The sequence below is a fragment of the Gordonia sp. NPDC057258 genome, assembly GCF_042668985.1.
GTDB lineage: Bacteria > Actinomycetota > Actinomycetes > Mycobacteriales > Mycobacteriaceae > Gordonia > Gordonia hongkongensis.
The window spans coordinates 113,377-169,755 of record NZ_JBHUXZ010000002.1; the positions used below are offsets into that span (position 1 = coordinate 113,377).

Genomic DNA, 56,379 nt, shown 5'->3' on the forward strand with positions numbered 1-56,379 from the left:
AGGTGCAGGCTACCCGTCACCTAGGGTGTCGGTATGTCGACGGGGTTGCGCAGGGCGGGTGCGGGAGTGGCCGACGGAGGGCGGCGGCGGTGGCGCGCCGCGGCCGGCGCGCTGGCCGTCGCCGCGGTCCTGTCCGCGTGCGGGACAGACGCGGTCGACCCCGGAGCACCGGGTCCGAGCACGACCGCCTCGAGCACGACGAGCCCGTCGCCCACCCCGTATTCATCGGGCCCGTACTCGCCCACCGAGAGCGCGCCGACGATCGTCTACCGCCCGCCGTACATCGAGCGGACCGAGTGGACCGACACCGCGGTCGGTCCGAGCCTCTCGGTGTTCCCCACGAATTCCGGGCGCTACACCACCGACCCCGGCGCGATGGCGGCCGCGTGGGCGGAGGTCGTCGCTCTCGACCGCACCGCCGACACCCCCGGGATGCAGGCCCAGTTCGATTGCCACTGGCGGTTCGCCCGCATCGTCGAACCCGAGAAGCCCAGCTGGAACCTCGAACCCGGCCGGCCGGTCGTCGCCGAGGAGGACATGGTCGGCGCCGGCTGCAACCCCGGCTTCGCCGAGGAATGAAAGGTACTGCGGTGCGAGCGAGGCGGCCCGGCAGTGCTTGTGTTCTGTCGGATCAGCGCGTGCGATGCACGCGGCGGTTGCCGATGATCCGGCACACGACGTAGATCGCGAACGAGATGATCGTGACGAAGACCGACACGGGCAGCTTGGGAGCGAGCGACATCAGCAACCCGCCGACCGCCGCGACCTCGGCGAACACGACCGACAGCACCAGCGTGCGCGTCGGATTCGACGTGACGCGGGCGGCTGCGGCGCCCGGGGTGATCATCAGCGACATCACCAGCAGCGCGCCGATGATCTGAACGCCCTGCGCGGCCGCCAGGCCCATGATGATCGCGAACACCACCGACAGGGTGCGGATGGGTACCCCCCGCGCCTGCGCGACGCGGGGATCGGTGGAGGCGAACAGCAGTGGCCGGTAGATGACGGCCAGCACGACGACGACGATGCCCGTGGTGATGGCGATCGCGACCAGGCCGTTGATGCCCACGCTCACGACCTGACCGGTCAACAACGCGAAGCCGGTCCCGATCCGGCCGTACAAGGCCAGGAAGAGGACGCCGATGCCGAGGCCGAACGCCATCACGACGCCGATCACCGAGTCGCGCTCCCGCGCCTTGTTGCCGAGGAAGCCGAAGACCGCCGCGGCGATGACCGCGCCGATGACGCCGCCGAGGTTCACGCTGAACCCGATCAGCAGGGCCGCCGCGGCTCCGGTCACCGACAGTTCGCTGGCGCCGTGCACCGCGAAGGACATCTGCCGGGCGACGATGAGCGGGCCCAGCAGGCCGCCCAGGAGGCCGAGCAGCACCATCGCGAGCAGTGCCTGCTGCATGAAGTCGTAACCCAGCAGGTCGATGGTGGTGGAGAAATCCCAGAGGTCGCTCAACGAACGGTCGACGGAGAGGTGGGTGACGCTCACGCCGGACCGCCTCGCCTCGCGACACCCGGTTCGCTGTCGGCGGCGCAGTGGTGCGCGTCCTCGCCACCGATCACGACCAGACGGCCGTTGACGCGCAGCACCTCGACGTCGCTGCCGTACAGCTCGCTCAGTGTCTCCGTCGTCATCACCTCATGCGGCTCGCCGATGCGGAACCGGCCGTCGACGAGGTACAGGACGCGGTCGACAAAGGGCAGGATCGGGTTGATCTCGTGGGTCACGAACACGACGGCCGTCCCGGCGTCCCGGCGCCGGCGATCGATGAGGTCCACGACCACCTGCTGGTTGGTCGGATCGAGACTGGCGAGCGGCTCGTCGCAGAGCAGCAGCGCGGGATCGCTCACCACCGCCTGGGCGACGCGTAGCCGTTGCTGCTCGCCGCCGGACAGGACGCCCAGCGGGGCGTCGGCGTACGGCAGGGCGTCCACCGAACCGAGCGCGGTGTCGACGAGTGCGCGGCGTCGTGCCCGGCCCCGGAGTCCCACACCCCAGCGGCCGCCGTCGACACCGAACCCGACGAGGTCCCGGCCGCGGATGGCCATCGGGTCGGCGTCGTCCTCGGCGTGCTGCTGGGGGATGTAGCCCACCGCGTCGGTGGTGGTCACGGTGCCGCGGTCGAGCGCGTACTGGTGCAACAGAACCCGCAGGAACGACGTCTTGCCGGAGCCGTTGGGCCCGAGGACCGCGACGAACTCACCGGGTTCGATCGTCAGGTCGAGGTCGTCCCAGAGAACCCGGTCGCCGAACGCGAGCCGGGCGCCGGTGAATTCCACGACCGGCCTGCCCTTGCCTGCTCCGGGCGAGTCGCCTGCCCCGGTCAATTGGAGCCGGAACCCAGCGCCGCGGTCAGGGCGTCGATCTGGGCGCCCTGCCACACGACGTAGTCGGTGACGCCGTCGGGCAGGGTCTCGGTGAACTCCACGACCGGGACGCCCGCGGAGCGCGCGACGTCGAGCATGGCCTGTGTCACCGGGTCCACGGCCTGGGTGTTGTAGATCAGCACCTTCGCCCGACGGTCGGCCAGGATGTCCTGCAGTGCCGCACGGTCGGCGGCCGCGGGTGACTGGCCCTCCTCGACGGCCTGGGTGAAACCGGCCGGTGCGATGTCGACGAGCCCGGCCTCGGTCAGCATGTAGCCCGCGAGCGGCTCGGTCTGGGCGACCTCGGTGTCGGCGTGCTGTTCCCGGATGGTGCTGAGCTTCGCGCGCAGACCGTCGATGCTGGTGGTGAAGGTCTCGGCGTTGGCGCGGTAGGACTCCGCGTTGCCCGGGTCCTTCTCGGCCAGCGCGTCGGCGACCTTGTCGGCCACCTGGGCGACGACGGGGAGGTCGTAGAAGACGTGCTCGTTCTGGTCGCCGTGCGCGTGGTCGTGAGCACCGTCGGAGTGATCGCCGGACGCGTGCTCGTCGCCGTCGTCGGTGTGCTCGCCACCGGCCTCGTCGGCATGCTCGTCGCTCCCGAGCAGGGCGTAGGCGTCGACCGCCGTCGCGTCCGAGTTGGCCGCCGCCTCCTCCATGTAGGAGTCGTAGTGGCCGCCGTTGAAGACGAGGATGTCGGCATCGGCGATCGTCGCGGTGTCCGCTGCCGAGGGCTCGAACTCGTGCGGATCACCGTCGACGTTGGTGTACAGCGCGGTCACCTCGGCGTTGTCGCCGGCGACCGCGGCCGCCACCGAACCCCAGACGTTCGTGGACGCGACCACGGTCGGGGGGCCGTCGGTCCCGCCGGAGTCGCTGGAGCAGGCGGACAACACCAGGGCGGCGGCGGACAGCACACCGGCCGTGGCCAGCAGGGATTTCTTCATCGACAACCTTCACGCAAATGACAATCGTTACCGAAAGCAGTCTAGGTGATCGCGGCGACGGGCGTGCAGGGTGTCCGCAGGCCGGGGGACTCCTCGCCCGACACGGCGTTTCTCTATGGTGGAGACCATGACCTCGAGCCCGTCCCCGCGGCGTGTCGCGCTGATCTCCGTGCACACCTCGCCGCTGGCGCAACCGGGCACCGGCGACGCCGGCGGGATGAACGTCTACGTCTGGCAGACCGCGACGCGGCTGGCCCGTCGGGGAGTCGAGGTCGAGATCTTCACCCGCGCGACGTCGTCGGCCGACCCGGCGTCGGTCGCCGCAGCGCCGGGGGTGACGGTGCGCAACGTCGTCGCCGGCCCGTTCGAGGGCCTCGACAAGCGCGACCTGCCCGCCCAGCTGTGTGCGTTCACGGCCGGGGTCCTGCGTGCCGAGGCCGCGCAGGCGCCCGGTCACTACGACGTCATCCACTCGCACTACTGGCTCTCCGGCCAGGTGGGGTGGCTCGCCCGCGACCGGTGGGGTGTACCGCTGGTGCACACCGCGCACACCCTGGCCGCGGTCAAGAACGCATCGCTGGCCGAGGGCGACACCGCCGAGCCGCAGCTGCGGGTCATCGGGGAGCAGCAGGTGGTCGGGGAGGCCGATCGCCTGGTCGCGAACACCCAGACCGAGGCGACCGAATTGCTCTCGATGTACGGTGCCGCCGCCGACCGTATCGACGTGGTGACCCCGGGTGCCGATCTCGACTGTTACACGCCGGGTTCCGCCGCGGCCGCCCGCGCGGAGCTCGGCCTCGACCCCGACGAGATGATCGTGACGTTCGTCGGGCGCATCCAACCGCTGAAGGCCCCGGACCTCCTGGTCGCCGCGGTCGCGCCGCTCATCGGGGAGTCCGCCGCGACCGGGCGGAGGCTGCGGGTGCTCATCGTGGGCGGGCCGTCGGGGTCGGGGCTGCAACGGCCCACCGCGCTGATGGATCAGGTCGCCGAACTCGGGATCGCCGATTCGGTCACGTTCCTGCCGCCCCAGCCGGCGAACCGTCTGGTGCAGGTCTACCGGGCGTCGGATGTGGTTGCCGTGCCCAGTCATTCGGAGAGTTTCGGACTGGTCGCGATCGAGGCGCAGGCCTGCGGGACGCCCGTCATCGCCGCGAATGTGGGTGGCCTCGGGGTGGCGGTCGACGACGGCCGGACCGGAGTGCTGGTCAACGGGCATCGGGTCGGGGACTGGACGAATGCGCTGGAAAAGCTTCTCGCGCAACCCGATCGACTCGTCGAGCTCGGACAGCACGCCCGCGCCCACGCCGAGCAGTTCTCCTGGGAACACACGGTCGATCAGCTCCTCGAGAGTTACGGCCGGGCGATGCGGTCGTTCGCCGCGCACCAGCGTCCGGCGTCGCCCGAGGTGTCCGCTACGGCCGCGGCCTCGGCGCGCCTTCGACGCCGCTGGCGTCGTCGGCGCAACCGGGTCACCGTCTGACGCTGCGCCGAAATCGCCCGCTGCGCAAGGGTTCCCGATACCACCGACGAGAGGATGCCGTGAGTCGCAACGAGGTCGTCGACCTGCTGGAGAAGACGCTGGGCGAGAACGAGATCGCCTTCGCACGCAAGAGCGGCGGCGGGGCCGACGTCGATCACGTGGTCGTCGAGCTGCCCGGCGAACGCAAACTGAAGACCACCGTGCTGCTGACGGCGAGCGAGCACGGCGTCCGGGTGGAAGCCTTCGTGTGCCGCCGGCCCGATGAGAACCACGCCGGCGTGTACAGGTACCTGTTGAAGCGCAACCGCCGGCTGTATGGCGTCGCCTACACCATCGACAACACCGGTGACATCTACCTCGTGGGCCGGATCTCCGCCGACGGGTTGAGTTCCGGCGAGGTCGACCGGATCCTGGGGCAGGTCCTCGAGGCCGCGGACGGGGATTTCAACACCCTGCTCGAACTCGGGTTCCTGACCTCGATCCAGCGGGAGTGGGCGTGGCGGGTGTCGCGCGGCGAATCGCTGCGCAACCTGCTCGCCTTCGAGCACCTCATCGACAAGGAGTCCCTGCCGGAGGCGGGGAAGCCGCTCGAAGGCCGCTACGTACCGGGTGAGTCGGTCGTCGACGGTGCGCAGAGCGTCACCGAGGATTCGTCGACCGCCGAATCGGACGAATCGTAGACTCTCTTGAGAGAGGTCCACGTCACATCGTGTCAACATGCGTTGATACGATGCGGTCGAGAAATTCCCCAATGGAGGTGTCATGAGCTTCACGAGTCCGTTCCCCGACGTCGAGATCCCGGACGTGAGTGTGTTCGAGTTCCTGTTCGGCGCGGTGGCCGAGGAGGACCTCGCCCGTACCGCGCTGGTGGACCCGAAGTCGGGGGCGACGACCACCTATGCGCAGCTGATCTCGCAGATCGAGGCGGCGGCGGGCGCGTTGGCGTCGCGGGGGATCGGCGTGGGCGACGTGGTGGGCATCCTGTCGCCCAACATCCCGGCGTTCGCGACGGTGTTCCACGGGATTCTGCGGGCCGGCGGCACCGCGACGACGATCAACGCACTCTTCACCGGGCCCGAGATCGCCAAGCAGCTGCGGGATTCCGGCGCCAAGATGCTGGTGACCATCTCGCCGATGCTGGAGCAGGCCAAGGCCGCCGCCGACGAGGTCGGGCTGGCGGATGCCGACCTGATCGTCCTCGACGGCGAGGGCCAGGACGCCTCCGGCCACCCGAATGCGGCGGACCTCCTGGGCGCCGGACTGGCCGCACCGGAGGTGTCGTTCGATCCGGCCACGCACGTCGCGGTCCTGCCGTATTCCTCCGGTACCACCGGGAATCCGAAGGGCGTCGCGCTCTCGCATCGCAACCTGGTCGCCAATGTCGCGCAGATCCGACCGTTGCAGGGCATGGGCGCCGACGACGTGGTGATCGCGGTGCTGCCGTTCTTCCACATCTACGGGATGACGGTGCTGCTGAACGCGGCGCTGTACAACCGGGCGTCGCTGGTCGTGATGCCGCGGTTCGACCTCGTCGAGTTCCTCGAGAACATCCAGAACCACAAGGTCACCATGGCCTACATCGCACCGCCGGTGGCCGTGGCACTCGCCAAGCACCCGATCATCGACAACTACGACCTGTCCTCGCTGCACACGATGATGTCGGGCGCGGCGCCGCTGGACGACGAGCTGGGCCAGGCCGTCGCCAAACGTCTCGACCTGCACATGCTGCAGGGCTACGGCATGAGTGAGCTGTCGCCGGTGAGTCACATCATCCCGGCCGACACACCCGGCCTGCTGGGTCAGCAGGACCCCCCGCTGTCCTCGACCGGGTGGGCGGTGCCGAACTCCGAGAACAAGATCGTCGACCCCGCATCGGGGGCGGAGATCGAGCTGCCGAGCGAGGGACTGTCCGAGCCGGGCGAGCTGTGGGTCAAGGGGCCGAACGTGATGCTGGGCTACCTCAACAACGATCAGGCGACCGCCGACACCATCGACGCCGACGGCTACCTGCACACCGGCGACATGGCGCAGGTCGATCCGACCGGCTGCGTCTACATCGTCGACCGGCTCAAGGAGCTCATCAAGTACAAGGGCTACCAGGTGCCGCCCGCCGAGCTCGAGGCGCTGCTGCTCACCAACGACAAGATCGCCGACGCCGCGGTCATCGGCGTGATCGAGGCGGAGTCGGGCGAGGAGATCCCCAAGGCCTTCGTCGTGCGCCAGCCCGATGCGGAGATCACCGCCGACGAGGTCATCGAGTTCGTGGCGTCGAAGGTGGCCCCGCACAAGAAGGTCCGGGCCGTCGAGTTCATCGAGACGATCCCCAAGTCGGCCTCGGGCAAGATCCTGCGCAAGGACCTCCGCAAGTAGTCTCTGCGTCTGACATCCGTATGACGTTGTGCCCGGAAACCGGGCACAACGTCATACGCATTTTCTGTGCGTCAGGGGATCTCGTGGGGCGGGATGTCGTCGTAGGAGGCGGCTTCGGCGCCGGTTCGCTTCTGATGCCAGTAGGTGAACGCCCACAGCACGACGCCGAGCAGGAGTAGCCAGGCCGCGATCACGTACTGCTGGTTGTCGGCGCGGGCAAACGGGAGGGTGAGCGCCCCCGAGGTCACGGCGCCGAGCACCGCAACCGGCGTATAGGTACGGAAGTGGTTGTGTCCCACGTGATCCTTGCGCAGCACCAGGACGGAGACGTTGACGACGGTGAACACCGCGAGCAGCAGCAGTGCGGTGGTGCCGCCGAGCAGTCCGACGATGGAACCCTTCGGGTCGGCGCTGACGTAGACCAGTAGGCACAGCGCGATGACGGTGGTGAACACGATCGCGGCGAACGGGGTACGGCGTCCGGGATGGACGTAGGCCAGGAACTTGGGCAGGACCCCCTGCTTGGCCATGCCGTACAGCAGCCGGCTGGCCATCATCATGTTGATCAGGGCCGTGTTGGCCACCGCGAACATCGAGATCCACGGCAACAGCTCGGTCATCGGGAAGTCCGGGGCGGCGGTCTGCACGACGTCGACGAGCGGCGTCTCGCTCTCGGCGAGCACCCCCACGGGCACGATCGCGACCGCGAGGATCGCGATGAGCACGTACACCACCGCGGTGATCCCCAGACCACTGAGCATGACCTTGGGGAAGATTCTGGTCGGTTCCTTGCACTCCTCGGCCATGTTGACCGAATCCTCGAATCCGACCAGTGCGAAGAACGCCAGCGCCGTCGCCGCCGACACCGCGATGAGGATGTTCCTCTCCTCCGGCGATTCGAAAACCACCACCGCATCCCAGTGATCGGCGTTGCCACCGAACACGAAGAACAAGGCGATGAAGATGACCAGCAGCAGACCCGTCAGCTCGACAAGGGTCAGGACCACGTTGGTGCCCACACCTTCGGCGACGCCGCGGAAGTTGATGAACATGACCAGCAGCAGGAAGCCGATCGCGATGAACAGCAGAGCGGGGTGCGTCGCATCCGGGGACTCGCCGCCGTTGATGCCGGTCAGCATGTTCACCGCGAACGCGCGGGACGCGGTGGTCGCGGAGGTGATACCCGAACACATCACGGTGAACAGCACGATGAAGGTGATGAAGTGGACGCCGAAAGCCTTGTGCACGTACAGGGCAGCGCCGGCGGCCTGGGGATATTTGGTCACCAGCTCCAGGTAGGAGAACGCCGTCAGCGTCGCCACCGCGAACGCGATCAGGAACGGCAGCCAGGCCGCGCCCCCGACCTCGCCGGCGACCTGGCCGGTGAGTGCGTAGACGCCGGTGCCCAGGATGTCGCCGATGATGAACAGCAACAACAGCTTCCAGCCCAACACGCGTTTGAGCTCGGGCTGCTTCTCCGCATTCTGGCCGGTCGCGCCGGCGTCTGTACTGGCTGTCATGCGCTAACGCTAGACCCGCCCATGGCCGTTCGCGCGGCGAATCGACCGGTTCATTACCATTTCGTCGTTCGCCGGTGCGCGCCGGGGTCCGCCCGGGGGTTCCGGCGCCGGTGAGGAGAGGGTGCGCACCGACTGTGGAAAACTATCGGCCATGAGCAACGGCACCCTGATCCTGATGCGGCACGGCGAGAGCGAATGGAATGCGTCCAACCAGTTCACCGGCTGGGTCGATGTGGCGCTCACCGACAAGGGCAGGGCCGAGGCCGAACGCGGGGGCGAGCTCCTCGTCGAGCACGACCTGCTGCCCGACGTCGTCTACACGTCGCTGCTGCGCCGCGCGATCACGACCGCGCACATCGCCCTCGACCGGGCCGACCGGCTCTGGATCCCGGTGATCCGCGACTGGCGCCTCAACGAGCGCCACTACGGCGCGCTGCAGGGCCTGAACAAGGCCGAGACCAAGGAGAAGTTCGGCGACGAGCAGTTCATGCTGTGGCGTCGCAGTTACGACACCCCGCCGCCGGCGATCGAACCCGATGCCGAATACAGCCAGGTGGGCGACGCGCGGTACGCCGATCTCCCCGAGGTGCCGCTGACCGAGTGCCTCAAGGACGTCGTCGAGCGGTTCATCCCGTACTACCTCGAGACGATCGTCGCCGACGTCCGGGCGGGGAAGAACGTGCTGCTCGCGGCGCACGGCAACTCGCTGCGCGCGCTCGTCAAGCACCTCGACGGCATCTCCGACGACGACATCGCCGGACTCAACATCCCCACCGGCAACCCGCTTCGTTACGACCTCGACGACGACCTGAAACCGCTCAACCCGGGTGGTACCTACCTGGACCCCGAGGCGGCCGCCGCGGGTGCCGCCGCGGTGGCCGCGCAGGGGCAGAAGTAGCCGACGGGGTCCGTTCGGACATCCAGACGTGACACGTTTCGCCATGGCGTCGACGGTGTGGCGCGCGCTACATTAGACGGCATGGCGGACATGGGCACCCTGCGAATCGAGCACTCACCTGCCCAGGAGCGGTACGAGGCGATCCTCGTCGCCGATTCCCAGGGCGACGACGAGATCGTCGGTTATCTCGACTACGTCTCCGAGCCCTACCAGGTGGTCATCACGCACACCGTGATCCGCGAGCAGTTCAGTGGTCACGGGTACGCGGGCCAATTGGTCCAGGCGGTCCTCGAGGACATCCGGCGCGGCGGCAAGCAGGTCGTGCCGGTCTGCTCCTACGTGCAGCGCTTCATCGAACGTCACCCCGAGTTCGCGGACATGGCGGTTCCGGTTCCGCAATGACCGGTCCGGACACGGCCGCCCCGGTACCGGGGAAGCGCGCCGCCGCGTCGGCAGGGACTCCGGCCAACTCCGCGTGAACAACTGTCGAACACCTTCGTCAGATGTGCGTTCGGTGTTGGTCGAGCCGTAAGCTGCCCCTGTGACCGCCGCAATCTTCGCCGCGACGATCGCGTTCGTACTCGCGCTCTGCCTCGGTGTCGTGATCGGTCGACGCACCCGGGACCGGGACCGGTCCCGAGGGTTCGCGTTCCTCGATCGCATCCCGCGTCGTTCCGCATCCACCGCCGCCGAATTCGTTCCCGAGGCGACCCTCGGTCCCCGTGAGGTGCCGGCCTCGGCCGAGGTCCGTGACTCCGACGTGCAGGCGACCACCGACGACGGCCGCATGACCAAGGCCGGTCTGTTGAGCATGGTCGTGCGTAACACCGAGACCGCCATCGCCGTGGTCGACGAGTTCCGCGACGTCGTGCTGTACAACCAGCGGGCCGTCGAACTCGGGCTCGTACGCGAGATGCTGCTGGCCGACCCGGTGTGGGAGGCCGTGAAGGAAGTGCTCGACACCGGCGTCGAACGGCGTTTCGAGTTCAGCCCGCCGATGTCGAGTCTCGGTTTCGTCTCTACCGGCCGGACGCCCCGGCCCAGTGTCGAGCACGTGCGCTGTCACGCGCGGATCGTCGCGCAGGGCGAGGAACGCTATGTCGTCGCGTACGGACTCGACGACACCGAACACAAACGCGTGGAGGCCACCCGGCGCGACTTCGTCGCCAACGTCTCGCACGAGCTCAAGACCCCCGTCGGCGCGATCGGGCTGCTCGCCGAGGCGTTGCTCGAGTCGGCCGACGACACCGATTCGGTGCAGCACTTCGGTCGCCGCGTCGTCGGCGAGACCAAGCGCATGGGCAACATGGTGAGCGAGCTGCTGGCGTTGTCCCGACTCCAGGACGGCGTCACACCGGAGTTCACCTGCATCGATGTCGACTCGCTCATCGACGACGCGCTGACCGCGGCGACGCTCGCCGCCGAGGCGGCGGCCATCGAACTGCGCGCCGACGGTCCGATCGGCGTCATCATCCGCGGCGACCGTCCGCTGCTGCTGACCGCACTGAACAACCTCATCTCGAACGCCATCTCGTACTCGGCGTCGGACACCGTGGTCTCGATCAGCCGCCGCGTGATCAAGATCGACGGGCGGCCGATGGTCGCCATCGCGGTGACCGACCGGGGGATCGGGATCGAGCCGGAGGATCAGCAGCGGGTCTTCGAGCGATTCTTCCGGGTCGACAAGGCCCGGTCCCGGATGACCGGCGGCACGGGACTCGGACTGGCCATCGTCAAGCACGTGGCCGCCAATCACGGCGGGACCATCAACCTGTGGAGCAAACCCGGCACCGGCTCGACCTTCACGCTGTGCATCCCGGAGGACCTGTCCGACGCCGGCTGGCCGCCGGCCGCCCAGCAGGCGCTGTCGGATCCCGATGCGCCGCCCCGCGCACTTCCCTCCGCGGAGGGTGACGACCCATCTGCCCGACCCACCGAAGGAAACAAGAGTTGACCCACGTTCTGATCGTCGAGGACGAGGAATCGCTGGCGGATCCGCTGGCCTTCCTGCTGCGCAAAGAGGGCTTCGAGGCCAGCGTCATCACCGATGGCGCGCAGGCGTTGCCGACCTTCGATCGGGTCAGTCCCGACATCGTGCTCCTCGATCTCATGCTGCCCGGGATGTCCGGAACCGAGATCTGCAAGGCCCTGCGCACCCGGTCGAATGTCCCGGTGATCATGGTGACCGCGCGCGACAGCGAGATCGACAAGGTCGTCGGCCTCGAACTCGGCGCGGATGACTATGTGACCAAGCCGTATTCGGCGCGCGAGCTGATCGCCCGCATCCGCGCGGTGCTGCGACGCGGCGGGGAGGTGCCCGACGACGGTCTGGAGATCGGGATCCTGGAGGCCGGGCCGGTCCGGATGGACGTCGAGCGACACACCGTGTCGGTCAACGGAACGTCGATCACCCTGCCGCTCAAGGAGTTCGACCTCCTCGAGTATCTGTTGCGCAACTCCGGCCGCGTCCTGACCCGGGGTCAGCTCATCGACCGGGTGTGGGGCGTCGACTACGTCGGCGACACCAAGACACTCGACGTACACGTCAAGCGCCTGCGCTCGAAGATCGAGCCCGACCCGGCGAATCCGAAGCACCTCATCACCGTCCGCGGCCTCGGGTACAAGCTCGAGGCGTGAGCCGGCCGGGCCGCGGCGCCCCGGGGGGCTACTCCGGGGGCTGCAGCTCGTATTTGACGTCGGTCTCGCGGCGCTCGGTCGCGGCCTGCGTCGCCGGGTGGATCGCGATGAGCCCCAGCCCGTTCCGGCGCCGGCAGGCCGCTGCCAGCGCCGCATAGGCGGCCTCGCCGAGCAGCGCGGTGAGCTCGGGTGCGTACGACTCCCACACCTGCTTGGCCCCGATGTGGACGTCGGGGGAACCCGAGCAGTACCACTTCAGATCGTGGCCACCCTCGCCCCAGCCACGCCGGTCGAATTCGGTGATCGTCGTCTGGAGCACCTGGGTGCCGTCGGGGCGTTCGATCCAGTCCTGCTCACGACGGATGGGCAGCTGCCAGCACACGTCGGGTTTGACCGTGAGCGGTTCGAGTCCCTTGCGCAGCGCCATCGAGTGCAGCGCGCATCCGACGCCGCCGGAGAAACCGGGTCGGTTCAGAAAGATGCACGCGCCCTTGTGGAGTCGCGTCTTCAAGGCGGGCTCGTCGTCGAGGTCGCTGTCCTCGAGGTACCCCTTCGGGCCGACCGGGTCCTTGCCGGAGCCCTTCTTGTAGAACTGCCAGTCCTCGGGCGTCAGCATCGCGACGCCGCGGGCGAGGGTCTTGCGATCGTCCTTGTCGGACAGATACGCGCCGTGACTGCAGCACCCGTCGGTCTCCCGGCCCGGGAGGATGCCCTGACATGCGGGTGTGCCGAACACACACGTCCAGTGCGAGAGCAGCCAGGTGAGATCGGCCCGGATGACGTGCTCGGGGTCGGCGGGATCGGCGAATTCGTACCATTCGCGCGGAAAGTCGAGTTCAACCTCCGGCGCGGGATCGATGCGAGGCGCGGACGGCGAAATGGCGGTCACCTTTACACGGTAGCCGGGATCGGGCGGTGCAGGCGGCTGCACTACCGTTGACCCGTGCGCTTAGGAGTCCTCGACGTGGGCAGCAACACAGTCCACCTCCTGGTGGTCGACGCCCATCGTGGCGGTCACCCCACCCCGATGAGTTCGACCAAGGCCGTCCTGCGCCTGGCCGAACAGATCGACGCCGACGGCCGGATGAGTGATCGCGCCGTCGCCAAGCTCATCGAGTCGATCGACGAGTTCACCCACATCGCCCGGACGTCCGGTTGTGAGCAGATGATGGCGTTCGCGACGTCGGCCGTGCGCGATGCGACGAACTCCGACGACCTGCTCGACGAGATCGAGCAGCGGACCGGGGTGCGCGTGCTCGTCCTGTCGGGGCGCGACGAGGCCAGGTTGACGTCGCTGGCGGTGCGCCGCTGGCGTGGCTGGAGCGCCGGCCGCATCCTCGCTCTCGACATCGGCGGCGGCTCCCTGGAGATGTCCAACGGCGTCGACGAGGAACCCGACGTCGCGCTGTCGCTGCCGCTGGGGGCCGGACGTCTCACCCGCGAGTGGCTGCCCGACGATCCGCCGGACCGGCGGCGGGTCGGCGTGCTGCGCGACTGGCTCGACGCCGAGCTCCGCGCACCCGCGTCCCAGCTGCTCGCACCCGGTGCGCCGGATCTGTGCGTCGGCACGTCGAAGACCTTCCGGAGCCTGGCCCGACTGACCGGCGCGGCGACGTCGAGCGCCGGACCGCGGGTGCGCCGCGAACTGACGACGAGCGGGCTTCGTCAGCTCATCTCCTTCATCTCCCGCATGACCAAGGCCGATCGCGCCGAACTCGAGGGCGTCAGCTCGGACCGGGCGGGCCAGCTGGTCGCCGGGGCGCTGGTCGCCGAGGCGGCGATGCGCGCGTTGCAAGTCGATACACTGGAAATCTGTCCGTGGGCACTCCGGGAAGGTGTGATCCTGCGCCGACTCGACGCGGAGCAGGCCGACGCGCTGGAGCCGACACCGGTGCAGGGCGTTCGCGAGGGCGTCGGCTGACGCCCTGGTAGACCCGGACCCAAACGTTCGAGAACGAGGACGGAGAGCCACTACATGCCGAAGGATTCGGAGCCCGAATCCCGACCCATCTCGGTGTCGGAACTTCTCGCCCGCTCGCAGGGGTCCCAGGGGGACTCGCCGGCACGTACCCGTGACGGCCGCGGCCGCCGACGCGCCGGCCGGGACGGATCGTTCTCGGTGTCCGAGCTGACCGGCGAGATCCCGAAGGTCGCCGACGCGGGAGAGGGTTCCGCGGCGCCCGCGGCCCGGCCCGAGCCGGCAACCCGGCCCGAACCCGCAACCCGGCCCGAGCCGGCTGCCCCGCCAGCGAGCACCGCGCCTGCAAAGACGGCGGCCCCGGAGACGGCGGCCCCGGAGAAGGCAGCTCCGGAGAAGACTGCTGCGGAGAACGGTGCCCCGGAGCGGGACACGACCCCGCGGAACCGTCCGGCCGCGGCCGCCGCGCCGTTCCCGCGTTCGACGAACCCGGTCCCGCGCCGCCCGGCCGACGATCAGCCCGTCGTCGACCGGCCGCGCGCCGACCAGCAGCACCAGGCACGGCCGGGTAACCGCACCGCCAGCGGGATGCCCGGTTACGGCCAGGGAGCCGTCCCGCCGATGTCGACGCGCGACTTCAGCTCCGAGGCGGTGGCACGTCGCCTCGGGCAGACGCCGCCGCGAGATTCCGCTCCCGTCGACCAGGAGTCGGCGAACGCCGTCACCGGCATCATCCCGGTGGTGGGTGAGAACGGGTCGGATCTGTCGGTCGTCGACTCCGACGACGTGGTCACCTACGACCTGACCGAGGTCGATGCGGGAACCGACGGCCCCCGCGAGCGCGGCGACGGCGGGTTCTCCGAGGTCATGGACTTCGACGCCTATCGCAACTTCGCCGACGTGGAGAGTGGGAACGACGGGCCGGGGGGCAAGGGCCGGTCCGGGGGCCCGGCCCGCAAGATCGGGGCGTCGAAGAAGACGGGGCCGTCGGGTGTCGTCGGGTTCGCGCGAAAGCTCTTCGGCGGCAAGAACCGGGACCGGAACGACCCCGATCGCCACACCGACGACCACCCGGACGCACACACCGACGGCGACGAGTCGACGCACGACTGGGCAGCCACCGCGGCCGCCGCCGCGACCGCGGGTGGGACGACGGCGGCGATCGCCGCGGCGCACCCCGAGACCCATGACGCCGACGGTCGGTGGACCGGCTCGGACGAGACCGAGAGTCTCCAGACCGCAGGCCGCCCCACCGACGACCACCCGACCGAGGCCATCGAACCGATCGAGTCCACTTCCGAGGGCGACGAGGACCGGGTCGACCTGGTGAAGGAGCGCGAGCCGGAGGGTCCCGCCGAGCCCGAGGGCCCGGCAGAGTTCGATGCCCTGAACGACACCACGGACATCGACGAGACCTCCGATGACGACGCCGATCCCGTCTCGGCAGCCGCCACGGCGGAGCACGCCGGCCAGGACGTCGTGCATTCGGCCGCGGACGCGGAGTCCGCCGAGCGGACCGGCACCGTCGACACACCGGCACCGGACGGTCGGGCGACCGACGACGCCGAGGAGTCGCCGGTGAAGGCCTGGCTGGTGTTGTTCGGACAGGCGATCGTCGGCCTCGCGGTCGGCGTCGGCCTGTTCTGGGGTTTCACCGAACTGTGGCGATGGAATCCGTACTTCGCGCTGGTGCTCGCGGTCCTGGTGATCTTCGGCATCGTGACGCTGTCGCATGTGGTCCGGCGCACCAAAGACCTGCCGACGACGCTGCTCGCGCTCGGCGTGGGTCTGCTGGTCACCATCGGGCCGCTGGTGTTGTTGGCCGCGTGAGCCGGTGTGAACCGATGAACCCGTCGGGAGCGGAGCGAAGCGGGCGGACCGGATGAGACCCGACCTCCTGCGTCCGTCCGCCGAGATCCCGATCGGTCTGTCGACGGCGTCGGTCTATCCCCAGAACACCGAGGCGGCCTTCGCCTACGCCGCCGAACTGGGCTTCGACGGCGTCGAGTTGATGGTGTGGGGTGACGCTCTGAGCCAGGACATCCGGCGGGTCGAGTACCTGTCGGACCACTACCAGGTTCCGGTGCTGTCGATCCACGCCCCGTGTCTGCTCATCACCCAGCGGGTGTGGGGACGCGACCCGGTCGTGAAGCTGGCCCGTGCGGTGGAGGCGGCCGAGGATCTCGGTGCGTCGACCGTCGTCGTGCATCCGCCGTTCCGGTGGCAGCGTGGCTACGTCGCCGCCTTCGACGATCTCGTCGACGAACTCGAGGCGGACAGCGGGGTCGCGGTCGCCGTGGAGAACATGTTCCCCATGCGCGCCGACCGGCTGTTCGGCGCAGGGGAGCCCTCGGTCCGGCGACTCAGCAAGCGCGGCGGTGGTCCCGGTCTGGCGGCATCGGCGTTCGGCAAGTCGATCGATCCGACCGATGACGGCTACGCGCACTACACGCTCGATCTCTCGCACACCGCGACCGCCGGCGTCGACGCCCTCGCTCTTCTCGACCGGATGGGCTCGCGCCTCAACCACCTGCATCTCGCCGACGGCAACGGTGCCGCCACCGACGAGCACCTGATCCCCGGTGACGGGGCGCAGCCCTGCGCCGAGGTGTGCCGGCGCATCGCGGCGAGCGACTTCGCCGGGGCGGTTGTGCTCGAGGTCACCACGGGGAGCGCGCGCACCAAACCCGAGCGCAGCGCGCTGCTGGCCCGTTCGCTAGATTTTGCGCGGCGGCATCTCAAACGGGAGCTGCACCCCGAGCCCACCGGCCAGTTGAGCAGCTGATTCGTCGGGGGACGGGTCTCCTCGACGAAGGCGGGACGATGACCAGCAAGATCACCCAGGTGCAGGAGCTGACCGAGGTCGACCGTGGCGGTCCGGACTCGATCACCCTGCGGGCGCACATCGACGAGACGTTCACGATCGGCCCCAAGGTGCACGGCGGCACGCTGCAGATGGTGGTCGCGAAGGCGGCCCGGACCGCGCTGACCGCGCTCACGCCGGACGGCGACCGGCTCGCCGAGTCGGCGGCCGCGATGATCCCGGTGGCGATCTCCAGCGACTACCTCACCGCTCCCGATGCCGCGGACGTCGACCTGGTGATCAGTGTGCGCAAGCGCGGGCGCACCGTCACGGTCCTGTCGGTCGACGCCGTGCAACTCGGTCGGACCGTGGTGTCCTCGTCGGTGACGATGGCCCGTCCCGACAGCGGCCGGCCGCACCACTCCGGCCCCACGGTCCTCGACTCCGTGCCCGTGGAACCGTCGTCGACCGGCATCCCGCTCGACGGTTCGCCCATCGCCGAGGTCAACCACCTCGGCGCCGCCATCGACCTGGTCCTCGACTCGGAGACGTTCCCCGTCGTCCGCGGCGAGACCGGCGAGCCGCTCGTCCGCGGGTGGATCCGGCCGAAGGGCGTCGAACCCGACGAGTACTTCACGGTCCTGGTCGGTGACATCTCGCCCCCGGTCGTCATGAACCTGGCGCTGTTCGGATGGGCGCCCACGGTGCAGCTGACCACCTACGTCCGGCGCCATCCCGCGCCCGGCTGGCTGCGTTTCGCCGCGACGAGTTCCGAGGTCGGCCCCGGAATGTTCGAGGAGGACCACCTCGTGGTGGACTCGACCGGGACCGTCGTCGCACAGTCCCGTCAGCTCGCCCTCATCCCCGCAGGAAGGTAGACATCCGTGTCCGAACGCATCGCCATCATCGGCGGAGGCAAGATCGGTGAGGCACTGCTCGCCGGTCTGATCGGTGCAGGCACCCCCACCAAGGACCTCGTCGTCGCCGAGCGGGTGGAGAGCCGCGCCGCCGAGATCGCCGAGGAGTACGGCGTGCTGGTCACCGACGTCAAGAGCGCGGCCGAGTCGGCGCAGTATGTGTTCCTGGCGATCAAGCCCGACGACGTCGACTCGATCCTGCGCATCCTCGCCTCGGCGGAGGACAACGCGGAATCCGAGCGAGTGACCGTGACCCTGGTGGCCGGCCTGCCCCTGTCGCGCTACGAGAGCGCGCTGCAGGCCGGGTCGCCCGTCATCCGGGTCATGCCCAACACCCCGATGCTCGTCAACGAGGCGATGTCGGCGGTCTCGGCCGGCCGGTACGTCGGCGACGAACAGCTGCAGGCGGTGGTCAAGATTCTGCAGACGGTCGGCCGGGTGACGGTTGTGCCGGAGAAGCAGATGGACGCGGTCACCGCGGTGTCCGGTTCCGGTCCGGCCTACGTTTTCCTGCTCGCCGAGGCGATGATCGACGCCGGCGTCGGCTTGGGGCTCACCCGTGCCCAGGCCTCGGAGATGGCGGTGCAGACCATTCGCGGCGCGGGCATCCTGCTGAGCGACTCGGGGCTGTCCGCGGTCGACCTGCGTGCGGCCGTCACCTCGCCCGGCGGAACCACCGCCGAGGCGATCCGGGAGTTCGAGGCCAACGGTCTGCGGCACGCGGTGTACCAGGCGACTCGTGCCTGCGCGGCCGCCAGCGCCCGCGGCGGACGTCGAGTGGAAGTCGAGGGTTTGGCGCAGGGACACGCCGTCACCGACACCCCATGAATTGTGGTCGAACGGCCGACAAACCCCAGCATGTTGGGGTCGAGTCACAGGAATCTCAGAAATACCGGTCTCTCACGTCGCTTTTTTCACATCTGCCACGCTAAGCTTCTTTAAGCACGTGCGTGTCTGATGTCCGCAGGAGGGGAAGCCTGCGGCCGCGACGCGTGCACCGGAGGTATGAGTGATTCATGGCACCTGCAGACACTCCTGGTGACAGGACAGGCGCAGTGAGCAACGCGGCTTCGGCGTCGCAGTTTCTCACCGTCGCCGAGGTTGCATCGTTGATGCGCGTTTCGAAGATGACCGTCTACCGTCTCGTCCACAACGGCGAACTGCCCGCGGTTCGGGTCGGACGCTCGTTCCGTGTGCACGCGAAAGCGGTCCACGACTACCTGGAGACGTCGTACTTCGACGCCGGCTGATCCGGCTTTCGCACCACGCCTGAACAGCAGTTTCTTCGAAAGGTCTCCGTGACCGGCCCACGCCGGTCACGGGGCCTTTTGCGTGTGGGCGTCCCCGGCCGCCGCTCGTTGGCCATCGCGATTTCCCGATCCGGCGTGCCGCCCGGTAGGCTCGGTGGTCGCGTACCTGGATGCGCCGGTGAGCCCTACGTGACACACCGCCGCTCGTCGCTTCGCTCCCGGCGCCGTACCCGGCTGAAGTGCAGACCAGGGCCGAACAAGTACATCAGTGTCAATCGTGAGGAAGCGCCCCGATGGGTTCAGTGATCAAGAAGCGCCGCAAGCGCATGTCGAAGAAGAAGCACCGCAAGTTGCTGCGTCGGACCCGGGTGCAGCGTCGCAAACTCGGTAAATAGGCTTTTCTTCGGCATCAGGACCCGCTACGGCGGGTCCTTTTGTCGTCCCGGGCCTCCTCGGTGCGCCGGAACGCCCGACTGGCGATAGCCTCGGGGCATGGCCGAATCCACCTCCGCACCCCCCAGGGTGGTCCTGGTCACCGGGGCGTCGACCTTCCTCGGCGGCTACCTGGTGGCCCGTCTCGCGGCCAATCCGGACATCGAGAAGGTGCTCGCCGTGGACTCGCGGGTGCCGCGCAAGGATCTCCTCCGCCGGATGGGGCGAGCGGAGTTCCTCCGGGTGGACATCCGGCGTCCCACGATCGCGAAGGCGCTCGCCGCCTATGACGTGGACACGGTCGTCCACGCCGCGACGTCGATCGCCGACACCGCCCCGCACTCCCCTGCGATCAAGGAGTTCAACCTCGTCGGGGCGATGCAGGTGTGCGCGGCCTGCCAGCGCACACCATCGGTGAAGCGTCTCGTGCTGCGTTCCACCGCCATGGTGTACGGCGCGGGCAGCCGCGACCCGTCGCACTTCGCCGAGGAGACGCGCGCTCCCCGGGAGCCGAAGCGGGGATACGGTCGAGATCTACTCGACGTCGAGGGTTACGTCCGCGGCCTCGGTCGGCGGCGTCAGGACATCGACATCACCATCGTCCGCCCGCAGGCCATGTTGGGTCCGCGCATCACCACCCGGATGAGTTCGTACCTCTCCCTGCCGGTCGTGCCGACGGTGATCGGATTCCAGCCGCGCCTGCAGTTCCTGCACGAGGAGGATGCGCTTGCGGCGATGGAGCACGTCACCCTCGCCGGGAAGGTCGGCACCTACAACATCTCGGGCGAGGGCGTGGTGACGCTCACGCAGGCGATCCGACGCGTCGGGCACATCGAACTGCCTGTTCCGAGCAGTCTGCTGGCGCCGATCGCGGGGGTGTTCCAGGACCTGCGGTCGGCGAAGCTGCGGTCGTCGCAGACGGAGTTCCTCACCTACGGCCGGGTGCTCGACACGACCCGCATGCGGACCGAACTCGGCTTCGTCCCGCGGTACACGACGCTGGAGACGTTGGACGACTTCATCGAACGCAGCGGGGTGACGCCGGTGATCGGGTCCGATTCGTGGAGATCGTTCGAGCGACGGGTCGTGTCGGCCGCCCACCAGTTGCAGTGAAATTCAGGGTCATGATGGCGGCGAAGTCGCCGTGAGCATGCGCAACGTGGGTGCAACCTCTAGACTTGGACGCCAGACCCACATCGCGCCCAGCGCTCCTACGCCGCGACTCGTTCGCCCCGGCGGTCCGAGTGCCGGCAGCAACCCGAGCCCAGACCCGGCCCGGATTTCGAACCCAGGACTCAGCTAGGGGTGAGCACTTTGGCAGGTGGCGGAGCGACAGATGCACGTACCGCGAAAGTCATTCAGCTCTACACATCGCCGACGGGTCCCGATGCCCGGGGTGTCCGGGAATCGGGTCGCCGACGCCATCCGAGTCAGCAGGTCGGTCGTGAACGATCGAAAAGCGCAGCGGCGCAACGGGGATCGTCGACGCTCGGACACCCCAACACCGATGGGTTCGGCCGCGCGCCCGCGCAGGTGACCCCGATCAGCGACGAGATCACCCTTCCCGACGAGGCGCTGGGCGTCGAACATCGCGGTCCGTCGAAATCGAGTCCGCTGTTCAGCCTGGGCGGTCTGCGCGGCGCGGTCGCCGACACCCTCACCTCGACCGCCGGGTTCATCCGGGAACGGATGGCGGGGGAGTACGAGGTCGACGAGTTCGGATTCGATCCCCACTTCACCGAATCGGTGTGGTTCCCGGCGATCCGGCAGGTCTACGAGAAGTGGTTCCGCGTCGAGGTCACCGGTGTGGAGAACCTGCCGCGCGAGGGTGGGGCGCTCCTGGTCGCCAACCACGCGGGCACGATCCCGGTCGACGCCGTGATCACCTCGCTGGCCGTGCGCGACAACCACCCGGAGGGCCGGTACCTGCGGGTCCTGGCCGCCGACATGGCCTTCGACACGCCGGGCGTCAGTGAGGTCGCGCGGCGGATCGGTGCGACGCTGGCGTGCAACTCCGACGCCGACCGTCTGCTGCGCGCGGGTGAGCTGACCGCGGTCTGGCCCGAGGGGTACAAGGGCATCGGCAAGCTGTACAAGGACCGCTACAAGCTCCAGCGGTTCGGCCGCGGCGGGTTCGTGACGACCGCGCTGCGCAACGCCGCGCCGATCATCCCGGTGTCGATCGTCGGCTCCGAGGAGATCTACCCGATGCTCGCCGACCTCAAGCCGCTCGCCAAGATCCTCGGCCTGCCGTACTTCCCGGTGACCCCGCTGTTCCCGTGGCTCGGGCCGCTGGGCATGGTGCCGTTGCCGTCGAAGTGGCACATCCACTTCGGCCGGCCCATCGAGACCGGCTCCTACGACGAGGCGTCCGCCGACGACCCGATGGTGGTCTTCGATCTCACCGACCACGTGCGCGAAGAGATCCAGCAGACCCTCTTCCGGATGCTGAGCCGGCGCGGAAGCGTCTACTTCGGCTGAGCTCGGTGTCGCGCGGGGGCGTGGCGCGCGTTCGACGCCCGTTCCGGTCCGTCAGCTGATACTCATGGAGCATGCGTGCAGTCGTGTGCCGGCAGGGCGAGCTGACGGTCGAGGAGATCCCCACCCCGGAGCCCGGCAAGGGTCAGGTACTGCTCCGCGTTCTCCGCGCGGGCATCTGTGGTTCGGACCTGCACGCCCGGGTCCATGCCGATGCCACGGCGCAGGTGTCCGCCGAGGTCGGCTACGACGCATTCATGCGATCCGGGCAGTCGGTGGTCATGGGACACGAGTTCGCCGGCGAGGTGGTCTCCTACGGGCCCGGTTGCCGTAAACGCTGGTCTCCCGGGACCCCGGTGGTGTCGGTCCCGATGATCCGGCACGGCGCCGACGCCCACCTGACCGGACTGTCGGAGTCCGCGCCGGGCGGGTACGCCCAGTTCGTCCTGGTGTCGGAGGACATGACCTTCGAGATCCCGGAGAACCTGCCCGCCGAGCATGCTGCGCTGACCGAGCCGATGGCCGTCGCCCATCACGCGGTCCGACGCGGGGAGGTGGGACGCCGGGATGTCGCGGTCGTCGTGGGTTGCGGCCCGATCGGGCTGGCCGTCATCACGATGCTGAAGGCCGACGGAGTTCGCACGGTCATCGCGAGCGACCCGTCACCCGGCCGCCGGGTGCTGGCTCATCGCGTGGGGGCCGACATCGTCGTCGACCCGACGGTGTCGTCGCCGTTCGAGCGGTGTGCCGAGGTCGGCAAGTACATCACTCGCGCGCAGGATCTGCTGGGCGCGGCGTTCGATGCCATGCGGACCCTGCGGCGGATTCCGCTGGCGCCATGGTCCTCGGTCTTCCGCATGGCCGACCGGCTGGGTGCCACGCCGAAGGGCCCTGTCGTCTTCGAATGTGTGGGGACGCCCGGGATGATCGAGCACGTCGTGTCCGAGGCGCCGTTCCGGTCGCGGATCGTCGTGGTCGGGGTGTGCATGGAACCCGACACCTTCCGCCCGGCGATGGCACTCAACAAGGAACACGAGTTGCGGTTCGTGTTCGCCTACGACCCCGCCGAGTTCCACGACACGCTGCACATGATGGCCGACGGCAAGGTCGACGTCGCACCGCTGATCACCGCGACGGTCGGTCTCGACGGCGTGGGAGCGGCATTCGATGCCCTCGGCCGCGCCGAACACCACGCCAAGGTCCTCATCGACCCGATGAGTGAGGTGGACTCGCTGTAGGACCGGGGCGACACGGTGCGGTGGCCGAATCTAGTTGTCACAGTGGGTTGTTTACCGTGCGTCGAAGTCCGTCGACGGTGCGGCCCTGCCCGCTGGTTGAGCCGGCCCCGAGCCGCTAGGCGAGTCGCCCACCCCCGCTGGTTGAGCCGGCGCCCCCCTCCGCTGGTTGAGCCGGCAACGAGCCGCTAGGCGAGTCGCCGTGTCGAAACCACCTGGCGACCCGACGATCTCAGCCACCACCGACCCGGACGGCACCATACCGCAACGCCCAGCGCACATTTCGTCTACGACGATGTCATCTGCTGTGGAGACTCATCCAGGTTTTGTCGGTGGTCGGGTTTAGATTGGTTGGTAACAGCTCACCCAGCTCGGGGCGGGTGACGAAACCGGCGTCGAGGGGCGTTGTGCGGGTGTGGACCGATCTACCGAGCGAGTACATCGCCGGGGTCGATCCTGCCCACACGGCCGAGACCGACATGGTCATGTTGATGGCCGGCCTCGACGCCACCCGGCGAGGCGAGTCCTACCTCGCCTGGCACCGCTATCAGACGATCGCGGCGATGACCGACCGCCTGATCACCACCAGCGCGTCCGGGTTCGTCATGGACGGTCACGCCGACTGCGCCGCCCGTATCGCCCGCCAAGCCGGGGTGTCCCGCCGCCACGCCGAAACCCTCATCGACGAGGCCCTCGCACTACGGGATCGGCTCCCCGAGGTTGCTGACACCCTGCGTGACGGGGTCCTGTCGCAGTGGCAGATCCGGTTGGTCATCTCCCGCACCGAGCTGATCCCCGCCGATGACCCGATCACCCCCGCGTTGGATGCCGAGATCGCCGACACGGTGCGTCGCCGTACAGGTGTGTGGGATCGGGCGCGGTTGCGGGACATGGTCGACCGCCTGGTGTTCCGCCACGATCCGGATGCGGTACGCCAACGCCGCAAAGACGCCATGGACCAACGTGGGGTGTGGACTCACGAACTGCCCGACGGCACCGCCGAACTCACCGCCGTGATGTCGGCGGAGAACGTGCGGATCTCGGCCAAAGCCGTCGCCATCCTCGCCGACTCGGTCTGTCGGCGGGATGGCCGCACCCAGGGGATACGACGATCCGATGCGATGTTCGCGCTGTTGACCCGCACCAGCTTCGACTGCCAATGCGACGATGAACAGCCCTGCACCGCCGACATCCCCGACCCACAGAGTGTGCTCGACGCGGTCCGCGCCGAGGTCGTGATCCATGTGGTGACCGATGCCGCGACCCTGGCCGGGGCACCTTGGGTGGGGTTTCTCGACGAGCACGGCATCATCAGCGACGAGCATGTCCGTGACCTCGCCGCCCGCCCCGACGCCACCCTCACCCCGGTCACCCCCGCCCGCACCCAACCCACCTACCTCGCCGACACCGCCGATACCGCCGACGATGACCAGCGGCGGAGCGCGCAACGCCCGGCACCAGCCGAGGACACCCGAGCCGACGACGCCACGACCGGCGCACACGGCGAAAACGAAACGGACGCAGCCGAACCCGATCGACCCGTCGAGACCACCGCGAGTGTCGCAGTGATCTACCCGGCCACCCATCCCGGCAACGGGTACCGGCCCACCACGTCGTGCGCCGACTTCGTGCGGGTGCGGGACGGATACTGCACCGAACCCGGCTGCACCCGTTCAGCATTCGCCTGCGATCTCGACCACGTCACCGAGTACGACCACACCGACCCCGCCCGCGGTGGGGCGACGTCGAGTGAGAACCTCAACGCCAAATGCCGCCCCGGTCACCTGTTGAAAACCCACGGGGACTGGGTCGATGTGCAGTACCGCGACGACGACGGCCGTCTGGTCACCGAGTACGAGACCCCCGAAGGGGTCACCCTGCCCGGCGACGCCGAAACGCTGGAAGACACCTTCCCCAACCTGCGGCGGATCCGGTTCGAACAAGCCGCCCAAGCTCCACCTACCCCACGGGTCATCGCCGCCGACAATCCGGAGCGCACGCACAGCCGACTGGACGCCAAACTGGCCCGCCGGCGACAAGAACGCGCCCGAAACAAGCGAGCCCGCGAAGAACTCGATCGCCTCGGCCCACCGCCCTTCTGATCCGGGGAGTTAGGGCCGGCAGCGTCGCAGGAACGATCAGCGCTGCCGGAGGAACCGCGCCGCGGCCGCGGCCCCACCGCCCGCGGCGCCGAGCACGATTGCGGTGCCGGCGCCGTACTTGGCGGCCTTGCGCGCGGTACGGAAGTCGTACATCTCCCAGCCGCGGACCTTGGCGACGTCGCGCAGGTCGGTGTCGGGGTTGATCGCCACCGCGCGGCCGACGAGCGACAGCATCGGTACGTCGTTGTGTGAATCCGAGTACGCCGTACAGCGTTTCAGGTTGAGCCCCTCGCGGATCGCGAGCGCGCGCACCGCATGGGCCTTACCGGGGCCGTGCAGGATGTCGCCGACGAGCCGCCCGGTGAAGACCCCGTCGACGCTCTCGGCGACGGTGCCCAGCGCACCGGTCAACCCCAGCCGGTCGGCGATGGTCTGCGCGAGTTCGACGGGTGTCGCGGTCACCAGCCAGACCTGCTGTCCGGCATCGAGGTGACGCTGTGCCAACGCCCGCGTACCCGGCCAGATCTTGTCCGCGATGTAGTCGTCGAAGATCTCCTCGCCGAGCTCGACGAGTTCGGAGGTCGGCTTGCCCGCGATGAACGACAACGCCTTCTCCCGGCCCTCCGCGACGTCGCGCGCATTCTCCTTGCCGGTGATCCGGAACTTCGCCTGCGTCCACGCGAAATCCATGATGTCGCCGTAGGTGAAGTACTTCCGCGCGGCGAGACCGCGAGCGAAGTGCACGATCGACGCGCCCTGGACCAGGGTGTTGTCGACGTCGAAGAAGGCGGCGGCGGTGAGGTCGCGGCGGGGTTCGCCCGGGATCTCGGCCGTCGGGCGCGAACGCAGCGAGTCGACGGCGGCCTTCGCGCTCGCCTCACCGGCCAGCGTCTGGCGGAGTTCGTGCGCGGTCTGCCGGAAGCGGCCGGTCGCGGCGGTCGCCCGCTGGGAGATCCAGGTGGTGACCCGGTTGGTCTCGTCGTCGACGAGTTCGTGGAGTTCGGCGTCCTCGTCGAAGTCGTCGGTGAACTCCACGCTCGCGGCGTGGGCCTCCCAGTCGTCGCCCGTCGGGCCGTCGCCCTGCGTCGGATTCGGCGGGAGAAGTGCGGCGTCGTCGGGCGTCTCGTCGTCCTGCCGGTCTTCCGGGCCCGGGGTCTCGCCCACTGCCCACCTCCCACGCGTAGCGCCAGCACTGCTTGCCGGGTACAGCCTAGTGGTGCGCCTGGGAACCGGGCGACTGGTCTCCGGCGTTCGATCCCCACGCCCGGTGACGGACCGCACACCGTCGGCGGGGGAGGGTCACCCGGCTGATCCCGCGGGCGCTGCGCTGGGAGGATGGTCGGCATGACGGTGGAACTGTTGACCCGTGCGGGGTGCGCGGCGTGCGCGGCGGCCCGCTCCGAACTGACCCGTATCTGCGCCGACATGGGCGTGGGGTTCACCGAGGTCGACGTCGACGAGGCGGCCGAAGGGGGTCGGCCGGACGTGCGCGCCGAGTTCGGCGACCGGCTCCCGGTGGTCCTCCTCGACGGTGACGAGCACAGCTACTGGGAGGTCGACGAACCGCGTCTGCGGGCGGATCTCGCGGCGCGGCGGTGATCGGCGCCCACGTTCGACGAGACGCCTAACACAGCACGGCCGATCCCGAGGGGCCGTGTGAACAGATTCACAGGGAAGCTATATCCTCCCTTGGTCGGGAAGAGTCGGGTCCCGGTGTCTGGTGACGCCGGCAGATGTGTGGGAGTGCGAGTGGGCGCGGAGAGTGCGAAGTCGGCCGACGCCGACCCTCCTGCGTCCGCCGTCCCTCCGGTCGACGGCCCCGCCACCGACATCCCCGGCCCCACGGTCGCCCGGTTGGCCACCTACCTGCACGTACTGCGCTCGTTCAGCCGTCGGGGCATCCTGCTGGCGTCGAGCGGCGAGCTCGCGACGGCAGCCGGGGTCAACCCGGCCATCCTGCGCAAGGACCTCTCCTACGTCGGCGCCAACGGCGTGCGCGGCGTCGGATACGACGTGGGCAAGCTGACCGCCCGGATCTCGATGACGCTGCACACCGACAGCATCCACACCGTCGCGCTCGCGGGCGCCGGCTCGCTCGGCCGTGCGCTGCTGTCGCACGCCGGCTTCGGACGCGGCTTCCGGGTCGCCGCGATGTTCGACGCCGATCCGGCCCTGACCGGCGCGGTTCTCGAGCCGGGCGGCCCGCGGGTCGCCCCGCTGACCGACATCGCCGCCGTCTGCGCACAGGTGGTCCCGGCCGTCGAGATCGCGGTGATCGCCACCGCCGACGACGACGCCCGACGCGTCTTCGATGCCTTCGTGGCCGCGGGTGTCCGGCAGGTGCTCAACGTCACGCCCGTGTCGCTTCCGGCGGAGTCGGATGTTGTCGTCAGACAAGTTGATCTAGCCTTGGAACTACAGGTGTTGGCTTTCCAGGCCTCTCGCGGGCCGCGCGACGACGTCAAGGAGCCGCGCGAGGCGAAGCCGACGCGGGGGCACCGGGGAAGTGCCGGACACCAGGGAAATGTGATGGGTGAAGAAACGGTGACAGCGTGAGTGTTCTGTTGTTCGGGGTATCGCACCGCAGTGCTCCCGTCGAGGTGCTCGAGCGGTTGGCGGTCTCCGACCACGACCGCCCCAAACTGATCGACGAACTGCTCTCCTCGCGGGCGATCTCCGAAGCCATGCTCGTCTCCACGTGCAACCGCGTGGAGATCTACGCCGTCGTCGACGCCTTCCACCCGGCGCTCGAGGCGGTCGGCTCGGTCCTCGGCGACCACTCCGGCATGACCGTCAACGAGATGACCCGCCACGCCTACGTCCGTTACTCCGAGGCCGCCGTCGAGCATCTCTTCACCGTCGCGGCGGGCCTCGACTCGCTCGTCGTCGGCGAGCAGCAGATCCTCGGCCAGATCCGCAACGCCTACCTCAGCGCCGACGCCAACGACTCCGCCGGACGAGTGCTGCACGAACTGGCGCAGCAGGCGCTGCGGGTCGGCAAGCGCGTGCACACCGAGACCGGCATCGACCGCGCGGGTGCGTCCGTGGTCTCCGTCGCGCTGCACCGTGCGAAGTCGCTGCTCACCGATCCCGCGACGGGCGCGCATCGCCTGCGCCGCGCGGTGGTCGTCGGTGCCGGCGCCATGGGCGGTCTGGCGACCGCGCAGCTGGCCCGTGAGGGCGTGACCGAGATGGTCGTCGTCAACCGGACCGTCGACAAGGCCGACCACCTCGCGGGCAACATCGCCGCCAACCACGGCATCAGCGTCCGCGGCGTCGGGCTCGACGACCTGCCGGAGGCGATGGCCACGGCCGACGTCGTCGTCACGTGTACGGGCGCGATCGGCGCGGTCGTCGGCGTCGGGTCGGTGCACTCGGCGCTCGCGGCCCGTACCGGGGACGCAGCACCGCTCGTCATCTGCGACCTCGGGCTCCCGCGCAACGTCGACCCCGCCGCGGCCCGCCTGCCCGGCGTGCACATCGTCGACATCGAGGGACTGCGCGGCGACTCCGAGACCCAAGCCGCCGAGAATGACACCCTCGCCGCCCGGTCGATTGTCGCCGCCGAGCTCGCCGACTACCTCACGCACCAGCGTCAGGCCGAGGTCACCCCGACCGTCGCGGCCCTGCGCCAGCGCGCGGCCGACGTCGTCGAGGCCGAGATCCTGCGCCTCGAGACCCGCCTGCCCGACCTCGAGGGCGCACAGCGCGACGAGGTCGCCAAGACCGTCCGCCGCGTCGTCGACAAGCTGCTGCACGCACCGACCGTGCGCGTCAAGCAGCTCGCCTCGACCCCCAACGGGGATCACTACGCCGAGGCGCTGCGTGAGCTGTTCGAACTCAAACCCGGTGCAGCCGAAGCGGTTTCGGCTCCCGACCATCTCGGTGGCCTGCCTTCGGGTGAGGCGGCCGGCGATCTGGGTGACCGATGAGCGAACCCTCCACCGCGCCGATCCGGATCGGTACGCGGGGCTCGCTGCTGGCCCGGACCCAGTCGCAGACCATCGCCGACGCCCTGACCGCCGCCGGACATCCCGCCGAACTGGTCATCATCAAGACCGCCGGTGACGCCTCGGCGGCCCCCGTCACCGAGATCGGCGTCGGGGTGTTCACCACGGCGATCCGCGTCGCGCTGCGGAACAACGAGGTCGACGTCGCGGTGCACTCGTACAAGGACCTCCCGACCGCCCCCGAGAACGACCTCACGATCGCGGCCATCCCGCCGCGCGTCGATCCCCGGGATGCGCTGGTCGCACGCGACGGAATGGTGCTCGGCGAACTGCCGCCCGGCTCGGTGATCGGTACCTCGGCCCCGCGGCGGGCCGCGCAGCTTAGAGCACTGGGTCTCGGTTTGGAAATCCGCCCCCTACGAGGCAACCTAGACTCTCGGTTGGGCAAAGTCGCCAGCGGCGAACTCGACGCAGTCGTGGTCGCCCGCGCCGGACTCGTGCGGATCGGACGGACCGACGTGGTCTCCGAGGCGCTCGAACCGGTGGTCATGCTGCCGGCGCCGGCGCAGGGTGCACTCGCTGTGGAGTGCCGCTCAGACGATGCCGAACTGGTGAGAATTCTCGCCGAGTTGGACGACCAGTCCACCCGCGCGGCCATCGAGGCCGAACGGGCGGTACTCGCGGCTCTCGAAGCCGGATGTACCGCACCGGTCGGTGCGATCGCCGAGGTGGTCGAGTCGATCGACGAGGACGGGCGCATCTTCGCCGAACTGTCGTTGCGTGCGGCGGTGGCGGCCGAGGACGGGTCGGACGTGATCCGCGCTTCGGCGGTGGGTCCGGTCGATCGTGCCGTTCAGCTGGGCAAAGACCTCGCCGCCGAACTGCTGGAGCTGGGAGCGGGCGACCTCGTCAACTCTCCCTAGCAGAGAACGAACTGCAGCCCTCGCCGAGAGGGCAGGAGAGTGCGAACCCATGAGCCGTACGAAGAAGGCAAATCCCGGACGGATCCTGTTCGTGGGGTCGGGTCCAGGGGACCCAGACCTGCTCACCGTGCGGGCACGCACCGTGATCACCAACGCGACCACCGCCTACATCGACCCCGATGTACCCGCGCCGGTGGTGTCGCTGATCGGCAGTGCGCATCGCGACGAACCCGCCGCCGACACTCGCCGATCCACCAAGAAGGCCGAGAAACCCGCTGACGACGCCGCGTCGACGCCCGCCGGATCGGCCGACGACTCGCAGGCCGTCGGTGACGAGGCCGGTGCGGCCGATGCCGGGCAGGCCGACGAGGAGTCGGTGGTCCGACCGGCGCTCGGCGACCCGGCCGAGGTCGCCAAGACCCTCGTGGCCGCGGCCCGCAACGGCGACGACGTCGTGCGCGTGGTCGCCGGCGATCCGCTGACCACCGATTCGGTCCTCGCCGAGGTCAACGCCGTCGCCCGTACGACCGTCACCTTCGAGGTGCTGCCGGGCCTGCCCGCCGCATCCGTGGTCCCGAGCTACGCCGGCATGCCGCTCGGTTCCACCCACACCGAGGCCGACGTGCGCGGCGAGGTCGACTGGGCCGCGCTGGCCGCCGCCCCCGGCCCGCTGGTGCTGCACGCGACATCGGGCCACCTGGCCGAGACCGCCAGCGCGCTCACCGAGCACGGCATGGCCCCCCAGACCCCGGCCGCCATCACCATCAACGGCACCACCTGTGCGCAGCGCACCATCGAGGCCACGCTCGCGACGCTCAACGAGCAGGGCAACGCGCTCACCGGTCCGCTGATCGTCACGGTCGGCAAGGTCGTGGGTGCGCGCGGCAAGCTGTCGTGGTGGGAGTCGCGCGCCCTGTACGGCTGGACCGTCCTGGTGCCGCGGACGAAGGACCAGGCCGGCGACATGAGCGAACGCCTCGTCAGCCACGGTGCGATGCCCAAGGAGGTGCCGACCATCGCGGTCGAGCCGCCGCGGAGCCCCGCGCAGATGGAACGCGCCGTCAAGGGTCTTGTCGACGGGCGGTACCAGTGGGTGGTGTTCACCTCCACCAACGCGGTGCGCGCGGTGTGGGAGAAGTTCGCCGAGTTCGGGCTGGACGCCCGGGCGTTCTCCGGCGTCAAGATCGCCTGCGTCGGTGAGGCCACCGCCGAGAAGGTGCGCTCCTTCGGCATCAACCCCGAACTCGTGCCGTCGGGTGAGCAGAGCTCGCTCGGTCTCCTCGAGGACTTCCCGCCCTACGACGACGTCTTCGACCCGGTGAACCGAGTCCTGTTGCCGCGCGCCGACATCGCGACCGAGACACTGTCCGAGGGACTGCGCGACCGCGGCTGGGAGATCGACGACGTCACCGCTTACCGCACCGTGCGCGCCGCACCGCCGCCCGCCGAGACCCGCGAGATGATCAAGACCGGTGGTTTCGACGCGGTCTGCTTCACCTCCAGCTCGACCGTGCGCAATCTCGTGGGCATCGCCGGAAAGCCGCACGCGCGCACCATCGTCGCGTGCATCGGGCCCAAGACCGCCGAGACCGCAACGGAATTCGGCCTCCGGGTGGATGTGCAGCCGGAGAACGCATCGGTGCTCGAACTCGTCGACGCGCTCGCCGAGCACGCCGCCCGACTTCGGGCCGAGGGCGCACTTCCGCCCCCGCGCAAGAAGTCTCGCCGCTCGCGTTCCTGAGCTGCTCCTGCTCCCTGAGGCGCCGCCCTGAGGTGCGAGGAGCGCAGCGACGAGCCTCGAAGGGTGCGAGGAGCGATAGCCGCCGGGCCGAGCAAGCGACGAAGGAGCGCGTCGAGGTCGACGAGCCTCGAAGGGCCCGTGAGACGAAGGAGACCCATGCCACCCGTGATCCGGCCCCGACGACTGCGGACCACCCCGGCCATGCGCCGGCTGGTCGCCGAGACCTCGCTGGAGCCGCGACATCTGGTGCTGCCGATGTTCGTCGCCGACGGCATCGACGACCCGGTACCGATCTCGTCGATGCCGGGCGTCGTGCAGCACACGATGGATTCGCTGCGGACCGCCGCGGCCGAGGCCGTCGACGCCGGTGTCGGCGGGCTCATGCTGTTCGGGGTGCCGCGCGCCGAGGACAAGGACGCCACCGGGTCGGGCGCGGATGCCGACGACGGAATCCTCAACCGGGCTCTGCGCACCCTCGGTGACGATCTCGGGGATGCCACGGTCCTGATGGCCGACACGTGCCTCGACGAGTTCACCGATCACGGGCACTGTGGCGTCGTCGACGGTCGGGGTCGCGTCGACAACGACGAGACCCTCGAGCGCTACGTGTCGATGTCCCTGGCGCAGGCGCGGGCGGGTGCGCATCTCCTCGGGCCGAGCGGGATGATGGACGGCCAGGTCGCCTCGATCCGGGCCGCCCTCGACGCCGAGGGCTTCACCGACACCGGGATCCTGGCCTACGCCGCGAAGTACGCCTCGGCGTTCTACGGCCCGTTCCGCGAGGCGGTCGGCTCGTCGCTGCAGGGCGACCGGCGCACGTACCAGCAGGACGCGGCCAACCGGGTCGAGGCGCTGCGCGAGGTCCGGCTCGACCTCGAGGAGGGCGCCGACATCGTGATGGTGAAGCCGGCGATGAGTTACCTCGACATCGTGCGCGACGTCGCCGACATGAGTGACGTGCCGGTCGCGGCCTACCAGATCAGCGGCGAGTACTCGATGATCTCCGCCGCCGCCGAACGCGGGTGGATCGATCGCGATGCCGCGATCCTGGAATCGCTGACCGCCATCCGACGGGCCGGTGCGTCGATCGTCCTGACCTACTGGGCGGCCGAGGTGGCGCAGCGCCTGTCCTGACCTGAGCGTGTAGGGCTCGTCGTGCTGCCCGTTCACTAGGCTGGTCCCATGTCCGCACCGTACGACCCCGCGTCCGACCCCGGCGCGCCGTCGCGACCGAAGATCCCCGACTCCGTCTCCATCGCCGTCGAGCTGTGGGTGGTGGTGATCGTCGGGCAGATCGTGGCGATGTTCGCGCAGACCGGCACCTTCGTCGACATGATCCGCGATCAGGTGAGTTCCGCTCCGCAGGAAGGGGTCCCGCCCGAGCAGATCGACTTCATGACCTCGTCGGGGTTCGTGGTCGGTGTGCTGGTCGTGACGTCGCTGTTCCTCACCGCGATCACGGCGCTGGTCGTCTGGTTCACCCGTAAGGGCTACAACTGGGCGCGGATCGTGCTGTCGGCGATGGGTGTCTACGTCGTGGTCAGCCTGCTCTTCTCGCTGTTCGGTGGCGACACGTCGCCGGCGTGGGCGATGGTCCCGCAGGTGATCAGCGGCGTCGCGGCGCTCGGTGCGACCGTGCTCCTCATGCGCGGGGACTCGGAAAAGTACTGCCGGGAGATGGCCGCAGCGCGGAAGCCGCAGCCGGTCCACCCGCCGTCACCCCCGTACCCGTACGGCCAGAACCCGTACGGCCAGAACCCGTACGGCCAGAACCCGTACGGCCAGAACAGGCCGTATGGTGACAGCGATCGTCGCGGCGCGCCCGGCCCGTACTCCGACGACGCCCGATCCGAGCCCGTTCACCTCGACAAGCCGCATCCGGAGAACCGGGGCACCGACAACCAGAACGAAGGACCGAAGAACCAGTGACAAGTCCTGATCCGGCTCTGCGTCCGAAACTCGTCGTCTGGGCCTACCGGTGCTGGCTGACCTCCGGCGCACTGCTGATCGCGCTCGGTGCACTGGTCATCGTCGTGTCGGCGGCCAGCGACACCGGGACCGTCACGTCCGGGGTGCTCGGCGCCATGGTCGCCGTCGTGGGTGTCGGGTACATCCTGCTGGGCAGCAAGGCCTACACCGGCGATGCGCGGTGGCGGTCGTCGCTGGCGGCGCTGACCCTGGTCGTCGTGGCCATGCTGCTGTTCCTGAGCCTGGGGATGAACTTCTTCGCGTTCCCGTTGCTCGCGGGACTCGTCGGTCTGTTCGGGTCCCTGCTGGCCTACCGTCCGCCCGCCGAGACCTGGTACACCGGCAAGGAGCCGGAACCCAAGACGCCGCGGTCGCGCAAGTAGGGCACATGACCGACGACGATCCGGAAGGTCACGACTCCGACCCCGTCGAGCCGGCGGGTGAGGTGCTGTTCGCCGAGTCCGGCGGCAGCTGGTGGGTGGTGCTGATCGGTCCGGTCCTGGTGGGCGCGGTCCTCGCGATGGAGATCGCCGGGCCCGGTCAGGTGCACTGGCCGGTGCTGGCGATCTTCTTCGTGCTGCTGCTGGGGTTCTCGCTCGTGCAGGTGTCGGCAGCCCGTCGGCATGTCAGCGTCGAGCTCACCGAGACCACGCTCCGCCAGGGAGCCGTCACGACGCCGCTGGCCGACATCGCGAAGATCTTCCCGCCCAATCACAGCCACACCCCCGAGGACTGGGAGAGTGCGTCCGCGTTGGGCGAGCTGCACGGTGTGCCGCGCCGCCGCAAGGGGATCGGCGTGCAGCTGACCTCCGGGCGGATCGCGCAGGCATGGGCCCGCGATGTCGAGCGGTTGCGCAGCGAGCTCACGCAGGCGCACGAGGCTGTCCGGCTGGGGCTGCCGCCTCGGGGGACGTCGACGACGGAACCGTCCTCGGAGGATCAGGACACGACGGAGTGACGTCCCGCCCGGCTGTCGCGATAGGCGCGGCGTCGTAGATCCCCGAGCCACGACGGGGCGAACTCGACGCCCTCGGGCCGGTGCAGGATGGGGTCGAAATCCACGTCGAGTCCGGTGAGGACGTGGTCGACTTCGATCCGGACGACCGGCACGAATCGTCCGGCGCCGGCCTCCAGGACGATGACGATCGGTTGGTTGCGGCGGAGACGGGCGGCCAGGTCCTCGATCGACAGGCCCGACGAGTCCGCCGGTTCGAGGATGCGCGCCCGAATCCAGTACAGGTCACCGTCGTACCGGTACGGCGTCAGGCTCGACACCGCGGTGGCCCAGTGCGTCGTCGGCAGCGGGACGGGTAGTCGGCCGTCGAGCGGGGCCGGGCCGGCGAGCAGGAGATCCCACGCGCCGGTGGCGTTGGTCGACGGCGACACCCCGCCGCCGACGGTGCCGGGGTCGGTCGACGGGAAGCGGATGGCCAGGCCGACGATGTCCGGTAGGCCGCCGGGTGTGCCGATGCCCTTGGAGACCCGCACCGACACCGGGCCGCTGTGAAAGGGCAGTGGGTGGTCGGCCGACAGCGCGGCCGTGCCACCACACAGCAGACCGTCGGGGTGGAACACCCGGGCGTGTCTGAGGGCGGCCAGCCAGCGGAACGGGGTCGTGATGAGGTCGGGTAGTGCGCTCATGAGAACTCCGGTTGTCGGGTGGGCGCACGCGTGCCCGGAGGCGTCCCCGACATCGGGTCCACCGCCGGGCAGCGTGCACTGCACATGCTGTCGGTCTAGCCGGACGGGTCCGGATCGACGACGTCCTTGATCTTGCCCATGACACCCTTCTCGGTGCCGAACTGCGGCTTCTGCGGGGTGCCCATCGCGCCGTCGTAGGTCGCGTAGAGCTTCGGGTCCGGCGGCGGCCCCGACTGCCGATCGCCCAGCGGCTGCGGGTCGGCGAGGAACTTGAACTGGTGCGCGCCGTCTGGGGTGGGGCCGCTGGCCCAGCCGCCCTTGTCCGAGTCCTCGCCGTCGGACAGGTGCCACAGCGTGCTCGCGTGCTCGCTGAACTCCTCGTCGAAGAGGTCGTCGGGAGCGATCGTGCCCTCCAGGCCGTCCTCCTTGAGCTCCTCGATCCCCTTCAGCCAGAGGTTCTGATGGAAGGTGTCGCGGGCGAGGTTGAATTGCAGCATCGCCTTGACGCCCGGGTCGTCGGTCATGTGCCACAGGCGGGCCGTCTGGACGCGTCCCTGCGCCTCGGCGGTGACGTTGGCGTGGAAGTCCGTGAGCAGGTTGCCGCTGTGCGTGATGTATCCGGCGTTCCACGGCACACCGTTGCTGTCGGCGAGACGGGGGCCGCCGCCGGAGAAGATGGCCTGGGTGGGATCGGTGCCGCCGAGGACGGCGGCGACCACCGGGTCACCGAGGGCGTTCTCGGTCGAGTTGGTGACCGGCGCGCCTTCGAGCAGACGTGCGACCATGGTGGCGATCATCTCCACGTGACCGATCTCCTCGGTCGCGATGTCCATGATCATGTCCTTGTACTTGCCCTTCATGCGGCAGTTCCAGCCCTGCATGAGGTACTGCATCGTCACCGTCATCTCGCCATAGGCGCCGCCGAGCAACTCCTGGAGCTTGCGGGCGTAGATGGGGTCGGGCTTCTCGGGTTTGACGTCGAACTGCATGTAGTCGGTGTGGCGGAACATGGTTCTCTTTCCGAATCGGCTTGTGGCACGCTGTCGCAGCGCAGATGGACAAGTCGGGCGCGGGCGATTCCCGGACGCGGGCCCGCGCGATCTCGTCGGTGCGTCGCAGCGTGGTCTCCACAGCGGCGTCGGCGGCAGTATGCCCGTGGTGCGCAGGCCCAAACACCAATGCCGAAACGACAACGCGGCCACCGTCTGTTCGACGGTGGCCGCGATGGTCTCGAGAGCGGGGCTCAGCCGTTCTGGAGCATGGGTGCGCGCAGCAACGCTTCCGGGACGCCGAAGGCGTCGACGAGCGACCGGGCATGCGGTCGCAGTTCCTGGCAGAGCTCGTTCACGCCGCGGCGGATCGCCTTGGCGCGCTCCACCGAGATGTGCCGGTGCATCATGAACCAGGACAGGTCGTCCTCCAGTGCCGAGTAGACGAACAGGTCGCACACCTTGCCCAGAAGCTCTGCCGCCGAACGGGAATCGCAGTTCTCGATCGCCTCGACAAAGGCCTCGAGTACCACGCGTTCGATGTGCGCGTGCCCGACCTTCAGCAGGTGGTCCTGCGCGTTGTTGAACACCTCGAAGGCGTCGTTGTCGTCGTCGAGCGCGCGGCGTAGTCGTTGCGCGCACGTCCGGACGAGGTGGTCCTCGCGGTTGCGGAACAACCGGATCTGGGTGCTGCGGTCGGTGAGCGCCGACTTCTCGGTGTCCTCGTCGGAACCGTCGAGCAGGGTCTGCACGACCTGCCGGACCGCGGTCTTCTCGGCCACCACGTCGCGGGCCATGCCCGCGATGAAGCGCACCCAGCCGCCCGCCGAAAGGCCCTGGACGTCTTCGGAGTACGCGGACAGCAGTTCCTTGGCGATGAGCTGCGTCATGATCGTGTTGTCGCCCTCGAAGGTGGTGAAGACGTCGATGTCGCCCCGCATGATCGACAGCTGGTTCTCGTCGAGATAGCCTGCGCCGCCGCAGGCTTCACGGCTGACGTTGATCGCGTGGGAGGCGTGCCACGTGGCGTAGGCCTTGAGGCCGGCGGCCTGCCCCTCGAGCTGGCGCTGCCGTCCGGCGTCGGAGTCGTCGGGTGCGACCGACTGGACCTCGTGCAGTTCGTCGACGATCTCGTTCTGCGCGAATCCGATTGCGTACGACTTCGCGATGAGCGGCAACAGCTTTCGCTGGTGACCGAGGTAGTCCATCACGGTGATCTCGTCGGTGCCCTCGGGCGCCTCGAACTGCTTGCGGATCAATCCGTAGCGGGTCGAGAGTGCCAGCGCCTTGCGGCCGGCGGCACCCGCGGTCGCCGCCACGCTGACGCGGCCGCGGATGAGGGTGCCCAGCATGGTGAAGAAGCGGCGGTTGGTGTTCTCGATCGGCGAGCTGTAGCTGCCGTCTTCGGCGACGTCGGCGTAGCGGTTGAGCAGGTTCTCCGCGGGGATGCGGACGTTGTCGAACATGATCCGGCCGTTGTCGACGCCGGCGAGTCCGCCCTTGTACCCGCAGTCGCTGGTGGTGACGCCGGGCAGGTCGGAGCCGTCCTCGTCCCGGATCGGCACCACGAAACAGTGCACGCCACGGCCTTCGGGCTCCTCGTCGGGCCCGCCGGTGACGAGCTGGGCGAACACCGCGGCGTACCGGGCGTGCGCGGCGGCGCCGCCGATGTAGTCCTTGCGGGACGACGGGGTGGGGGAGTTGATCACGAACTCGCGGGCCTCGCGGTCGTAGGTCGCCGTGGTCTCGATGGCCTGCACGTTCGAACCGTGCCCGGTCTCGGTCATCGCGAAGCACCCGAGGACGCTCAGGTCGATGATGCCGGGCACGTACTTCTCGTGATGCCGTGCGGTGCCGAGGTTTTCGACGGCGCCGCCGAAGAGGCCCCATTGCACGCCGGCCTTGACCATGAGGGACAGGTCCGCGTAGCCGAGCATCTCGATGGCGGTGATCGACGCGCCGATGTCACCGCTGCCGCCGTGGTCCTCGGCGAAACCGGCGGCCGCGAAACCCTGCGAGGCGAGCTCGCGCATCACCTCGAGGGTGTGGGCGCGCGCCTCGTCGAGCGTCCGGGACGGGTCGGGCAGGAGGTCGGCGCGGTTCGAGTTCTCCCGCACCGTCTCCCTCGTCGCCCGCCAGCGACCGTCGAGAACGAACCGCAGATTGTCGACGAGCAGTGCCCGCTCGTCCGCGGACAGTTCGTCGTCGGCGGAGACGTCGGTCGGGGCGACCGGGTCGTCGACGGTCGGTTCGGTCGCGATGGGTGTCGGACTCGTCGTCGACGGGGTCTTCTCCGTCGAGCTCTTCTCAGCCGGGGTCTTCTCGGTGGGAGCGGTGGGGGTTGCCATGGCTCCACCGTACGTAGTGACCACGCGTCGGACCCAGCTTTTGTGGCGGTCGCTACTGACGAGTAATGCGCACCGATCCGTTACGCAGGTCGGCGCCGAACTCCTCCTTCGGGACGGCCCGAGGGTCTCGTCGCCTCCATGTGGTGATACTTGACCCATGTCAGTCGCGGACACCGATCCGACCGCCTTTCGCACGCGCGTCGTCGCCGAGTCCATCCGTCTGTTCAGCGAGCACGGCTACGAGTCGACGACCGTCGAGCAGCTCGCGGCCGCCGCCGGGATGTCCCGTCGCACGTTCTTCCGGCAGTTCGGGTCGAAGGAGGACGTGATCTTCGCCGACCACGAGTCGCTGCTCGCGCAGGTCGGCGACCGGCTCGCGGCCTCCGACGAGGATCCGTGGCTGGCGGTATGTGCGGCGGCCGAGCTGGTCTTCGCCCACTTCGTCCGGGATCGCGAACTCGCGGTGCGGCGCGCACAGGTGGTGCAGGAGGTGCCCGCGCTGCGGGATCGGGAGCTGGTGACGACGTACCGCTACCAGGGTGCGTTCGAGGAGTTCCTGCGCGCACGGTTGCCCGGCGAGTCGCCGGTGCGGGTGGTTGCCTACGTCGCGGCGGTCACGGGCACCCACAACTTCCTGCTGCGGCAGATGATCCGCGGCGACGCCGAAGCCACCCCCGAACGACTGCGGGACGAGCTGCACCGAGTGGCGATGGCACTCGGTGCCGGGGGCGCCGGCGGCGCATCGGTCCCGGGCGGCGGGTCGCGCGGACAGGTCACCGTGGTTGCCTATCCGGCCGGGATGTCTCGCTCGGAAGTCGCACGTCGGGTGGCCGAAGAGCTGGGGGAGGACTGACCCGGCGGAGGGCTGCGGGACATCGGCGCCGGTTTCGGGGACAATCGGCGGGGACGGGGACTGCATCGATTGACATGGCACTCAGTGCCGTGCTGAACTGGTTGTCAACATCTGCCGGCACCCCGTGTGCCGGGAACGAACAGGCACTCGCTGTGCCGTGAGGAGTTGTCATGGGCTACGGAAATCCCGACTTCAACGTCTTCGAGCTCCCGGAAGAGCACATCGCGCTGCGCGAGGCGATCCGTGCGCTCTCGGAGAAGGAGATCGAGCCGCACGCCGCCGACGTCGACGAGAACTCGCGGTTCCCGCAAGAGGCGCTCGACGCCCTCGTCGCATCGGGTTTCAACGCCATCCACGTGCCCGAGGAATACGGCGGCCAGGGTGGCGACTCCATCGCCGCCTGCATCGTCATCGAAGAGGTCGCCCGCGTCGACGCATCGTCGTCGCTCATTCCCGCGGTCAACAAGCTCGGCACCATGGGCCTGATCCTCAACGGCTCCGACGAACTCAAGCAGCAGGTGCTGCCCGGCATCGCCTCCGGTGAGGACATGGCGTCGTACGCCCTGAGTGAGCGCGAGGCCGGTTCGGATGCCGCGGGCATGAAGACCCGCGCCCGTAAGGACGGCAACAACTGGGTCCTCAACGGGTCCAAGTGCTGGATCACCAACGGCGGCAAGTCCTCCTGGTACACCGTGATGGCCGTGACCGACCCGGAGAAGAAGGCCAACGGCATCTCCGCGTTCATGGTCCACAAGGACGACCCCGGCTTCACCGTCGGACCGCTGGAGAAAAAGCTCGGCATCAAGGGTTCGCCGACCGCGGAGCTGTACTTCGAGGACTGCACCATCCCGCTCGACCGCATCATCGGCGACGAGGGCACCGGCTTCAAGACCGCCCTGCAGACCCTCGACCACACCCGCCCGACCATCGGCGCTCAGGCCGTCGGCATCGCTCAGGGTGCGCTCGACAAGGCCATCGAATACGTCAAGGACCGCAAGCAGTTCGGCAAGCCGATCAGCTCGTTCCAGGGCGTCGAGTTCATGATCGCCGACATGGCGATGAAGGTCGAGGCCGCGCGCCTCATGGTCTACACCTCGGCCGCTCGCGCCGAGCGTGGCGAGAAGAACCTCGGCTTCATCAGCTCGGCGTCGAAGTGCTTCGCCTCCGACGTCGCCATGGAGGTCACCACCGACGCCGTCCAGCTCTTCGGCGGCGCCGGCTACACCCGCGACTTCCCGGTCGAGCGCATGATGCGCGACGCCAAGATCACCCAGATCTACGAGGGCACCAACCAGATCCAGCGCGTCGTCATGAGCCGCGCGCTCCTGCGCTGATCGCCCCTGAAGCAACACGATCTCGCCCCGTCGGCTTCGGCCGGCGGGGCGAGCTGCGTTCCCGCGGTGCCGTTTCCGTCCCGCTGATGGGATCGAATCAGCGGGACGGAATTGGCGACGCGAGAAGGGTTTCGCGAGGTGCTAGGCGTACGCCGACCGGAACTCGATGCGCGCGCCCTGCTGCCGGGCCGCGTCGCGGAAGTTCTTCATGGCGCGTTCCATGTGGAAGCCGTTGGTGACGATGATCGCGCCGTTGGCGCCCATGTGCTTCAGCATCCGCACCGTGTTCTGGGCGTTCTGCACCGTGGAGGTGGAGGCGCCCTCGTTGACCATCTGCCACATGGGGATTCCGCGTCGGATGAGCCCGAGGTTCATGAACTGGGCCTCGGTGACGGGCAGCCAGTGGGTGTCGCCACCGGAGACGATCATGCGGTTGAACGGGTGCTTCTTGCCGAGGTTGGCGGCGACGTCGAGACGACGCTTGAGGACATCCGGAGTTTGCCCGAGAACGCCGAACTTGGCGCCGAGTACGACGATGTACCGGGTCCCCGGACTCTGCCAGAGGAAGTTGCTGTTGGGGGTCCCGAGTTCGGAGCTGCCGAGGTCGACGCTGCCGAAATCGGTGCTGATCGCGGCATTCTCGACCTTCGCCACCGGCTCCGAGGGTGCGACGGCGACCGCCACCGAGGCGGCAGTTGCGATTGCGGCCGCGGCTGCCGCGGTCGTGAGGGTTCTACGACGCATGGTGACCGAGTGTAGGGATCAGTACGGTCGTACAGGTATCGGGTTGATAACACCTGCATCACTAGTCACATACGTAACATGACCCTTCGTGGCTCGTCGCTTGCGCTCCTCGCACCTCAGGGAGCGGAGGGAGGACGCAGCTCGCACCGGATCAGAAGGTGTCAGGTGAGCGCGATGTACTTCACCGAGAGGTACTCGTCGATTCCCTCGCTGCCGCCCTCGCGTCCGATCCCGGACTGCTTGATGCCACCGAACGGTGCTGCGGCGTCGGAGATCACGCCGCGGTTGACCCCGACCATGCCGGAGTCCAGGGCACCCGCGACGCGCATGCAGCGCTCGAGGTCGCGGCTGTAGAAGTACGACGCCAGGCCGTACTCGGTCGAGTTGGCGGCCTCGATGCCCGCGGACTCGTCGTCGAAGGTGCTGATCACCGCGACGGGTCCGAAGATCTCCTCGCGCGTCACCGGCGCGTACGGATCGACGTTGTCGAGAACCGTTGCGGGATAGAAGAAACCCCGACCTTCCGGACGTTCGCCGCCCAGTCGCACACGGGCACCGTCGGCCACGGCCTGCTCGACCGCGTCGGCGACCTTGTCCCGCTGGTCGGCGTTCACCAGCGGTCCCAGGGTCACCCCGTCGTCATAGCCCGGTCCCATCCGGACCTCCGACATCTTCGCCACCAGCTTCTCGGTGAACTCCTCGGCGACACCGGACTGCACCAGGAACCGATTGGCGGCGGTGCAGGCCTCGCCCCCGTTGCGCATCTTGGCGGCGAAGGCGCCCTCGACCGCGGCGTCGACGTCGGCGTCGTCGAAGACCAGGAACGGGGCGTTGCCGCCGAGTTCCATCGACGTGCGCAGGACGCGATCGGCGGCCTGACCGAGCAAACTGCGACCCACCGGCGTCGACCCGGTGAAGCTGATCTTGCGGATGCGATCGTCGGTGATCAACGTCGACGACACGTCGCCGCTCGACGTGGTGGGCAGCACCGACAGCACGCCGGGCGGCAAACCGGCTTCGGCGAAGGCCTCGGCCAGAGCCAGCATCGTCAGCGGCGTCTCGCGGGCCGGTTTCACGAGCATCACGTTGCCCGCGGCGAGCGCGGGTCCGATCTTGCGCGTCCCCATCGCGAGCGGGAAGTTCCACGGGGTGATTGCCAGACACGGCCCGACGGGCTGGTGGGCCACCAGGATGCGCCCGTTGCCGGCCGGCGCCGGACTGAACCGACCGCCGATCCGGACGGCCTCCTCGGCGAACCACCGCAAGAACTCGAGTCCATAGGTGGTCTCCGCCCGGCTGTCGGGGAGGGCGCGGCCCAGCTCGAGGGTCATCAGCATGGCGATGTCGTCGGCGCGATCGGTGAGCAACTGGAAGGTCCGGCGGAGGATCTCGCCGCGCTCCCGTGGTGGGGTGGCCGCCCAGTCCGCCGACGCGGCGACGGCGGAATCGAGAGCGCGGCGGGCATCGGCGACCCCCGCGTCGGCGACCGAGACGAGCGACTCCTCGGTCGCGGCGTCGTAGACCTCGAAGGTCCCGCCGTCGGCTGCGGGTGTGGACCGGCCGTCGATCCAGAGTCCGGTCGGCACACCGTCGAGCACGGCCTGCGGGTCGAGAATCTCCTTGTCGCTCATGCGCATTCACATCCTCGTGACTCGGTTGCGGGACTCCGCGCGGAGCGGCGATCCCCTCGGCGAACCACGCTACCCGCGTGGGCGGGCGGCCGGCCGGTGGTTGCCGACGGGCTTCACCGGACGCAGGATGGCGGCATGACGGCACGCAGGTTCGACGATCGACGTCCACGGCGGCTCATCCGGTCCGGGCTCGTGCTGCTCGCGGCGGGAGCGGTCCTCGCCGGCTGTGCCCAGTCGACGCAGAACGACGCCCAGTCGACGGAAACACCTGCACGGTCGACGCAAACGCCCGCCCAGTCGACGGAAAACGACACCCGGTCGACGGAGTACGTGAACCTCGGCGACAGCTTCAGCGCCGGGACCGGCGTGCGGCCGCTGGAGGAGGACTCACCGATCTACTGCCTGCGGTCGGCGAGGAACTACGCGCACGTCGTCGCGGCGGACGAGGACTTCGACCTCACCGACGTCAGCTGCGCGGGCGCCGACACCGACGACTTCCGCGAGTCACAACATCAGGGCGTGCCGCCGCAGCTCGACGCGCTCGACGACGACACCGACGTGGTCACGCTGATGATCGGCGGCAACGACGAGGAGACCTACGGTCGCGCGATCCGGCTCTGCGGCGAACTGGCCGACTCCGACCGCACCGGCTCGCCGTGCACGGACCGTTACGGACGGGCGCTGATCGAGCCGGTCGCCACCGACATCTATCCCGCCGTGCGGCAGGCCCTGCGCGACGTCCGGGACCGCGCGCCGAACGCGCGCATCCTGCTCGTCGGCTATCCCTGGCTGGTCCCGCCGACGACCGGCTGCTATCCCGAGATGCGACTCGCCGCCGGGGACGTACCGATGATCCGCGAGCTCCAGACCGCGCTCAACACCTACGGGCGGCGCGCGGCGCAGGACGAGGGCGTCGAGTTCGTCGACATGTCACAGGTCTCCGAGGGCCACGACGCGTGTGCCGGCGAGCAGCGCTGGATCGAGCCGATGACCACTCCGGGACCCGGCGCGGTGCACCCCAACGAGGCGGGTCAGGCGGCGATCGCCGACCAGGTGCGCACCGCGCTCGCGAGCTGACCGGGTCCGGTTCGAGCCGGGTCGCACCCCCTCCGACCAGCGAGGATTTGGGTCACCCGGTGCCGTTTGGAACACTGTAGGCCGTGACCCCTTCCGCTGCTGCCACGCCCGCTCCCGGCACGGCCGCCTCCGCCGCGCTGTTCACCCGCGCGACCCAGGCCATCCCGGGCGGCGTCAACTCCCCGGTGCGCGCGTTCTCCGCGGTCGGCGGGACCCCTCGCTTCATCGCCTCGGCGTCCGGATGCCGGCTGACCGACGCCGACGGCAACGACTACGTCGACCTCGTGAGCTCCTGGGGTCCGATGATCCTGGGGCACGCGCACCCGGCCGTCGTCGAGGCGGTGCGTGAGGCGGCCACCGGCGGCCTGTCGTTCGGCGCCCCGACCGAGGCCGAGATCGAACTCGCCGAGGAGATCATCGGCCGCGTCGACCCCGTCGAGCGTGTTCGGCTGGTGAACTCCGGCACCGAGGCGACGATGTCGGCGATCCGCCTGGCCCGCGGCTACACGGGCCGGTCCAAGATCATCAAGTTCGCCGGCTGCTACCACGGTCACGTCGACGCACTGCTGGCCGCGGCCGGCTCCGGCGTCGCCACGCTCGGCCTGCCGACGAGCCCCGGCGTCACCGGTGCGTCGGCGCACGACACCCTCGTGTTGCCCTACAACGACCTCACCGCCGTCGCCGAGGCCTTCGCCGAGTTCGGCGACGACATCGCCGCCGTCATCACCGAGGCGGCGGCCGGGAACATGGGCGCGGTCGCGCCGGTCGAGGGATTCAACGCCGGACTCCGCGACCTGACGCGCCGCCACGGCGCGCTGCTCATCATGGACGAGGTCATGACCGGGTTCCGGGTGAGCCCGAGTGGCTGGTACGGACTCGAGGGCGTGGCCGGCGACCTCTACACCTTCGGCAAGGTCATGAGCGGGGGACTGCCCGCGGCGGCGTTCGGTGGCCGTGCGGACGTCATGGAACGTCTCGCGCCGACCGGGCCGGTGTACCAGGCGGGCACGCTGTCGGGGAATCCTGTCGCCGTCGCCGCCGGCCTCGCGACCCTGCGCAACGCCGACGTCGAGGTCTACCGCACGCTCGACGCGAACGCCGACCGGCTCGCGACCCTGCTGCACGACTCACTCGACGCGGCGGGCGTGGCCCACCGCGTGCAGAAGGCGGGCAGCCTGCTGAGTGTGTTCTTCACTACCGACCCGGAGATCCCGATCTTCGACTACGACGGCGTCGCCGCCACCGAGACCTGGCGGTTTGCGCCGTTCTTCCACGCCCTGCTCGAGCGCGGCGTGTACGCGCCGCCGAGCGCCTACGAAGCCTGGTTTGTGTCCGCGGCGCTCGACGAGGATGCTTTCTCGCAGATCGCCGAAGCGCTGCCCGCCGCAGCGCAGGCGGCCGCGACCGCAGCCACCCCGGGGGACAACGCCTGATGCACACGATCGTCCACATGATGCGCCACGGAGAGGTCGACAACCCCGACGGCATCCTCTACGGCCGTCTCCCCGGCTTCCGCCTCTCCGGCGACGGCCAGGCGCAGGCCCGCAAGGTCGCCGACACCCTCGCCGACCACGACGTCAAGGCCGTGTTCGCCTCGCCGCTGCAGCGCGCGCAGGAGACCGCCACCCCGATCGCCGCCGTGCACGGCATCCCGATCCTCACCAACGACGACCTCATCGAGGCCGACAACGTCTTCGAGGGTCTCAAGGTCTCCGTCGGCGACGGTGCGCTGAGCAAGCCCCGGCACTGGCCCAAACTCCGCGACCCGTTCACCCCGTCCTGGGGCGAGCCCTACATCCAGCTCGCACACCGCATGCTGGCCGCGGCGAACAAGGCCCGCGACGCCGCCCGCGGTCACGAAGCCGTCTGCGTCAGCCACCAGCTGCCCGTGTACACCCTGCGCCGGTTCCTCGAAGGTCAGCGCCTCTGGCACGACCCGCGTCGCCGGCAGTGCTCCCTGGCCTCGCTGACCAGCCTCATCTACGACGACGACGCCCTCGTCGACATCATCTACTCCGAGCCGGCCGGGTCCTCGGACCCACTGGCCACCGGTGCGTGAAGAAAGCCTGACGTAGTGCGCAAGTTCCTCCTGCCGGCGATGTTGTCGGCCCTGATCCTGCTGGTCGCCGGATGCAGCACCGGCGACGACGCGGTCGCGCAGGGGAACACCTTCCAGTTCGTGTCACCGGGCGGGCAGACCGTCATCACCTACGCGCCCGACGAGCGCAAGCCGATCGCCGAACTCGCCGGCGAGGACCTGGTCACCGAGCAGCCGTTGTCGCTGTCCGATCCGCGATTCGCGGACAAGGTCGTCGTCGTCAACGTGTGGGGTTCGTGGTGCGGACCGTGCCGCGGTGAGGCCGACGACCTCGAGCGCGTCTACGAACGCAATCGCGCCGACGGGGTGGAATTCCTCGGGATCAACCTGCGCGACGACCGGGAGTCCGCCAAGGACTTCGTCATCGACCGCAAGGTCGGATTCCCGTCGATCTACGACTTCCCGGGGATGTCACTGGCCGCTCTGACCACGCCCACCTCGGTGGTGCCGACGACGATCGTCCTCGATCGTGAGCACCGTCCGGCGGCGGTGTTCCTCAAGGCGGTCTCCGACAACGAGCTCGACGAGGTCGTCAAGCGCGTCGCGGCCGAGCCGGCGGGGTCGATGTGATGGACCCCACCACCCTGGTGCTCGCCTCCTCGATCGGCGACACCTTCGCCGACACCGTCTCCAGCGGACCGCTGCTGCTCGCCTTCGCCGCCTGCCTGCTCGCCGGGCTCGTGTCCTTCGCCTCCCCGTGCGTCGTGCCCCTCGTCCCGGGCTACCTGTCCTACCTCGCGGGTCTCGTCGGGGCCGAGGCGCCCGCGGTGAAGGTGGGGGAGAGCGCCAAGAGCGGCCGGTCGCGGGTCGCGCTGGCCGCCGGCCTGTTCGTCCTCGGCTTCACCGTCGTCTTCGTCGCCGCCACCGCCACCGTCCTCGGCGTGACCAGTACCTTCGTGTTGAATCGCGAACTGCTGCAACGCATCGGCGGGGTCGTGACCATCGCCATGGGACTGGTGTTCATCGGTCTCATCCCGGCGTTGCAGCGGGAGGTCCGCTTCGAGCCGCGGCGGGTCTCCAACATCGTCGGGGCGCCGCTGCTCGGAGCGGTCTTCGCACTCGGCTGGACGCCGTGCCTCGGGCCGACCCTCGCGGCGGTGATCGCGACCGTCAGCGGGACCGAGGGGTCGACGGCGGCCAAGGGCGTGACCCTCATCGTCGCGTACTGCCTCGGCCTGGGCCTGCCCTTCGTGATCCTGGCGTTCTCCTCGGCCTGGGCCCTGCGCAGTCTCGGCTGGCTCCGCCGGAACGCCCGCACGATCCAGGTGATCGGGGGCGTCCTGCTGATCGGGGTCGGCGTCGCCCTCCTGACCGGCTGGTGGGACCAGTTCATCGTCTGGGTCCAGGTCCGCTTCGTCACCGACACCCAACTACCGATCTGAGTGCTGTCCTGATGACCGATGTGACCGACCGCCCGCAGGTGGACACCCCCGAGCCGGCCCCGAAGCCCCACTGGGCCCGCCGCCGGGTGCTGTGGCCGCTGCGCAACCTGTGGCGTTCGCTGACCTCGATGCGGACCGCGCTGATCCTGCTGTTCCTGCTCGCCCTCGCCGCGATCCCGGGTGCCCTGCTCCCGCAGCGCGAGCTCAACGAGCAGAAGACCCTGGAGTACATCGCCGCCCGCGGTCAGCTCGGCGTGTGGATGGACCGCCTGCAGCTCTTCGACGTCTTCTCCAGCGCCTGGTTCACCGCGATCTACGTCCTGCTCTTCATCTCCCTCGTCGGCTGCCTGACGCCGCGCATGGTCGAGCACTTCCACAGCCTGCGCGCGAAACCCGTTGCCGCACCGCGCAACCTGTCGCGCTTGCCGCGGCACGTGACCCACACCGTCGACGGGGATCCGGAGACGGTCGCCCGACGGATCGACGGCCGGTTGCGCGGGTGGCGTCGCGAGGTCGTGGTCCGCGAGCCGAGCAAGGCGTATCCGGACGGGTGCGTCGAGGTCTCGGCGGAGAAGGGCTACCTGCGCGAGTTCGGCAACCTGGTGTTCCACTTCGCGCTGCTGGCGCTGCTGGTGTCGATCGCGCTGGGCAAGATGTACGGCTACGAGGGCACCCGCAGCCTCGTCGCCGACGGCGAACAGGGACTGTGCAACACCTCGACCGCGGTCTACGACTCGTTCCGCGCCGGCAACCTGGTCGACGGCACCGACCTGTCGCCGTTCTGCTTCCGCGTCGACGACTTCTCGGCGACCTTCCTGCCCAGCGGTCAGCCCGACATGTACGACGCCACCATCCGGTACGCCGCGGGCAGTGACGGCAGCGTGGGCAACCTCGGCGATCCCGCCGGCTGGGACACCGCGTCGGTGCGCGTCAACGAACCGCTTCGCGTCGCGGGCGACCGGGTCTACGTCCTCGGCAACGGTTTCGCGCCGACGTTCACGGTGACCTTCCCCAACGGGGAGAAGCGCACGCAGACCACCCCGTTCGTGCCGGACGAGCTCCAGACGATGCTCTCCTCGGGCGCGGCCCGTTTCGACACCCCGGCGGGTCTGTACCCCGACGCCGACGACCGCCGGAAGAACCAGATCGCGCTGGAGGGCCTGTTCGCGCCCACCGCGTCGTTCCACGGCTCGCTGCTGACGTCGTCGTCGCCGACCCCCGACGACCCCTTCGTCGCGATCCGGATCTTCAAGGGCGACACCGGTCTGGACACCGGCAGACCGCAGAACGTCTACTCGCTCGATCAGGACCTCGTCGAACAGGGCCGCCTCCAACGTCAGGCGCAGGTCAACCTCGCGGTCGGCCAGAGCCACACCCTCGCCGACGGCACGACGGTGACCTTCGACGGCTACGAGCGGTGGGTGTCGGTCCAGGTCTCGCACGACCCCGCCCAGATCTGGGTGCTGGTGAGCTCGATCGTCATGCTCGGCGGTCTGCTGGTGTCGCTGCTGATCCGCCGCCGCCGCATCTGGGCCCGCCTGGTCCCGGTGCCGGCTGCGAGCGCTCATGCCGACGGCGATGGCCAGGACACCGATGGCCCGGACACCGATGGCCCGGACACTGGGCAACGACGTACTGTAGTAGAAATCGCCGGGCTGGCGCGTACCGATCAGGCCGGTTGGGGTGAGGGCTTCGACGAGCAGGCGGCCGAGCTGGTGGCCGACGACGCCGACGGACCTGCCTCGCGGCGGACGACCCGGCGGCTCTAGCGGCCGGCGAAAGGAAGCACATGAACACCGACGCTCCGGCGATGCCGATCGACGAGACCCTCGCGCGGTACTCGGACCTGCTCTACGGCACGGCCATGACGGTCTACGTCGTCGCGGTCATCTTGTTCCTGGGCGCCCTCGCCGCGGTCCGCGGCCGACGCCTCGAGCAGAAGCAGCTGGTCAACGCCGGGGCGAACGGAACCGACACGCGGGTGCCCGGGCGGGTCGACGAGTCGTCGCGCCGGACCCTGGGCGAGAAGCTCGGCAACATGGCGCTCCCGGTCGTCGTCGTCGGCCTCGCCGCGCACATCGGTTCGATCGTGCTCCGCGGCATCGCGACCGACCGTGCGCCCTGGGGCAACATGTACGAGTTCATCTCGATGACGTGTGCCGCGGGCGTGCTCGCCGCCCTGATCATCCTGCGCAAGCGCGAGCACCGCCCGCTGCTCTCGTTCGTGCTGTTGCCCGTCATCCTGCTGATGTTCATCGCCGGTCGCTGGCTCTACACCCAGGCCGCACCCGTCGTCCCGGCCCTGAAGTCCTACTGGCTCGCCGTGCACGTCTCGATCATCTCGGTGTCCTCGGGCATCCTGCTGGTGTCCGGTGTGGCTAGCATCCTCTACCTGATCAAGATGCGGTGGGCTCCGACCTCGTCCGACGACTCCGCCACAACCGCGACCCGTCCGGGTCTGGGCGGCGCAGTCCGTCGGGTCGTCGAACATCTGCCGTCCGTCGAGCAACTCGACCGCCTGGCCTACAAGTGCGTCGTGATCGGCTTCCCGCTGTTCGGCCTCGGGGTGATCTGCGGTGCCATCTGGGCCGAGGCGGCCTGGGGCCGATTCTGGGGCTGGGACCCCAAGGAGACGGTGTCCTTCATCGCCTGGGTGATCTACGCGGCCTATCTGCACGCACGCGCGACGGCGGGCTGGCGCAGCAATGCCGCGGCCTGGATCAACGTCGCCGGATTCGTGGCGATGCTGTTCAACCTGTTCATCATCAACCTGGTCGTCTCGGGGCTGCACTCCTACGCCGGTCTGTGAGTACCGCCCGGTCGTGAGGCCCGCCGGCGGAAACCGTCAGCCGGACGCCTCGCTCGGGGAGTTCTCCTCGGCCCGCTTGGCGATCGCCTGGGCTTTGACCAGTTTGAGCAGGTCGATGAGTGCGTCGATGGTGTCCGGGCACAGCGAACCCATGTCGATGCCGGACAGGTGGCTCCCGGTGACCTGGAGCATCTCGACGTAATTCTGTTGCTGCCGAACGCGTTCGAGGTCTTCGTCGGGGTTGGACAGGAAATAGGTGACGCTGACGTCGAAGGCGCGAGCGATGGCCTCGACGGTGCGGAACGACGGCGTGCGGGCCTTGCCGGTGCGTAGCTGGGAGATGTACGCGTCGGACAGCGAGTAGCCGAGACGGTTGGCCTTCTCGGCGATCTTCTTGCCGGTATATCGGATGCCGTTCTCGTCACGGCTGTGTTCGAAGAGGTATCCGATCTTCTCGGCGAAGCTCAGGTCGTCATCGGTCGACGCCCCTCGCGGAGATCGTCCCGGGTTCAACGGCGCCTTCTCTCGGTCCGGCCATCGGGGAGTCGATGGTGAAGTGGACAATACCCTACCCACGGGTATGTTCCGCAGAGACGTTCTGAACCTGGTCTCAGCTTTTCGGCCGCGCGTCACGCCTCAGATCTCATCACCGTCGGTGCCGTTGGTGCCGCGGGTGCGATTGTCCAGGTCGCGCAGGAAATCGGGGTCGTCGTCGGGGCCGAGCGGGCCGCGGGGACGGGATCGACGCGGGCCGGGCGAAGGGGTGTCGCCGGACTCGTCGGAGTGGGGTCCGAAGGCGCGCCACATGAGGAAACCGATGGCCAGCAGACCCAGAACGGCGAACAGATAGATCATGACAACCTCCCGACGACCAGCGTACGTGAGACGCCTGAGAGGTCAGGGCGAAAGCCGACCTGACCCGCACTTCTCCACCGATCGGATGAGGTCCGGCCGGGCGTCGGGTCGTCGGGAGAACTACAGGGCCGTCGGGTCAGTGGGCGCGGCGGTTGAGCAAGGCGACGACGTCCTCCTCGCGGAAGCGTCGGTGGCCGCCCGGGGTGCGGATCGAGCCGAGGATGCCGGAGCTCGCCCAGCGGGCGACCGTCTTGGGATTCACGTTGAACATCGCGGCGACCTGGCCGGGGGTCAACGTGTGCTGGCTGGCCAGTCCCGGGGTGATGTAGGTCGTGGGCGGTGCGGTCTCGATGCTGGTCATGATTCCCCCTGTGCGTGTTGGAGTGCTCGGTCGGTGCGCCGAGATGGCGAAGCGGCTCTGCACGGTGGTGGACGAGTTCCTTATGAATACACGCAAATCGCCCAGGTACTCGAACCGTCAGTGGGAGGTAAAGAGCATGCAAAGGCCCGCGACCTGCGGGAGCGCCGAGACCGCCCAGTACGCTGAGGGGGTGAGTGAAACGCCCGACCCCACCCCCGGCAAGAAGGCCACGCCCGACGCGGCCACCCGCGAAACCACGGCCGGCGACGCCACGCCGCAGGCGGGTGGACGCCCGATGACCCTGGCGTTCGCCCTGTTCGCGTACACGTTCGCGCGTCTGCTGCTCGTCACCGCGGTCGTGGTGATCATCATGGTCGGCGGCAACCTGGTCGGCGTCGAGGTGCCGTTCCTCGTGGCGGCGGTGTTCGGGGTGCTGATCGCGCTCCCGCTCGGCATGGTCCTCTTCAAGACCCTGCGTCTGAAGGTCAACAGCGAGATCGCGGCACTGGAGGCCGGTCGCCGTTCCAAGCACGACGACCTGCAGGCTCGGCTCCGCGGCGAGAAGTGAGTTCGGCGACCCGTGGAACCCACGCGAGTCGTCGACCGTCGCGCTGATCGGGCCTGGACCCAGAACGCCGTCCGCCTCATCGAGGCCGACGGCCGGCGCAGTGCCGACACCCATCTCCTCCGCGTCGCGCTGCCCGCATGGTCGCGCTGGACCGTCGCCGACGGCGACACGAGCCGCGAGGTCGGCGTGGACCTCTATGTCAAGGACGAGTCGACCCATCCGACGGGGTCGCTGAAGCACCGGCTCGCGCGTTCACTGTTCCTCTATGCGCTGTGCAACGGGTGGGTCGTCGAGGGCACGCCGGTGATCGAGGCGTCGTCGGGGTCGACGGCGGTCAGCGAGGCCTACTTCGCCGAACTGATCGGGGTCCCGTTCATCGCGGTGATGACGCGGAGCACCTCGCCCGCGAAGACGGCACTCATCGAACGCCACGGCGGGCGGTGCCATTTCGTCGACCACCCCGGCGAGGTCTATGCCGAGGCGCTGCGTCTCGAGGCCGAACTCGGCGGCCACTTCATCGACCAGTTCACGATGGCCGAGCGTGCGACCGACTGGCGCGGCAACAACAACATCGCCGAGTCGATCTTCGCCCAACTGGCCGAGGAAGAGCATCCGATCCCCACCTGGATCGTCGTGGGGGCGGGTACCGGTGGTACGTCGGCGACCCTCGGACGGTATGTGCGCTACCGGCGCCACGACACCTGGCTGGCCGTCGTCGACCCGGAGAACTCGGTGTTCCTGCCGGCCTACGCGTCGGCGGACGGCACGCTGACCGCCCAGACCGGTTCGCGCATCGAAGGCATCGGCCGGCCGCGGGTCGAGCCGTCGTTCATCTCGCAGGTCATCGACCGCATGATCGGGGTGCCCGATGCGGCGTCGATCGCGACCGCCCGCCGCGTGAGCGACCTCCTCGGTCGTCGGGTCGGTGGCTCCACCGGCACCAACATGTGGGGGGCCTTCTCGCTCGTCGCCGAGATGGTCGCCGCGCGCACGCCCGGCAGCATCGTCACCCTGCTGTGTGACTCCGGGGATCGGTACGCGACGACCTACTTCGACGACGACTGGCTCGCCGCCGGTTCGTTCGACCTCGGCCCCGCCGAGACGGTGCTCGACCAGTTCCTCGCCACCGGTCGCTGGACTACCTGAGAGCCGGGCCGGCCGCCGCGGGTGGGTTACGATCCGGGAGTGTCGATGGAACCCGGGCGGACGCCCGGCACCGGAAGTGCCCTGGTGGAAGCAGTCGATCTGGTGCGCGAGTACCAGATGGGCGAGGAACGGGTTCGCGCCCTCGACGGTCTGAACCTGTCCATCGACGGCGGTCAGTTCGTCTCGGTGGTCGGCCCGTCGGGAGCGGGCAAGAGCACCCTGCTGCACGTACTCGGAGCTCTCGACACCCCGACGTCGGGCCGGATCAGCATCGACGGCGTCGACCTCGGGGCACTCGACGACACCGCCGCCTCCGAGTTCCGGCGCAACCGCGTCGGGTTCATCTTCCAGTTCTTCAACCTCGTGCCGACGATGTCGGCGTGGGAGAACGTCGCGCTGCCGCGACTGCTCGACAACCAGTCGCTCCGCAAGGCGAAACCCCGTGCCGTGGACCTGCTCCGGCGGGTCGGACTCGGCGATCGAATCGACCATCGGCCCTCGGAGCTGTCCGGCGGCCAGATGCAGCGCGTCGCGATCGCCCGCTCGCTCATCATGGACCCGACGATCCTGCTCGCCGACGAACCGACCGGCAACCTGGACTCCAAGACGGGTGAGGCGGTACTCGAACTGCTCTTCGAGGTCGCGCACGACACCCCCGACCGGCTGGTGGTGATGGTGACCCACGACCCGAAGGCCGCTGCGGTCGCCGATACCACCATCACGGTCCGCGACGGGAAGATCGCCTAGTGGCGGGACGGGGTTCTCGGGCCGCCGCCCTAGCCGCCGGTCTCACCCGCATCCGCCTGCTGAATCTGCGCGAGATCCGTACCCACCGGCTGCGCCTGCTCACCTCGCTGGCGGTGGTGGTCGTGTCGTCGGCGTTGCTGATCGCGGTGCTCGGCACCTACGGGTCGGCGTCGGAATCGGTGCGGGACTTCAACAACGCGGTGTCGGGGGTCGCCGACATCGAGGTCGCCGGTATCACCGACACCGGCGTCGACGAGTCGCTGGCCGGCGAGATCCGTCGCGACGTCGACGCGGCGGCGGCCGTCGTGCCGATGATCCGCGGGTCGGTCGTCGTCGACGGTTCGGCCGTGCCGCTGCTCGGCTCCGATCAGCGCGTCACCCAGCTCTCGGGCAGTCTGCGCGGCGCCCTGCAGCAGGGGCAGGCCGGGACCGGTCCGGGGACCGTCGACCTGGACCGACTGCGCACCGGCGTGTTCGTCGGCCCGGGACTCGGGCTCGACCGCGGAGACCGATTGACCGTCAACGGGATCGAGGTCGAGGTCCTCGAGGTCGTCGGCAACGAGCAGGCCGCCGGTCTCAACAACGGCCGCTTTCTCTTCGCCTACGTCGACCTCGCGCAGCGGCTCGTCGGACTCGAGGGCCGGCTCGACTCGATCCTCATCGTGACCGAGCCCGGCGCCGATCTGTCCGCCGTGCGCTCGCAGTTGCAGGGCATCGTGGACGGCCGTGCGGTGGTGGTCGATCCGGACTTCCGCGCCAAGCAGGCCGAGGTCGCGAGTTCGGTGACCCGCGATGCGACCCTGCTGGTCTCGCTTGTGTCGCTGGTGATCGCCGCCTTCCTGGTGTTCAACACGATGAACATGGCGGTGGCGTCGCGGCGGAGGTCGCTGGCGATGATCCGAGCGTTGGGGGCCAAGCGGTCTCACCTCGTCGGGGACATGCTCGGCGAGGCCGCGCTGATGGGTTTCGTCGGCGGCGTACTCGGCATCCCCCTTGGAATCCTGGCCGGGCGGGCGGTGATCAGCAGCCTGCCCGAACCCCCGGCCGATTCCGTCGGCACCGTCATCAACTATCACCTGCCCGGATACGCGCCCGCGGCGGCGGTGATCGCCTGCGTGGTCGCGTGTGTCGCGGCGACGACGCTGGCCGCGCGGGCGGTGTTCGCGGTCTCGCCGGTGGAGGCGATGGCTCCGGTCGAGGTGTCGGACTCCGCCGCGCGGCGTGGTCCCGCGGTGGTGATCGCCGCGGTGCTCGGGGTCGCCGGCCTGATCGCGTCGTGGGTGGTCGTGGCAACCGTGCCGGGCCGCCCGGCCATCGTCGCCGGCGTCTTCTATCTGGTCGGCGCGCTGCTGCTGTGCTTCGCGCTGTCGAAACCGTTGGCCTGGGCGGTGGTTCGGGTGGCGCGCTGGTTCGGAGGCCCCGGACAGCTCGCCTCGGTGAACACCGAGCGCGCCCCGCGGCGCGCGTGGGCGACGCTGATGACGGTCGCGGTGGCCATCGCGGTCGGCATGGGGACGTCGGGAGCGCTGGACAACCTCGTCTCGTCGATGTCGAAATCGCTCGACGGACTGGGGGATCCGGACTTCTACGTGTCGTCGACGTCGGCCGCGAGCCTGCCCCTGGGTCCGATCCTGCCGCCCTCGGTGGCCGAACGCGTTGCGGCGGTTCCTGGGGTCACCGAGGTCGTCGGTGGTCAGTGGGCCGCGGTCAACATCGGCGAGAGCAAGGCAAATGTGCAAGGGCTCGAGCCGGGTTCGCGCGCACCGTTCATGCGCAAAGCGTCGCCGGAAGCGGTGGCGAGCGTCCTCGCCGGCGACGGCATCCTGATGTCGAGCGTCTTGGCCCGCG

General features: G+C 69.2%; 56 protein-coding genes (2 of these 56 cut by a window edge). 41 read left to right on the forward strand and 15 right to left on the reverse strand.

The genetic code is table 11. The features are described from left to right. On the reverse strand, positions 1-20 hold the 5' portion of the coding sequence (locus ACFUEJ_RS02640) for a beta-mannosidase (RefSeq protein ID WP_388027428.1). It extends 1,129 nt beyond the left edge of the window; the window shows 20 of its 1,149 coding nt (coding positions 1-20); it begins with the start codon at positions 18-20; its stop codon lies beyond the left edge, outside the window. A gap of 13 nt (positions 21-33) precedes the next feature. Here ACFUEJ_RS02640 and ACFUEJ_RS02645 point away from each other — a divergent pair, with 13 nt between their 5' ends. Then, positions 34-579 (forward strand): DUF2599 domain-containing protein, encoded by a 546-nt coding sequence (locus ACFUEJ_RS02645; protein ID WP_068972195.1) that lies wholly within the window; start codon positions 34-36, stop codon positions 577-579. Positions 580-631: 52 nt separating this feature from the next. Here ACFUEJ_RS02645 and ACFUEJ_RS02650 read toward each other — a convergent pair whose 3' ends face one another. From ACFUEJ_RS02650 to ACFUEJ_RS02660, 3 genes are read right to left on the reverse strand one after another with little or no spacing between them, the layout of a single operon-like run. Beyond that, on the reverse strand, positions 632-1,501 hold the full coding sequence (locus ACFUEJ_RS02650) for a metal ABC transporter permease (protein WP_058252624.1): 870 nt from the start codon (positions 1,499-1,501) through the stop codon (positions 632-634). After that, positions 1,498-2,292 (reverse strand): metal ABC transporter ATP-binding protein, encoded by a 795-nt coding sequence (locus ACFUEJ_RS02655; protein ID WP_223259038.1) that lies wholly within the window; start codon positions 2,290-2,292, stop codon positions 1,498-1,500. The genes ACFUEJ_RS02650 and ACFUEJ_RS02655 overlap by 4 nt, the downstream gene beginning before the upstream one ends. A 44-nt stretch (positions 2,293-2,336) precedes the next feature. Beyond that, positions 2,337-3,323 (reverse strand): metal ABC transporter solute-binding protein, Zn/Mn family, encoded by a 987-nt coding sequence (locus tag ACFUEJ_RS02660; RefSeq protein ID WP_388027432.1) that lies wholly within the window; start codon positions 3,321-3,323, stop codon positions 2,337-2,339. Positions 3,324-3,450: 127 nt separating this feature from the next. Here ACFUEJ_RS02660 and mshA point away from each other — a divergent pair, with 127 nt between their 5' ends. From mshA to ACFUEJ_RS02675, 3 genes are all read left to right on the forward strand, one after another. Further along, positions 3,451-4,806, forward strand: a complete 1,356-nt coding sequence (gene mshA / locus ACFUEJ_RS02665; RefSeq protein ID WP_058252682.1) for a D-inositol-3-phosphate glycosyltransferase — start codon at positions 3,451-3,453, stop codon at positions 4,804-4,806. Between the two features lie 59 nt (positions 4,807-4,865). After that, complete coding sequence (locus ACFUEJ_RS02670) at positions 4,866-5,486, forward strand: YbjN domain-containing protein (protein WP_388027435.1); 621 nt, start codon at positions 4,866-4,868, stop codon at positions 5,484-5,486. 82 nt (positions 5,487-5,568) lie between these two features. Then, positions 5,569-7,176 carry a 4-coumarate--CoA ligase family protein gene (locus ACFUEJ_RS02675; RefSeq protein WP_065629304.1) on the forward strand — a complete coding sequence of 536 codons (1,608 nt, stop codon included), beginning with the start codon at positions 5,569-5,571 and terminating at the stop codon, positions 7,174-7,176. 71 nt (positions 7,177-7,247) lie between these two features. On the opposite strand, the gene ACFUEJ_RS02680 is transcribed toward ACFUEJ_RS02675, so the two are convergent. Beyond that, positions 7,248-8,696, reverse strand: a complete 1,449-nt coding sequence (locus ACFUEJ_RS02680) for an APC family permease (protein ID WP_078113001.1) — start codon at positions 8,694-8,696, stop codon at positions 7,248-7,250. 151 nt (positions 8,697-8,847) lie between these two features. Here ACFUEJ_RS02680 and ACFUEJ_RS02685 point away from each other — a divergent pair, with 151 nt between their 5' ends. The 4 genes from ACFUEJ_RS02685 (at position 8,848) to ACFUEJ_RS02700 (ending at position 12,231) form a co-directional block, all read left to right on the forward strand. Beyond that, a complete protein-coding gene (locus ACFUEJ_RS02685) occupies positions 8,848-9,594 on the forward strand; it encodes a phosphoglyceromutase (protein ID WP_058252630.1) in 747 nt (248 codons plus the stop codon). A gap of 81 nt (positions 9,595-9,675) precedes the next feature. Next, positions 9,676-9,996 (forward strand): GNAT family N-acetyltransferase, encoded by a 321-nt coding sequence (locus ACFUEJ_RS02690; protein WP_058252631.1) that lies wholly within the window; start codon positions 9,676-9,678, stop codon positions 9,994-9,996. Between the two features lie 139 nt (positions 9,997-10,135). Further along, a complete protein-coding gene (locus tag ACFUEJ_RS02695; RefSeq protein ID WP_205334081.1) occupies positions 10,136-11,548 on the forward strand; it encodes a cell wall metabolism sensor histidine kinase WalK in 1,413 nt (470 codons plus the stop codon). Next, a complete protein-coding gene (locus ACFUEJ_RS02700; RefSeq protein WP_058252633.1) occupies positions 11,545-12,231 on the forward strand; it encodes a response regulator transcription factor in 687 nt (228 codons plus the stop codon). Before ACFUEJ_RS02695 ends, ACFUEJ_RS02700 begins: the two co-directional genes overlap by 4 nt. A 28-nt stretch (positions 12,232-12,259) precedes the next feature. Here ACFUEJ_RS02700 and ACFUEJ_RS02705 read toward each other — a convergent pair whose 3' ends face one another. Next, positions 12,260-13,120: a hypothetical protein gene (locus ACFUEJ_RS02705; protein WP_311277846.1), complete on the reverse strand. Its 861-nt coding sequence runs from the start codon at positions 13,118-13,120 to the stop codon at positions 12,260-12,262. Between the two features lie 54 nt (positions 13,121-13,174). Between ACFUEJ_RS02705 and ACFUEJ_RS02710 the strand changes: the two genes are divergently transcribed. From ACFUEJ_RS02710 to ACFUEJ_RS02760, 11 genes are all read left to right on the forward strand, one after another. Then, entirely contained in the window at positions 13,175-14,152 is a 978-nt protein-coding gene (locus tag ACFUEJ_RS02710; protein ID WP_388027441.1) for a hypothetical protein, read from the forward strand. Between the two features lie 54 nt (positions 14,153-14,206). Continuing rightward, positions 14,207-15,979, forward strand: a complete 1,773-nt coding sequence (locus ACFUEJ_RS02715) for a hypothetical protein (protein ID WP_388027444.1) — start codon at positions 14,207-14,209, stop codon at positions 15,977-15,979. Positions 15,980-16,031: 52 nt separating this feature from the next. Continuing rightward, positions 16,032-16,934: a sugar phosphate isomerase/epimerase gene (locus ACFUEJ_RS02720; RefSeq protein ID WP_078113004.1), complete on the forward strand. Its 903-nt coding sequence runs from the start codon at positions 16,032-16,034 to the stop codon at positions 16,932-16,934. A gap of 38 nt (positions 16,935-16,972) precedes the next feature. Next, positions 16,973-17,830 carry a thioesterase family protein gene (locus ACFUEJ_RS02725; RefSeq protein ID WP_058252638.1) on the forward strand — a complete coding sequence of 286 codons (858 nt, stop codon included), beginning with the start codon at positions 16,973-16,975 and terminating at the stop codon, positions 17,828-17,830. A gap of 6 nt (positions 17,831-17,836) precedes the next feature. Then, complete coding sequence (proC, locus tag ACFUEJ_RS02730) at positions 17,837-18,697, forward strand: pyrroline-5-carboxylate reductase (RefSeq protein ID WP_065629198.1); 861 nt, start codon at positions 17,837-17,839, stop codon at positions 18,695-18,697. Positions 18,698-18,885: 188 nt separating this feature from the next. Then, positions 18,886-19,119 (forward strand): helix-turn-helix domain-containing protein, encoded by a 234-nt coding sequence (locus ACFUEJ_RS02735; RefSeq protein WP_004019963.1) that lies wholly within the window; start codon positions 18,886-18,888, stop codon positions 19,117-19,119. A gap of 293 nt (positions 19,120-19,412) precedes the next feature. Further along, positions 19,413-19,514: a 30S ribosomal protein bS22 gene (locus ACFUEJ_RS02740; RefSeq protein ID WP_003402602.1), complete on the forward strand. Its 102-nt coding sequence runs from the start codon at positions 19,413-19,415 to the stop codon at positions 19,512-19,514. A gap of 97 nt (positions 19,515-19,611) precedes the next feature. After that, positions 19,612-20,664, forward strand: a complete 1,053-nt coding sequence (locus ACFUEJ_RS02745; protein ID WP_058252640.1) for an NAD-dependent epimerase/dehydratase family protein — start codon at positions 19,612-19,614, stop codon at positions 20,662-20,664. Positions 20,665-20,856: 192 nt separating this feature from the next. Next, the gene (locus ACFUEJ_RS02750; protein ID WP_171011610.1) at positions 20,857-22,032 is read left to right on the forward strand and encodes a lysophospholipid acyltransferase family protein; all 1,176 of its coding nucleotides are present in this window, start codon (positions 20,857-20,859) and stop codon (positions 22,030-22,032) included. Positions 22,033-22,103: 71 nt separating this feature from the next. Further along, a complete protein-coding gene (locus ACFUEJ_RS02755) occupies positions 22,104-23,267 on the forward strand; it encodes a zinc-binding dehydrogenase (RefSeq protein ID WP_388027449.1) in 1,164 nt (387 codons plus the stop codon). Between the two features lie 410 nt (positions 23,268-23,677). Continuing rightward, positions 23,678-25,366, forward strand: coding sequence for a DUF222 domain-containing protein (locus tag ACFUEJ_RS02760; RefSeq protein ID WP_388027559.1), 1,689 nt, complete (start codon positions 23,678-23,680; stop codon positions 25,364-25,366). Between the two features lie 36 nt (positions 25,367-25,402). Here ACFUEJ_RS02760 and ACFUEJ_RS02765 read toward each other — a convergent pair whose 3' ends face one another. Further along, positions 25,403-26,530, reverse strand: a complete 1,128-nt coding sequence (locus tag ACFUEJ_RS02765; protein ID WP_165630531.1) for an HAD family phosphatase — start codon at positions 26,528-26,530, stop codon at positions 25,403-25,405. A gap of 180 nt (positions 26,531-26,710) precedes the next feature. On the opposite strand from ACFUEJ_RS02765, the gene ACFUEJ_RS02770 reads away from it, so the two are divergent. From ACFUEJ_RS02770 to ACFUEJ_RS02810, 9 genes are all read left to right on the forward strand, one after another. Continuing rightward, positions 26,711-26,965 carry a glutaredoxin family protein gene (locus tag ACFUEJ_RS02770; RefSeq protein ID WP_137809730.1) on the forward strand — a complete coding sequence of 85 codons (255 nt, stop codon included), beginning with the start codon at positions 26,711-26,713 and terminating at the stop codon, positions 26,963-26,965. 150 nt (positions 26,966-27,115) lie between these two features. After that, positions 27,116-27,922 carry a redox-sensing transcriptional repressor Rex gene (locus ACFUEJ_RS02775; protein ID WP_078113007.1) on the forward strand — a complete coding sequence of 269 codons (807 nt, stop codon included), beginning with the start codon at positions 27,116-27,118 and terminating at the stop codon, positions 27,920-27,922. Next, complete coding sequence (locus tag ACFUEJ_RS02780) at positions 27,919-29,298, forward strand: glutamyl-tRNA reductase (protein WP_205334469.1); 1,380 nt, start codon at positions 27,919-27,921, stop codon at positions 29,296-29,298. Before ACFUEJ_RS02775 ends, ACFUEJ_RS02780 begins: the two co-directional genes overlap by 4 nt. Continuing rightward, complete coding sequence (gene hemC, locus ACFUEJ_RS02785; RefSeq protein ID WP_388027453.1) at positions 29,295-30,239, forward strand: hydroxymethylbilane synthase; 945 nt, start codon at positions 29,295-29,297, stop codon at positions 30,237-30,239. Before ACFUEJ_RS02780 ends, hemC begins: the two co-directional genes overlap by 4 nt. Before the next feature lie 49 nt (positions 30,240-30,288). Further along, positions 30,289-31,980 carry a bifunctional uroporphyrinogen-III C-methyltransferase/uroporphyrinogen-III synthase gene (locus ACFUEJ_RS02790; protein WP_068972462.1) on the forward strand — a complete coding sequence of 564 codons (1,692 nt, stop codon included), beginning with the start codon at positions 30,289-30,291 and terminating at the stop codon, positions 31,978-31,980. 156 nt (positions 31,981-32,136) lie between these two features. Then, the gene (gene hemB / locus ACFUEJ_RS02795) at positions 32,137-33,114 is read left to right on the forward strand and encodes a porphobilinogen synthase (protein WP_055475194.1); all 978 of its coding nucleotides are present in this window, start codon (positions 32,137-32,139) and stop codon (positions 33,112-33,114) included. A gap of 48 nt (positions 33,115-33,162) precedes the next feature. Then, positions 33,163-33,909: a hypothetical protein gene (locus tag ACFUEJ_RS02800; RefSeq protein ID WP_165630530.1), complete on the forward strand. Its 747-nt coding sequence runs from the start codon at positions 33,163-33,165 to the stop codon at positions 33,907-33,909. Beyond that, positions 33,906-34,331: a hypothetical protein gene (locus tag ACFUEJ_RS02805; protein WP_078113010.1), complete on the forward strand. Its 426-nt coding sequence runs from the start codon at positions 33,906-33,908 to the stop codon at positions 34,329-34,331. The genes ACFUEJ_RS02800 and ACFUEJ_RS02805 overlap by 4 nt, the downstream gene beginning before the upstream one ends. A gap of 5 nt (positions 34,332-34,336) precedes the next feature. Further along, positions 34,337-34,906 (forward strand): DUF3093 domain-containing protein, encoded by a 570-nt coding sequence (locus ACFUEJ_RS02810; RefSeq protein WP_065629209.1) that lies wholly within the window; start codon positions 34,337-34,339, stop codon positions 34,904-34,906. On the opposite strand, the gene ACFUEJ_RS02815 is transcribed toward ACFUEJ_RS02810, so the two are convergent. The 3 genes from ACFUEJ_RS02815 to ACFUEJ_RS02825 form a co-directional block, all read right to left on the reverse strand. Then, positions 34,888-35,589, reverse strand: coding sequence for a hypothetical protein (locus ACFUEJ_RS02815; RefSeq protein WP_165630529.1), 702 nt, complete (start codon positions 35,587-35,589; stop codon positions 34,888-34,890). The two genes, ACFUEJ_RS02810 and ACFUEJ_RS02815, sit on opposite strands and share 19 nt — an antisense overlap. A 95-nt stretch (positions 35,590-35,684) precedes the next feature. Continuing rightward, entirely contained in the window at positions 35,685-36,599 is a 915-nt protein-coding gene (locus tag ACFUEJ_RS02820) for a manganese catalase family protein (protein WP_165630528.1), read from the reverse strand. Positions 36,600-36,832: 233 nt separating this feature from the next. Then, positions 36,833-38,926 (reverse strand): acyl-CoA dehydrogenase, encoded by a 2,094-nt coding sequence (locus ACFUEJ_RS02825; protein WP_165630527.1) that lies wholly within the window; start codon positions 38,924-38,926, stop codon positions 36,833-36,835. A 157-nt stretch (positions 38,927-39,083) separates the two neighbouring features. Between ACFUEJ_RS02825 and ACFUEJ_RS02830 the strand changes: the two genes are divergently transcribed. Together ACFUEJ_RS02830 and ACFUEJ_RS02835 are read left to right on the forward strand one after the other, a co-directional pair. Next, positions 39,084-39,779 (forward strand): TetR family transcriptional regulator, encoded by a 696-nt coding sequence (locus ACFUEJ_RS02830; RefSeq protein ID WP_165630526.1) that lies wholly within the window; start codon positions 39,084-39,086, stop codon positions 39,777-39,779. 170 nt (positions 39,780-39,949) lie between these two features. Next, on the forward strand, positions 39,950-41,113 hold the full coding sequence (locus ACFUEJ_RS02835; protein ID WP_388027459.1) for an acyl-CoA dehydrogenase: 1,164 nt from the start codon (positions 39,950-39,952) through the stop codon (positions 41,111-41,113). 141 nt (positions 41,114-41,254) lie between these two features. Here ACFUEJ_RS02835 and ACFUEJ_RS02840 read toward each other — a convergent pair whose 3' ends face one another. Next, positions 41,255-41,857: a YdcF family protein gene (locus ACFUEJ_RS02840; protein ID WP_388027461.1), complete on the reverse strand. Its 603-nt coding sequence runs from the start codon at positions 41,855-41,857 to the stop codon at positions 41,255-41,257. Between the two features lie 161 nt (positions 41,858-42,018). Further along, positions 42,019-43,488, reverse strand: a complete 1,470-nt coding sequence (locus ACFUEJ_RS02845; protein ID WP_388027463.1) for an NAD-dependent succinate-semialdehyde dehydrogenase — start codon at positions 43,486-43,488, stop codon at positions 42,019-42,021. Between the two features lie 135 nt (positions 43,489-43,623). Here ACFUEJ_RS02845 and ACFUEJ_RS02850 point away from each other — a divergent pair, with 135 nt between their 5' ends. From ACFUEJ_RS02850 to ccsB, 7 genes are all read left to right on the forward strand, one after another. After that, positions 43,624-44,565 (forward strand): SGNH/GDSL hydrolase family protein, encoded by a 942-nt coding sequence (locus ACFUEJ_RS02850; RefSeq protein ID WP_211538481.1) that lies wholly within the window; start codon positions 43,624-43,626, stop codon positions 44,563-44,565. An 83-nt stretch (positions 44,566-44,648) separates the two neighbouring features. After that, on the forward strand, positions 44,649-45,998 hold the full coding sequence (hemL, locus tag ACFUEJ_RS02855) for a glutamate-1-semialdehyde 2,1-aminomutase (protein ID WP_277242487.1): 1,350 nt from the start codon (positions 44,649-44,651) through the stop codon (positions 45,996-45,998). After that, positions 45,998-46,624 (forward strand): histidine phosphatase family protein, encoded by a 627-nt coding sequence (locus ACFUEJ_RS02860; protein ID WP_388027467.1) that lies wholly within the window; start codon positions 45,998-46,000, stop codon positions 46,622-46,624. The genes hemL and ACFUEJ_RS02860 overlap by 1 nt, the downstream gene beginning before the upstream one ends. A 15-nt stretch (positions 46,625-46,639) precedes the next feature. Then, complete coding sequence (locus ACFUEJ_RS02865) at positions 46,640-47,233, forward strand: TlpA family protein disulfide reductase (protein WP_388027469.1); 594 nt, start codon at positions 46,640-46,642, stop codon at positions 47,231-47,233. Further along, positions 47,233-48,045, forward strand: coding sequence for a cytochrome c biogenesis CcdA family protein (locus ACFUEJ_RS02870; protein ID WP_065629218.1), 813 nt, complete (start codon positions 47,233-47,235; stop codon positions 48,043-48,045). The genes ACFUEJ_RS02865 and ACFUEJ_RS02870 overlap by 1 nt, the downstream gene beginning before the upstream one ends. Before the next feature lie 11 nt (positions 48,046-48,056). After that, positions 48,057-49,814: a cytochrome c biogenesis protein ResB gene (locus tag ACFUEJ_RS02875; protein WP_205333500.1), complete on the forward strand. Its 1,758-nt coding sequence runs from the start codon at positions 48,057-48,059 to the stop codon at positions 49,812-49,814. A gap of 20 nt (positions 49,815-49,834) precedes the next feature. Further along, positions 49,835-50,854: a c-type cytochrome biogenesis protein CcsB gene (ccsB, locus tag ACFUEJ_RS02880; RefSeq protein ID WP_165630519.1), complete on the forward strand. Its 1,020-nt coding sequence runs from the start codon at positions 49,835-49,837 to the stop codon at positions 50,852-50,854. A 36-nt stretch (positions 50,855-50,890) separates the two neighbouring features. Here the strand turns inward: ccsB and ACFUEJ_RS02885 are convergent, their stop codons facing one another. The 3 genes from ACFUEJ_RS02885 to ACFUEJ_RS02895 form a co-directional block, all read right to left on the reverse strand. Further along, entirely contained in the window at positions 50,891-51,367 is a 477-nt protein-coding gene (locus ACFUEJ_RS02885) for a helix-turn-helix domain-containing protein (protein WP_058252664.1), read from the reverse strand. A 123-nt stretch (positions 51,368-51,490) separates the two neighbouring features. Then, entirely contained in the window at positions 51,491-51,709 is a 219-nt protein-coding gene (locus ACFUEJ_RS02890) for a hypothetical protein (protein ID WP_058252665.1), read from the reverse strand. Between the two features lie 136 nt (positions 51,710-51,845). Continuing rightward, positions 51,846-52,070: a BldC family transcriptional regulator gene (locus tag ACFUEJ_RS02895; protein WP_058252666.1), complete on the reverse strand. Its 225-nt coding sequence runs from the start codon at positions 52,068-52,070 to the stop codon at positions 51,846-51,848. A gap of 190 nt (positions 52,071-52,260) precedes the next feature. On the opposite strand from ACFUEJ_RS02895, the gene ACFUEJ_RS02900 reads away from it, so the two are divergent. The 4 genes in view from ACFUEJ_RS02900 to ACFUEJ_RS02915 are tightly spaced (at most 45 nt apart) and all read left to right on the forward strand, a layout consistent with a single transcriptional unit that may run on beyond the window. Then, a complete protein-coding gene (locus ACFUEJ_RS02900; protein WP_058252667.1) occupies positions 52,261-52,638 on the forward strand; it encodes a DUF4229 domain-containing protein in 378 nt (125 codons plus the stop codon). Between the two features lie 12 nt (positions 52,639-52,650). Next, complete coding sequence (locus ACFUEJ_RS02905) at positions 52,651-53,784, forward strand: PLP-dependent cysteine synthase family protein (RefSeq protein WP_137809713.1); 1,134 nt, start codon at positions 52,651-52,653, stop codon at positions 53,782-53,784. A gap of 45 nt (positions 53,785-53,829) precedes the next feature. After that, on the forward strand, positions 53,830-54,531 hold the full coding sequence (locus ACFUEJ_RS02910; protein WP_165630906.1) for an ABC transporter ATP-binding protein: 702 nt from the start codon (positions 53,830-53,832) through the stop codon (positions 54,529-54,531). Next, a protein-coding gene (locus tag ACFUEJ_RS02915) for an FtsX-like permease family protein (RefSeq protein ID WP_165630517.1) crosses the window boundary here: on the forward strand, positions 54,531-56,379 show its 5' portion. It continues 716 nt past the right edge of the window; 1,849 of the gene's 2,565 nt are visible here — the first part of the coding sequence; the start codon lies at positions 54,531-54,533; the stop codon falls past the right edge of the window. Before ACFUEJ_RS02910 ends, ACFUEJ_RS02915 begins: the two co-directional genes overlap by 1 nt.

What these genes read in the sequence shown, in the direction of transcription:
- ACFUEJ_RS02645 (WP_068972195.1), top strand. Translation starts at nt 34, where the DNA reads ATGTCGACGGGGTTGCGCAGGGCGGGTGCGGGAGTGGCCGACGGAGGG.
- ACFUEJ_RS02660 (WP_388027432.1), bottom strand. Translation starts at nt 3,323, where the DNA reads ATGAAGAAATCCCTGCTGGCCACGGCCGGTGTGCTGTCCGCCGCCGCC.
- mshA (WP_058252682.1), top strand. Translation starts at nt 3,451, where the DNA reads ATGACCTCGAGCCCGTCCCCGCGGCGTGTCGCGCTGATCTCCGTGCAC.
- ACFUEJ_RS02675 (WP_065629304.1), top strand. Translation starts at nt 5,569, where the DNA reads ATGAGCTTCACGAGTCCGTTCCCCGACGTCGAGATCCCGGACGTGAGT.
- ACFUEJ_RS02680 (WP_078113001.1), bottom strand. Translation starts at nt 8,696, where the DNA reads ATGACAGCCAGTACAGACGCCGGCGCGACCGGCCAGAATGCGGAGAAG.
- ACFUEJ_RS02685 (WP_058252630.1), top strand. Translation starts at nt 8,848, where the DNA reads ATGAGCAACGGCACCCTGATCCTGATGCGGCACGGCGAGAGCGAATGG.
- ACFUEJ_RS02690 (WP_058252631.1), top strand. Translation starts at nt 9,676, where the DNA reads ATGGCGGACATGGGCACCCTGCGAATCGAGCACTCACCTGCCCAGGAG.
- ACFUEJ_RS02715 (WP_388027444.1), top strand. Translation starts at nt 14,207, where the DNA reads ATGCCGAAGGATTCGGAGCCCGAATCCCGACCCATCTCGGTGTCGGAA.
- ACFUEJ_RS02720 (WP_078113004.1), top strand. Translation starts at nt 16,032, where the DNA reads ATGAGACCCGACCTCCTGCGTCCGTCCGCCGAGATCCCGATCGGTCTG.
- ACFUEJ_RS02725 (WP_058252638.1), top strand. Translation starts at nt 16,973, where the DNA reads ATGACCAGCAAGATCACCCAGGTGCAGGAGCTGACCGAGGTCGACCGT.
- ACFUEJ_RS02735 (WP_004019963.1), top strand. Translation starts at nt 18,886, where the DNA reads ATGGCACCTGCAGACACTCCTGGTGACAGGACAGGCGCAGTGAGCAAC.
- ACFUEJ_RS02740 (WP_003402602.1), top strand. Translation starts at nt 19,413, where the DNA reads ATGGGTTCAGTGATCAAGAAGCGCCGCAAGCGCATGTCGAAGAAGAAG.
- ACFUEJ_RS02745 (WP_058252640.1), top strand. Translation starts at nt 19,612, where the DNA reads ATGGCCGAATCCACCTCCGCACCCCCCAGGGTGGTCCTGGTCACCGGG.
- ACFUEJ_RS02755 (WP_388027449.1), top strand. Translation starts at nt 22,104, where the DNA reads ATGCGTGCAGTCGTGTGCCGGCAGGGCGAGCTGACGGTCGAGGAGATC.
- ACFUEJ_RS02770 (WP_137809730.1), top strand. Translation starts at nt 26,711, where the DNA reads ATGACGGTGGAACTGTTGACCCGTGCGGGGTGCGCGGCGTGCGCGGCG.
- hemC (WP_388027453.1), top strand. Translation starts at nt 29,295, where the DNA reads ATGAGCGAACCCTCCACCGCGCCGATCCGGATCGGTACGCGGGGCTCG.
- ACFUEJ_RS02790 (WP_068972462.1), top strand. Translation starts at nt 30,289, where the DNA reads ATGAGCCGTACGAAGAAGGCAAATCCCGGACGGATCCTGTTCGTGGGG.
- hemB (WP_055475194.1), top strand. Translation starts at nt 32,137, where the DNA reads ATGCCACCCGTGATCCGGCCCCGACGACTGCGGACCACCCCGGCCATG.
- ACFUEJ_RS02800 (WP_165630530.1), top strand. Translation starts at nt 33,163, where the DNA reads ATGTCCGCACCGTACGACCCCGCGTCCGACCCCGGCGCGCCGTCGCGA.
- ACFUEJ_RS02810 (WP_065629209.1), top strand. Translation starts at nt 34,337, where the DNA reads ATGACCGACGACGATCCGGAAGGTCACGACTCCGACCCCGTCGAGCCG.
- ACFUEJ_RS02815 (WP_165630529.1), bottom strand. Translation starts at nt 35,589, where the DNA reads ATGAGCGCACTACCCGACCTCATCACGACCCCGTTCCGCTGGCTGGCC.
- ACFUEJ_RS02820 (WP_165630528.1), bottom strand. Translation starts at nt 36,599, where the DNA reads ATGTTCCGCCACACCGACTACATGCAGTTCGACGTCAAACCCGAGAAG.
- ACFUEJ_RS02825 (WP_165630527.1), bottom strand. Translation starts at nt 38,926, where the DNA reads ATGGCAACCCCCACCGCTCCCACCGAGAAGACCCCGGCTGAGAAGAGC.
- ACFUEJ_RS02830 (WP_165630526.1), top strand. Translation starts at nt 39,084, where the DNA reads ATGTCAGTCGCGGACACCGATCCGACCGCCTTTCGCACGCGCGTCGTC.
- ACFUEJ_RS02835 (WP_388027459.1), top strand. Translation starts at nt 39,950, where the DNA reads ATGGGCTACGGAAATCCCGACTTCAACGTCTTCGAGCTCCCGGAAGAG.
- ACFUEJ_RS02840 (WP_388027461.1), bottom strand. Translation starts at nt 41,857, where the DNA reads ATGCGTCGTAGAACCCTCACGACCGCGGCAGCCGCGGCCGCAATCGCA.
- ACFUEJ_RS02845 (WP_388027463.1), bottom strand. Translation starts at nt 43,488, where the DNA reads ATGAGCGACAAGGAGATTCTCGACCCGCAGGCCGTGCTCGACGGTGTG.
- ACFUEJ_RS02850 (WP_211538481.1), top strand. Translation starts at nt 43,624, where the DNA reads ATGACGGCACGCAGGTTCGACGATCGACGTCCACGGCGGCTCATCCGG.
- ACFUEJ_RS02860 (WP_388027467.1), top strand. Translation starts at nt 45,998, where the DNA reads ATGCACACGATCGTCCACATGATGCGCCACGGAGAGGTCGACAACCCC.
- ACFUEJ_RS02870 (WP_065629218.1), top strand. Translation starts at nt 47,233, where the DNA reads ATGGACCCCACCACCCTGGTGCTCGCCTCCTCGATCGGCGACACCTTC.
- ACFUEJ_RS02875 (WP_205333500.1), top strand. Translation starts at nt 48,057, where the DNA reads ATGACCGATGTGACCGACCGCCCGCAGGTGGACACCCCCGAGCCGGCC.
- ccsB (WP_165630519.1), top strand. Translation starts at nt 49,835, where the DNA reads ATGAACACCGACGCTCCGGCGATGCCGATCGACGAGACCCTCGCGCGG.
- ACFUEJ_RS02890 (WP_058252665.1), bottom strand. Translation starts at nt 51,709, where the DNA reads ATGATCTATCTGTTCGCCGTTCTGGGTCTGCTGGCCATCGGTTTCCTC.
- ACFUEJ_RS02895 (WP_058252666.1), bottom strand. Translation starts at nt 52,070, where the DNA reads ATGACCAGCATCGAGACCGCACCGCCCACGACCTACATCACCCCGGGA.
- ACFUEJ_RS02910 (WP_165630906.1), top strand. Translation starts at nt 53,830, where the DNA reads ATGGAACCCGGGCGGACGCCCGGCACCGGAAGTGCCCTGGTGGAAGCA.